General features: G+C 61.2%; 47 protein-coding genes and 1 pseudogene (1 of these 48 running past the window's edge). 32 read left to right on the top strand and 16 right to left on the bottom strand.

The annotated features are described in order from the left end of the window. Positions 1–268 carry the end of a non-homologous end joining protein Ku gene (gene ku / locus V3W39_RS20800; RefSeq protein WP_177044110.1) on the top strand. It extends 569 nt beyond the left edge of the window, so the window shows 268 of its 837 coding nt (coding positions 570–837); its start codon lies off the left edge, out of view; its stop codon occupies positions 266–268. A gap of 11 nt (positions 269–279) precedes the next feature. Further along, on the top strand, positions 280–2,778 hold the full coding sequence (gene ligD, locus V3W39_RS20795; protein ID WP_330213244.1) for a DNA ligase D: 2,499 nt from the start codon (positions 280–282) through the stop codon (positions 2,776–2,778). Positions 2,779–2,796: 18 nt separating this feature from the next. Here the strand turns inward: ligD and lpxO are convergent, their stop codons facing one another. Then, positions 2,797–3,696: a lipid A hydroxylase LpxO gene (lpxO, locus tag V3W39_RS20790; RefSeq protein ID WP_177044112.1), complete on the bottom strand. Its 900-nt coding sequence runs from the start codon at positions 3,694–3,696 to the stop codon at positions 2,797–2,799. Here lpxO and V3W39_RS20785 point away from each other — a divergent pair. Then, complete coding sequence (locus V3W39_RS20785; protein ID WP_177044097.1) at positions 3,598–3,849, top strand: hypothetical protein; 252 nt, start codon at positions 3,598–3,600, stop codon at positions 3,847–3,849. The two genes, lpxO and V3W39_RS20785, sit on opposite strands and share 99 nt — an antisense overlap. 110 nt (positions 3,850–3,959) lie before the next feature. On the opposite strand, the gene V3W39_RS20780 is transcribed toward V3W39_RS20785, so the two are convergent. Together V3W39_RS20780 and V3W39_RS20775 are read right to left on the bottom strand one after the other, a co-directional pair. Further along, a complete protein-coding gene (locus V3W39_RS20780; protein WP_330213243.1) occupies positions 3,960–5,303 on the bottom strand; it encodes an LPS O-antigen chain length determinant protein WzzB in 1,344 nt (447 codons plus the stop codon). Positions 5,304–5,853: 550 nt separating this feature from the next. Further along, positions 5,854–6,036, bottom strand: a pseudogene (locus V3W39_RS20775) (SAM-dependent methyltransferase); the annotation flags it as partial. A 308-nt stretch (positions 6,037–6,344) separates the two neighbouring features. Here V3W39_RS20775 and V3W39_RS20770 point away from each other — a divergent pair. From V3W39_RS20770 to V3W39_RS20760, 3 genes are all read left to right on the top strand, one after another. Next, positions 6,345–7,583 (top strand): MFS transporter, encoded by a 1,239-nt coding sequence (locus V3W39_RS20770; protein WP_177044236.1) that lies wholly within the window; start codon positions 6,345–6,347, stop codon positions 7,581–7,583. A gap of 162 nt (positions 7,584–7,745) precedes the next feature. Beyond that, positions 7,746–9,335 (top strand): ABC-F family ATPase, encoded by a 1,590-nt coding sequence (locus tag V3W39_RS20765; RefSeq protein ID WP_177044114.1) that lies wholly within the window; start codon positions 7,746–7,748, stop codon positions 9,333–9,335. A 253-nt stretch (positions 9,336–9,588) separates the two neighbouring features. Next, a complete protein-coding gene (locus V3W39_RS20760) occupies positions 9,589–10,773 on the top strand; it encodes an MFS transporter (protein WP_177044115.1) in 1,185 nt (394 codons plus the stop codon). Here the strand turns inward: V3W39_RS20760 and V3W39_RS20755 are convergent. The 3 genes from V3W39_RS20755 to V3W39_RS20745 all read right to left on the bottom strand — a co-directional run bounded on the left by V3W39_RS20755 (position 10,767) and on the right by V3W39_RS20745 (position 13,702). After that, positions 10,767–11,804, bottom strand: a complete 1,038-nt coding sequence (locus V3W39_RS20755) for an alpha/beta hydrolase family protein (RefSeq protein ID WP_008436172.1) — start codon at positions 11,802–11,804, stop codon at positions 10,767–10,769. The two genes, V3W39_RS20760 and V3W39_RS20755, sit on opposite strands and share 7 nt — an antisense overlap. Positions 11,805–12,031: 227 nt before the next feature. After that, positions 12,032–12,643, bottom strand: coding sequence for an FMN-dependent NADH-azoreductase (locus V3W39_RS20750; RefSeq protein WP_330213242.1), 612 nt, complete (start codon positions 12,641–12,643; stop codon positions 12,032–12,034). A 120-nt stretch (positions 12,644–12,763) separates the two neighbouring features. Further along, positions 12,764–13,702: an AraC family transcriptional regulator gene (locus V3W39_RS20745; RefSeq protein ID WP_330213241.1), complete on the bottom strand. Its 939-nt coding sequence runs from the start codon at positions 13,700–13,702 to the stop codon at positions 12,764–12,766. Between the two features lie 123 nt (positions 13,703–13,825). Here V3W39_RS20745 and V3W39_RS20740 point away from each other — a divergent pair, with 123 nt between their 5' ends. Continuing rightward, complete coding sequence (locus tag V3W39_RS20740) at positions 13,826–14,734, top strand: LysR substrate-binding domain-containing protein (protein ID WP_177044118.1); 909 nt, start codon at positions 13,826–13,828, stop codon at positions 14,732–14,734. Then, the gene (locus V3W39_RS20735; RefSeq protein ID WP_177044119.1) at positions 14,731–15,093 is read left to right on the top strand and encodes an MmcQ/YjbR family DNA-binding protein; all 363 of its coding nucleotides are present in this window, start codon (positions 14,731–14,733) and stop codon (positions 15,091–15,093) included. The genes V3W39_RS20740 and V3W39_RS20735 overlap by 4 nt, the downstream gene beginning before the upstream one ends. Here V3W39_RS20735 and V3W39_RS20730 read toward each other — a convergent pair. Both V3W39_RS20730 and V3W39_RS20725 read right to left on the bottom strand, forming a co-directional pair. Continuing rightward, positions 15,076–15,459 (bottom strand): DUF1294 domain-containing protein, encoded by a 384-nt coding sequence (locus V3W39_RS20730; protein WP_259197357.1) that lies wholly within the window; start codon positions 15,457–15,459, stop codon positions 15,076–15,078. The genes V3W39_RS20735 and V3W39_RS20730 overlap by 18 nt on opposite strands. Further along, positions 15,456–16,286 carry an undecaprenyl-diphosphate phosphatase gene (locus V3W39_RS20725; protein WP_330213240.1) on the bottom strand — a complete coding sequence of 277 codons (831 nt, stop codon included), beginning with the start codon at positions 16,284–16,286 and terminating at the stop codon, positions 15,456–15,458. Before V3W39_RS20725 ends, V3W39_RS20730 begins: the two co-directional genes overlap by 4 nt. A gap of 230 nt (positions 16,287–16,516) precedes the next feature. On the opposite strand from V3W39_RS20725, the gene V3W39_RS20720 reads away from it, so the two are divergent. The 3 genes from V3W39_RS20720 (at position 16,517) to V3W39_RS20710 (ending at position 19,416) form a co-directional block, all read left to right on the top strand. Next, positions 16,517–18,151, top strand: a complete 1,635-nt coding sequence (locus V3W39_RS20720) for a methyl-accepting chemotaxis protein (RefSeq protein WP_330213239.1) — start codon at positions 16,517–16,519, stop codon at positions 18,149–18,151. A 183-nt stretch (positions 18,152–18,334) separates the two neighbouring features. Beyond that, positions 18,335–18,898 carry a nicotinamide riboside transporter PnuC gene (gene pnuC / locus V3W39_RS20715; protein WP_259197359.1) on the top strand — a complete coding sequence of 188 codons (564 nt, stop codon included), beginning with the start codon at positions 18,335–18,337 and terminating at the stop codon, positions 18,896–18,898. Next, entirely contained in the window at positions 18,895–19,416 is a 522-nt protein-coding gene (locus V3W39_RS20710; protein WP_330213238.1) for an AAA family ATPase, read from the top strand. The genes pnuC and V3W39_RS20710 overlap by 4 nt, the downstream gene beginning before the upstream one ends. Positions 19,417–19,510: 94 nt before the next feature. Here the strand turns inward: V3W39_RS20710 and ggt are convergent, their stop codons facing one another. Next, positions 19,511–21,235: a gamma-glutamyltransferase gene (ggt, locus tag V3W39_RS20705; protein ID WP_330213237.1), complete on the bottom strand. Its 1,725-nt coding sequence runs from the start codon at positions 21,233–21,235 to the stop codon at positions 19,511–19,513. A 153-nt stretch (positions 21,236–21,388) separates the two neighbouring features. Here ggt and V3W39_RS20700 point away from each other — a divergent pair, with 153 nt between their 5' ends. Continuing rightward, positions 21,389–22,024 (top strand): TetR/AcrR family transcriptional regulator, encoded by a 636-nt coding sequence (locus V3W39_RS20700; protein ID WP_063029859.1) that lies wholly within the window; start codon positions 21,389–21,391, stop codon positions 22,022–22,024. Between the two features lie 98 nt (positions 22,025–22,122). Here V3W39_RS20700 and V3W39_RS20695 read toward each other — a convergent pair whose 3' ends face one another. The 4 genes from V3W39_RS20695 to V3W39_RS20680 form a co-directional block, all read right to left on the bottom strand. After that, positions 22,123–25,659 (bottom strand): molybdopterin cofactor-binding domain-containing protein, encoded by a 3,537-nt coding sequence (locus V3W39_RS20695; protein ID WP_330213236.1) that lies wholly within the window; start codon positions 25,657–25,659, stop codon positions 22,123–22,125. 16 nt (positions 25,660–25,675) lie between these two features. After that, the gene (locus V3W39_RS20690; RefSeq protein WP_177116042.1) at positions 25,676–26,152 is read right to left on the bottom strand and encodes a (2Fe-2S)-binding protein; all 477 of its coding nucleotides are present in this window, start codon (positions 26,150–26,152) and stop codon (positions 25,676–25,678) included. A 273-nt stretch (positions 26,153–26,425) separates the two neighbouring features. After that, positions 26,426–26,860: a MarR family winged helix-turn-helix transcriptional regulator gene (locus tag V3W39_RS20685; RefSeq protein WP_177044129.1), complete on the bottom strand. Its 435-nt coding sequence runs from the start codon at positions 26,858–26,860 to the stop codon at positions 26,426–26,428. 190 nt (positions 26,861–27,050) lie between these two features. After that, complete coding sequence (locus V3W39_RS20680; RefSeq protein WP_177044130.1) at positions 27,051–28,103, bottom strand: 2,5-dihydroxypyridine 5,6-dioxygenase; 1,053 nt, start codon at positions 28,101–28,103, stop codon at positions 27,051–27,053. A gap of 308 nt (positions 28,104–28,411) precedes the next feature. Between V3W39_RS20680 and V3W39_RS20675 the strand changes: the two genes are divergently transcribed. The 17 genes from V3W39_RS20675 (at position 28,412) to V3W39_RS20595 (ending at position 53,439) form a co-directional block, all read left to right on the top strand. Then, positions 28,412–29,545: an FAD-dependent monooxygenase gene (locus V3W39_RS20675; RefSeq protein WP_177044131.1), complete on the top strand. Its 1,134-nt coding sequence runs from the start codon at positions 28,412–28,414 to the stop codon at positions 29,543–29,545. Next, positions 29,542–30,351 carry an alpha/beta fold hydrolase gene (locus tag V3W39_RS20670; protein ID WP_177132981.1) on the top strand — a complete coding sequence of 270 codons (810 nt, stop codon included), beginning with the start codon at positions 29,542–29,544 and terminating at the stop codon, positions 30,349–30,351. The genes V3W39_RS20675 and V3W39_RS20670 overlap by 4 nt, the downstream gene beginning before the upstream one ends. Before the next feature lie 11 nt (positions 30,352–30,362). Beyond that, positions 30,363–31,115, top strand: a complete 753-nt coding sequence (locus V3W39_RS20665; protein ID WP_177044133.1) for a maleate cis-trans isomerase family protein — start codon at positions 30,363–30,365, stop codon at positions 31,113–31,115. Between the two features lie 137 nt (positions 31,116–31,252). After that, positions 31,253–31,885 (top strand): N-carbamoylsarcosine amidohydrolase, encoded by a 633-nt coding sequence (locus V3W39_RS20660; protein ID WP_330213235.1) that lies wholly within the window; start codon positions 31,253–31,255, stop codon positions 31,883–31,885. A gap of 314 nt (positions 31,886–32,199) precedes the next feature. Next, positions 32,200–33,510: an MFS transporter gene (locus V3W39_RS20655; protein ID WP_177116041.1), complete on the top strand. Its 1,311-nt coding sequence runs from the start codon at positions 32,200–32,202 to the stop codon at positions 33,508–33,510. A 14-nt stretch (positions 33,511–33,524) separates the two neighbouring features. After that, entirely contained in the window at positions 33,525–34,607 is a 1,083-nt protein-coding gene (locus V3W39_RS20650; RefSeq protein WP_330213234.1) for a nucleoside hydrolase, read from the top strand. Between the two features lie 189 nt (positions 34,608–34,796). Further along, positions 34,797–39,443 (top strand): dermonecrotic toxin domain-containing protein, encoded by a 4,647-nt coding sequence (locus V3W39_RS20645; RefSeq protein WP_330213233.1) that lies wholly within the window; start codon positions 34,797–34,799, stop codon positions 39,441–39,443. Positions 39,444–39,532: 89 nt separating this feature from the next. Next, positions 39,533–40,816, top strand: a complete 1,284-nt coding sequence (locus V3W39_RS20640) for a glycosyltransferase (protein WP_330213232.1) — start codon at positions 39,533–39,535, stop codon at positions 40,814–40,816. Positions 40,817–40,887: 71 nt separating this feature from the next. Further along, a complete protein-coding gene (locus V3W39_RS20635) occupies positions 40,888–41,793 on the top strand; it encodes an AraC family transcriptional regulator (RefSeq protein ID WP_330213231.1) in 906 nt (301 codons plus the stop codon). Between the two features lie 278 nt (positions 41,794–42,071). Further along, positions 42,072–43,382, top strand: a complete 1,311-nt coding sequence (locus tag V3W39_RS20630; protein WP_330213230.1) for an ABC transporter substrate-binding protein — start codon at positions 42,072–42,074, stop codon at positions 43,380–43,382. 195 nt (positions 43,383–43,577) lie between these two features. Further along, positions 43,578–44,504 (top strand): carbohydrate ABC transporter permease, encoded by a 927-nt coding sequence (locus V3W39_RS20625; RefSeq protein WP_003215314.1) that lies wholly within the window; start codon positions 43,578–43,580, stop codon positions 44,502–44,504. 10 nt (positions 44,505–44,514) lie between these two features. Continuing rightward, the gene (locus V3W39_RS20620; protein ID WP_003215312.1) at positions 44,515–45,345 is read left to right on the top strand and encodes a carbohydrate ABC transporter permease; all 831 of its coding nucleotides are present in this window, start codon (positions 44,515–44,517) and stop codon (positions 45,343–45,345) included. Positions 45,346–45,492: 147 nt separating this feature from the next. Then, positions 45,493–46,596, top strand: a complete 1,104-nt coding sequence (locus tag V3W39_RS20615) for an ABC transporter ATP-binding protein (protein WP_177044141.1) — start codon at positions 45,493–45,495, stop codon at positions 46,594–46,596. 18 nt (positions 46,597–46,614) lie between these two features. Beyond that, positions 46,615–48,096 carry a mannitol dehydrogenase family protein gene (locus tag V3W39_RS20610; protein ID WP_330213229.1) on the top strand — a complete coding sequence of 494 codons (1,482 nt, stop codon included), beginning with the start codon at positions 46,615–46,617 and terminating at the stop codon, positions 48,094–48,096. Between the two features lie 151 nt (positions 48,097–48,247). Beyond that, positions 48,248–49,729 carry a xylulokinase gene (gene xylB / locus V3W39_RS20605; protein ID WP_330213228.1) on the top strand — a complete coding sequence of 494 codons (1,482 nt, stop codon included), beginning with the start codon at positions 48,248–48,250 and terminating at the stop codon, positions 49,727–49,729. A 12-nt stretch (positions 49,730–49,741) separates the two neighbouring features. After that, entirely contained in the window at positions 49,742–50,680 is a 939-nt protein-coding gene (locus V3W39_RS20600) for a carbohydrate kinase family protein (protein WP_330213227.1), read from the top strand. Positions 50,681–50,835: 155 nt separating this feature from the next. Continuing rightward, positions 50,836–53,439, top strand: coding sequence for an autotransporter family protein (locus V3W39_RS20595; RefSeq protein ID WP_330213226.1), 2,604 nt, complete (start codon positions 50,836–50,838; stop codon positions 53,437–53,439). Here V3W39_RS20595 and aqpZ read toward each other — a convergent pair. Continuing rightward, positions 53,429–54,133 carry an aquaporin Z gene (aqpZ, locus tag V3W39_RS20590; RefSeq protein ID WP_177044146.1) on the bottom strand — a complete coding sequence of 235 codons (705 nt, stop codon included), beginning with the start codon at positions 54,131–54,133 and terminating at the stop codon, positions 53,429–53,431. The two genes, V3W39_RS20595 and aqpZ, sit on opposite strands and share 11 nt — an antisense overlap. Positions 54,134–54,411: 278 nt before the next feature. On the opposite strand from aqpZ, the gene V3W39_RS20585 reads away from it, so the two are divergent. Further along, the gene (locus tag V3W39_RS20585; protein ID WP_177044147.1) at positions 54,412–54,672 is read left to right on the top strand and encodes a DUF2790 domain-containing protein; all 261 of its coding nucleotides are present in this window, start codon (positions 54,412–54,414) and stop codon (positions 54,670–54,672) included. A gap of 82 nt (positions 54,673–54,754) precedes the next feature. On the opposite strand, the gene V3W39_RS20580 is transcribed toward V3W39_RS20585, so the two are convergent. Continuing rightward, on the bottom strand, positions 54,755–55,024 hold the full coding sequence (locus V3W39_RS20580) for a DUF1652 domain-containing protein (protein WP_330213225.1): 270 nt from the start codon (positions 55,022–55,024) through the stop codon (positions 54,755–54,757). A 229-nt stretch (positions 55,025–55,253) separates the two neighbouring features. Beyond that, a complete protein-coding gene (ilvA, locus tag V3W39_RS20575) occupies positions 55,254–56,282 on the bottom strand; it encodes a threonine ammonia-lyase, biosynthetic (protein WP_259197369.1) in 1,029 nt (342 codons plus the stop codon). 258 nt (positions 56,283–56,540) lie between these two features. Here ilvA and V3W39_RS20570 point away from each other — a divergent pair, with 258 nt between their 5' ends. Together V3W39_RS20570 and map are read left to right on the top strand one after the other, a co-directional pair. Continuing rightward, positions 56,541–56,744, top strand: a complete 204-nt coding sequence (locus V3W39_RS20570) for a ParD-like family protein (protein ID WP_177044150.1) — start codon at positions 56,541–56,543, stop codon at positions 56,742–56,744. After that, positions 56,741–57,502 (top strand): type I methionyl aminopeptidase, encoded by a 762-nt coding sequence (gene map / locus V3W39_RS20565; RefSeq protein ID WP_177044151.1) that lies wholly within the window; start codon positions 56,741–56,743, stop codon positions 57,500–57,502. The genes V3W39_RS20570 and map overlap by 4 nt, the downstream gene beginning before the upstream one ends. The last annotated feature ends 169 nt before the right edge of the window (positions 57,503–57,671 follow it).

The raw sequence follows: 57,671 nt of genomic DNA, 5'->3' as shown, positions 1-57,671 counted from the left end.
CGAGCTGGACATGGCCAAGCGCCTGGTGGAAGACATGAGCGCCGACTGGCAGCCCGACGAATACCGCGACAGCTTCCAGGACAAGATCATGGCGTTGGTGGCGAAGAAAGCCAAGGCCGGCAAGATCGAAGACGTGGAGTCCAGCGAAGGCGTGGATGAACGTAAATCCGCCGATGTGATTGACCTGACCGAGCTGCTCAAACGCAGCCTGGCGGGCAAGAGCCCAGCGAAGAAACCTGCCGCGAAAAAACCCCGCAAGGCTTCATGAGGTAGACCGCCATGGCCAAGCCCCTGAGTGAATACAACGCCAAGCGCGACTTCGAAGTCACCGCAGAACCCGCCGGCAGCGCGCCCCGCGGCCGGAGCCGGGCGCAGGCCCTGTCGTTCGTGATTCAGAAGCACGATGCGCGCAACCTGCATTACGATTTTCGCCTGGAACTCGATGGCGTGCTCAAAAGCTGGGCGGTGCCCAAGGGGCCGAGCCTCGACCCGAGCCAGAAGCGCTTGGCCGTGCATGTGGAAGACCACCCCTTGGGCTACGGCAGTTTCGAAGGCAGTATTCCCGCCGGCCAATACGGCGCCGGCGATGTGATCGTGTGGGACCGCGGCGTGTGGCAGCCCCACGACGACCCGCGCAAAGCCTACGCCGCAGGCAAGCTCAAATTCACCTTGATCGGCGAAAAACTGGCCGGCGACTGGACCCTGGTGCGCACGCGACTCAAGGGCAGTGGTGACAAGGAACAGTGGCTGTTGATCAAGGAAAACGATCAGCAGGCACGCCCGGTGGCTGACTACGATGTAGTGCTGGCCGAACCTAAAAGCGTACTGAGTGACGCCACGGTGGGCCGCGAGAAAAAAACCGTCGCCTCGAAGAAAACCACGCGCAAATCTTCAGCCGCCCTGCCCGACCAGTTCGCGCCACAGCTGGCGACCCTGGTGGACCATGCGCCTGACGGGGACTGGGTGTACGAGATCAAGTTCGACGGCTACCGGATCCTGGCGCGCATTCGCGGCGGCGAGGTCCGGCTGTTCACCCGCAATGGCCATGACTGGACCGATCGCCTGCCACGCCAGGCCAAGGCCCTGGAAGCACTGAAACTCAAGGACAGCTGGCTGGATGGCGAGGTCGTCAGCCTGAACGCGGAGGGGTTGCCGGATTTCCAGGCGTTGCAAAACGCCTTTGATATCGGCCGCAGCCTGGACATCGTCTATTACTTGTTTGATGCGCCGTTCCTGGAAGGTCGCGACCAGCGCGAAGCCGCCGTCGAAACTCGCCGTGCCGCACTGAAAGACGTACTGAACCGCAGCAAAAGCAAGTTGCTGCGCTTCTCCGAATCATTCGCCGCCAACCAGCGGGATATCTTCGAAAGCGCCTGTGACCTGGCCCTGGAAGGCGTGATCGGCAAACGCGCCGGCAGCCCGTACGTGTCCAAGCGCAGCCCGGACTGGATCAAGCTCAAGTGCCGGCTGCGCCAGGAATTCGTGATCGTCGGGTTCACTCGCCCACAAGGTTCACGCAGCGGGTTTGGCGCGTTGCTGCTGGCAGTCAACGACGACACGGGCCTGGTGTATGCCGGGCGCGTGGGCACGGGGTTTGATCAAGCCGCGTTGAAGAAGATCAGTGAGCAATTGAAGGCGCTGGAGCGCGATGCTTCACCGCTGGCCAAGCCGCTGACGAGCGCCCAGGCCCGTGGCGTGCATTGGGTCGAACCGCAACTGGTTGGCGAAGTGCAATTTGCCGAATGGACCCGTGAGGGCGTGGTGCGCCAGGCGGCATTTGTTGGGCTGCGCACCGACAAGCCGGTCGGGCAGATTGTTCATGAGCAGCCGCGAGCAGCCAAGTCGCTGAAGGAAAAACCACGCAAAAAGGCAGCTGAAGCCAGCGCAGCGGCCGGGGTCAAGATCACCCATCCGGATCGGGTGATCGACACCCAAAGCGGTACACAAAAACTGCAACTGGCACAGTTCTATGAAGGGATCACCGAGTGGATCCTGCCGTATTTGCGCAACCGTCCCGTGTCCCTGCTGAGGGCGCCGGAAGGCATTGCCGGCGAACAGTTTTTCCAGAAGCATTCCGAGCGCCTGGCGATCCCGAATATCAAGCAACTGGACCAGGCCCTGGACCCGGGCCATGCACGGCTGATGGAAATCGACAGCCCGGCCGCGCTGATCGGCGCCGTACAAATGGGTACCGTTGAGCTGCACACCTGGGGCGCAACCACCGACAAGATCGAAACCCCGGACCTGTTTGTACTCGACCTCGACCCCGACCCGGCACTGCCGTGGAAAAGCATGCTCGAAGCGGCCCAGTTGACCCTGTCGGTGCTGGATGAATTGGGGCTTGAAGCCTTCGTCAAGACCAGCGGCGGCAAAGGCCTGCATCTGGTGGTGCCACTGGCGCGCCGGGACAACTGGGACACCGTAAAAGCCTTTGCCAAAGCGATCGCCCAGTTCATGACAGAGCAATTGCCGGAGCGTTTTACTGCAACGTCAGGCCCTAAAAATCGGGTCGGCAAGATCTTCATCGACTACCTGCGCAACGCCCGTGGCGCCAGTACGGTAGCCGCCTATTCGGTGCGGGCACGGCCAGGCCTGCCGGTGTCGGTGCCAGTAAGTCGTGATGAGTTGAAAAGTTTGCAGGGTGCCCAGCAATGGACGGTGGCCAATCTGCATGAACGCTTGCAGGGTTTGAAGAAGGATCCGTGGGCGGGTTACGCCAACCGGCAGAAGATCAGCAAGAAGATGTGGGACAAGCTGGGCGCGCATCCGCCAGGTTGATGCGCGCTGCCGCCCGATTCAGATCAGGATGAAGATCAACGCCAGGCCGGCGAAGATCGCCCACTTTTCCAGGTAATAACGCGTACGGTTGCGCTTCTTCAGTTCCTTGCCCCGCAGGCGGATCTTGTACAGGCGGGTAAAGGCACGGTTCAGGCCACCGGTCTTGTCACCGGCATCGTTGGGCGACCCGGCGGCGGCCATCACGTTGCGGCTGAACCAGCGGTTGAAGGCGGCCGCCCAGCGGTACTTCATCGGACGCTCGATGTCGCAGAACAGAATGATGCGGTTCTGCTGCGTGGTATTTTCGGCGTAGTGGATGAACGTCTCGTCAAACATCACCGCTTCGCCGTCGCGCCAGTAGTAGTTTTCACCGTCGACGTTGATGTAGCAGCCCGGGTCATTTGGCGTGTCCAGGCCCAGGTGATAACGGTAGGAGCCGGCGTACGGGTCACGATGGCGTACCAGCTTGGACCCCGGCGGCAGCTCGGCAAACATCGCGGCCTTGATCGTTCCGATGCTTTGCACCAGTTCGGTGGTGCGCGGGCACAGCTTCATCGCCGAAGGATGGCTGTCGCCGTACCATTTCAAATAGAAGCGCTTCCAGCCCGTCTTGAAGAACGAATTGAAACCCACGTCGTTGTATTGGTCGGAGCGCTTGATCTCGCCGGCCCGCAGCAGGTTCTGGCCTTCCTGGCGAATTTCTTCCCAGTGCTCCTGCAACGGGCTCAGGTCTGGAAAGTCGCTGGGAGACAAGTACGGTCGGCTGGGCAGTTTGGAGAAGAGGTAGAGAAAGCAATTCACCGGAGCCAGGAAGGTCGAGTGATCGCTGAGCTGGCGGCCCAGCTTGTGTCGCACCCGGCCACGCAGGTGAACATACGCAATGGACAAAACGTAGAGAGCAACAATGATGAGTTTCAAGGTATTCGTCACAAGTCAGAAGAGAACAGGCTGCTCCTGCGTGCCCACGACGGCCGAGGATTGAAGATGCAGCACCTGAAATCACAATTCAAAAACAGGCAACATGACCGGCTGGGTGACAATCCGGATCATGGCCATTGGCAGCTATTTTAGCCACACTTTGTAACCAAAGGTTAATCAAGAATTGTGAAAAGGTGTCCATTGAGTGTGCTGGACAGCGTGGGAGCGGGCTTGCCAGACGGCAAGCCCGAGGGCGGTGGGTGTTAAATATGGGGTTCGCCATCCTTGCGTGGACGCTGGGAAAACCGATTGTCGTCCTGCAGCGAATAAGCCACAGCTTCACGGCGTGTCGAGATGAAATGACGGCCCAGCGCTATCAACACACCCACCATCAATCCCGCAACCAGGCTCAGCAGGATAACCAGGGTTTTTTTAGGCTTGATCGGGCTGAGCGGCTCCTGGGCACGTCGGTCGATAGTGACCAGTTTCAGGGAGCTCATGTCGATATTGAGGCCGCGTAACCGCGCGACTTCCGCTCGTAATGGTTCAACATCCTGCAAGAAAATGTCTTCATTCCCGCGCTTTTTCAGTACTTCCACTTCGCGGTTGACCTGCAGCATCTGTAACTCCTTACCAATCTCCGCAATGCGACTGTTGGTAAAGTCATCGTTGGTGCGCGCCTGCAGGGCCGTGCGCTCCGCCTCAAGCGCCTCTGTACCCAAAAAGTACAGCGGGATTTTCTGATTATTGACCTCAGTGCGCATCACTTGATTCGAGCCGCTACGCGAGGCGTCCGCCATCGAGGAGGGGGTAGTCGGTGTCTTGATGCCCATCGATTTGGCAATGGAAATGGCCTCAGCCAGCTCTGCCAGTCGATCCGTTCTCTCGATTTTCATCTGCAGGCGCAGGGCAACCAACTCGTCCTCCAACTGGGCCCGCTTGAGCCGATCCGCTTCAAGCAGCTTGGCAATCTTGGACTCCTTATCGGTTTCGTAATTGGAACGCGCCGCGTCAATCTTGCCCTTGAGTTCGTTCAAGCGGTTATTGACGATCACCTTCAGGTCAGCGCCGACTTGGGCACGTTCCGAATCAATGGCGTAATCCACAAAACCGTTGAGAATCGCCACCCCGTCAATGTCTCTGGGGTACTGCAACTCAAGCCGGATATAGTTGCTCAGGGAGTCGGCTTTTTTAGGATCAGGCAGGCTCAGATTGATGGAGTTTCGGTTGAACTCTTCAAAACTCTGCTCCAGGCTTTGCCCAGGCTTCTGGACCGCCTTGAACAGGTCCTCGTGGGTTTTAAAGAACCCCAGGCGAGCTTCATAGGAATCCAGCTGTGCCCCCACTTTGTTCAGGGCGTCGGCCGGGGGCAGCTTATAGACTTCGGAGCGGTTCAGTGCATCCAGTTCGTTGATGGCGGCGGGACGCAGCACACTGCTGACCTGATATTCCCGCGGTGCCAGAAATGCGTACCCAACCCCCAGGACACCCGCCAGAATCGTACATCCCAGCACCACCTTTTTTTGCCGCCAGATACCGTGAAACACTTCAAACAGATCAATTTCGTCCGATGCCGCATGAGCTTGGAGCCGAGGAATTTTATTCAAAACTGATACACCTTAAAAAAGTCGACAGTCAACGGCCGCACATGTTCGTGAAATACTGAATAACCATGCGCAAAACAGGGACAACGCCCTGTACACCCAACACACACGGTCTGTAGATGTGTCATCGGACCACCCCAGACCCGGAAAAGTCCCACACGAGTAGAGATTGTTTTCGTTCAGATACTTAGATGTCATTCCCGATGCGCTGAGCGTAGACCAGCTTGTAAAGAATGGTGTCCGAAGCGGGCTACAAAATAGCGCTAAATACGCGTGATTATTAGGAAATCTCGTACGCAGCTTTGAGAATTCAGACAATTCTCACAAAATCGTTTCAGTTAGTCCTTCAGACAGGGTTAACCCATGACCTTGACTGGTCATTTCTTAACCAAAAAAGAAATTTAAAGGCTGCCGGGCAGGCAAAAAAAAGCCCGCGATGAGGGCGGGCCAAGGTATTCACTGGAGTAGGTAGCCTTCACCCTACAGGTCGATAAGTGAAGGCCATGTGAAAACTATGTCGCAAGAACAGGTTGCCGGCCTTGCAGCCAGCCAGTCACGCCGGGCGCTTGATGGCAGTCAGGGTGTAGCACAGCGGCAGTTGCGCGGGCTGGTGTTCATACTGGTCGTAGAGTTCCTCGCGATTGGAGTGCGCGAACTCCTGCAGATGGCTGATCTGCAACCCGTCGGCGATGGCACCGCTGACGATCTCTCCCCATGTGTGCACAAACCAGTAGGAGGCAAACTTTTTAGTCATTGCGACAAAAGAAGTTCGCCCTACACCAAAAGCCTCGCCATCCCTGAACCGGTAAAGAGCCTTCACTGTAGGGCGAACGGACGGAAAATAAGCCAGGCTTATGGGATGTTCAACTGTTAACAATAAAATCCCCTGAAAAAACCTCCGCCAGCGCTATTTTTCGATGCAATTGGCTCCACTTTGTAAATGTTTGTGCTTGCGCCGCCGTGGGCGCGTGACGCCCACGGCAGAACTATACGTTCATGCCATGGGTCACTATCGCTACCGACCTCGCCCTTGAAGACTGTGCCATGGCCACTCGCTCTGACCTGCGCAACACCTTGTCCCTGGACAGCCTGAACTTCTTCCTGGCCGACGTGCGTGACGGGCTGGGACCTTACCTGGCGATTTATCTGCTGGCCGTGCATCACTGGGACCCCGCCAGTATCGGCGTGGTGATGACCCTCGCCGGCATCGCCGCCCTGCTCACCCAGACGCCAGCCGGCGCCTTGATTGACCGAACCCGCAGCAAGCGCGCAGTGATCGTGATCGCAGCCCTTTTGGTGACCGCCAGTTGCCTGCTCCTGCCCTTCGTCAGCTCCTTCAGCCTGGTGGCGCTGACCCAGGCGGCCAGTGCGGCAGCAGCTTCGGTGTTCGCACCCGCCATCTCGGCGATTTCCCTTGGCATCACCGGGCCGCGGGCCTTCACCCGCCGCACCGGCCGCAATGAAACGTTCAACCACGCCGGTAACGCGGTGGCCGCCCTCCTCGCCGGCGGGTTTGCCTACCTGTTTGGCCCGGTGGCGGTGTTCTACTTGATGGCGGTCATGGCGGTGGCCAGCGTGATCGCGGTCAGTTGCGTGTCGGCCGAGGCGATCGACCACGAGGTGGCGCGGGGCTTCGACCCGTCCCACAGCGCCGAACATGAACAGCCGTCGGGGATCGCGGTGCTACTGGCCAACAGGCCATTGCTGCTGTTCGCCATCTGCTGCGCACTGTTTCACCTGGCCAATGCCGCCATGTTGCCGCTGGTGAGCCAGAAGCTGGCGCAGATCAACCTGCAAATGGCCACCCCGCTGACCTCGGCCTGCATTGTTGCGGCGCAGCTGGTGATGGTGCCGGTGGCCTGGCTGGTGGGGGTGAAAGCCGATGTGTGGGGGCGCAAGCCGCTGCTGCTGGCCGGCTTCATGATTCTGCCACTGCGGGGCGTGCTGTATACGCTGTCCAATGATCCCTATTGGCTGGTGGCAGTACAGATGCTCGACGGCGTCGGGGCCGGGGTTTTTGGTGCGCTGTTTCCGGTGATTGTCAAAGACCTCACCCAGGGCACCGGGCGTTTCAATGTCAGCCTGGGGGCGCTGTCCACTGCATTCGGCCTCGGGGCCGCGCTGAGCAGCAGCCTGGCGGGTTTCGTGGTGCAGTGGGCTGGATACAACGCCGCTTTCCTGACCCTGGCGGGTGTGGCCGCCGTCGCGTTGGGCCTGTTGTGGGTGGCAATGCCGGAGACCCGGGTGAATCCATCCTTGCAGCGCCATACAACTCCCGCCTGACATATGCGACAATGCGCGCCAAATTCCAACATGCACCCATTTTTCTGCTCAGCGACTGGGCCTCAAGCCTTGATGTCGCTGCCGACGTATGCCCGTTGGCCTGGGCCACAAAATGGGCCCGGCTCAAATTAGCGCACTCCAAGCTATTGATAGGTAAAGTAATTGATCTCCACAGCTAACATCACCATGCAGTTCGGCGCCAAGCCGCTCTTTGAGAACGTTTCGGTCAAGTTCGGCGCAGGTAACCGTTATGGCCTGATCGGTGCCAACGGTTGCGGCAAGTCGACCTTCATGAAAATCCTCGGTGGTGACCTCGACCCATCGGGCGGCCAGGTCATGCTGGAGCCGAACGTGCGCCTGGGTAAGCTGCGCCAGGACCAGTTCGCCTACGAAGAATTCACCGTACTCGACACCGTGATCATGGGTCACGAAGAGCTGTGGAAGGTCAAGGCCGAGCGCGACCGCATCTACTCGCTGCCGGAAATGACCGAAGACGACGGCATGGCCGTTGCTGAACTGGAAACCGACTTCGCCGAGATGGACGGCTACACCGCCGAATCGCGCGCTGGCGAGTTGCTGCTGGGCCTGGGTATCGGCATCGAGCAGCACAACGGCCCGATGAGCGAAGTGTCGCCAGGCTGGAAGCTGCGTGTGTTGCTGGCCCAGGCACTGTTTTCCGATCCGGAAGTGTTGCTGCTCGACGAGCCAACCAACCACCTGGACATCAACACCATTCGCTGGCTGGAAAACATCCTGACCCAGCGTAACAGCCTGATGATCATCATCTCTCACGACCGTCACTTCCTGAACAGCGTCTGCACCCACATGGCCGACCTGGACTACGGCGAGCTGCGCCTGTTCCCGGGCAACTACGACGAATACATGACCGTGGCGACCCAGTCCCGCGAGCAGTTGCTGTCGGACAACGCCAAGAAGAAAGCCCAGATCTCCGAGCTGCAATCGTTCGTGAGCCGCTTCTCGGCCAACGCCTCGAAAGCCAAGCAGGCCACCTCCCGCGCCAAGGCGATCGACAAGATCCAGCTGGCCGAAGTCAAGCCGTCGAGCCGCGTCAGCCCGTTCATCCGCTTTGACCAGACCAAGAAGCTGCACCGCCAGGCGGTCATCGTCGATCGCATGGCCAAAGGCTTTGACGGCAAGACCTTGTTCAAGGACTTCAGCTTCCAGGTTGAAGCCGGCGAGCGCGTGGCAATCATTGGCCCGAACGGTATCGGCAAGACCACCCTGCTGCGCACCCTGGTCAACGAACTGACCCCGGATGCAGGCACCGTGAAGTGGACCGACGCCGCTGAACTGGGCTACTACGCCCAGGACCACGCTTCGGACTTCGAAGACGAATCCAACCTGTTCGATTGGATGGGCCGCTGGACCAAGGAAGGCGAGCAAGTGGTTCGCGGCACCCTGGGCCGCATGCTGTTCTCCAACGACGAGATCCTCAAGTCGGTGAAGGTGATTTCCGGTGGTGAGCAAGGCCGCATGCTGTTCGGCAAGCTGATCCTGCAAAAGCCGAACGTGCTGATCATGGACGAACCGACCAACCACTTGGACATGGAATCCATCGAGGCGCTGAACCTGGCGCTGGAAAACTACGCGGGCACGCTGATCTTCGTCAGCCATGACCGTGAGTTCGTATCGTCCCTGGCGACCCGCATCATCGAGCTGAGCCCGAGCGGCGTGATCGACTTCAGCGGTACTTATGACGACTACCTGCGTAGCCAAGGCGTGGTTTTCTAAGCACCGCCTGCCGTAGAAACGCCAAAGCCCCGTCCAGTGTGACGGGGCTTTTTCATTTCAGGGGCGCACATTGTGGCGAGGGAGCTTGCTCCCGCTGGGGTGCGAAGCGCCCCCAGAAGTTTGCGACTGCTACGCAGTCGAACGGGAGCAAGCTCCCTCGCCACAGGTTCTCGCGGAAAATTAGATAGCCTGCTTCCTTTTGCTCCGGGCCCTTGCCATTATGCGCTCACCGCCCGCCCGCGAACGAGTCCCCATGCCTGCCCCACAGCCCGCCGCCCCCAGCTCCCTGTCGATCACCCTGCAGATCGTCTCCATCGTTTTCTACACCTTTATCGCGTTCATCTGCATCGGCCTGCCGATTGCGGTGATTCCGGGCTACGTCCATGGCGAACTGGGCTTCAGCGCGGTAATCGCCGGGATAACCATCGGCTCTCAATACCTGGCAACGCTGCTCAGCCGCCCCATGGCGGGCCGCATGTCCGACAATGTCGGCACCAAGCGCGCCATCGTGCTGGGCTTGAGCGGGATCCTGCTGAGCGGTGTGCTGACGTTTATCGCCACGCTGGTGCAAAGCCTGCCATTGCTGAGCCTCGGCATCTTGATCGTCGGCCGCCTGTTGCTGGGCGTGGCCCAGGGCCTGATCGGCGTCGGCACCATCAGCTGGTGCATGGGCGCGGTGGGCGCCGAACACACCGCGCGCTCGATCTCGTGGAACGGTATCGCCTCCTACGGCGCAATTGCGATTGGCGCGCCGCTGGGCGTGGTGATGGTTGCCGATTACGGCTACACCAGCCTCGGGATCGCGCTCACGGTGCTATCGGCCCTGGGCCTGCTGCTGATCCGCAATAAACCCTCGGTGCCCGTGGTACGCGGCGAGCGCCTGCCGTTCTGGGCCGTGTTCGGACGCATTGCGCCGTTTGGCGCCAGCCTTTGCCTGGCATCGATCGGCTACGGCACCCTCACCACCTTTATCACCCTGTACTACCTGAGCCGTGGCTGGACTGGCGCCGCCTGGTGCCTCACGGTATTTGGCGTGTGTTTTATTCTGTCGCGCCTGGTGTTTATCTCCGCCATCAACCGCTTTGGTGGGTTCACCGCGGCGATTGCCTGCATGACCATCGAAACCCTCGGCCTTACGCTGCTGTGGCTGGCACCGTCCACCGGCGTGGCGTTGATTGGCGCCGGGCTGACCGGCTTTGGGTTATCACTGGTGTACCCGGCGCTGGGCGTGGAGGCGATCAAGCAGGTGCCCAACAGCAGCCGGGGCGCCGGGTTGAGTGCGTATGCAGTGTTTTTTGATCTGGCGCTGGCAATTGCCGGGCCGGTGATGGGCGCGGTGGCGTTGAACCTGGGCTATTCGTGGATCTTCTTCTGCGCCGCCCTGCTCTCGGTCACCGGCCTGGGCCTGACCTTGATGCTCAAGCGCCGCGCTTACTGATCAGCCGTCTGCAAGCCCGCCCGGGTGGATTGCCCCAGGGTGTGATTGAAGAACCGCCCGGCCTCGGAAATCAGGTCACGGTGGATGCTTTCACGGTCAACCCCGTCCGCATCGGTGCACATGGCGGGCATCGCGGCCAGTTGGCTCTCATCGCAAGGGGCCATGAACACGAAGTGCCCTGCCCCGGCCAACAGCTTGAAGTCCGGCGGTTCCGGCAGCTTGCGCGCCAGGGCCTCGGCGTTCTTGTCCACGGCCACCAGCTTGTCGCCATCGCCACTGTAGAGCAGCACCGGCACATGCACGTCTGCCAGGGTATGGCGACCAAACATCAGGCTCAATGGCGCCATCAACATCAAGGCGTGGATGCGCGGATCTGCCTGGGGTTGCAGGTCGTCACGGTCGACGATCAGTTCGCCCTTGGTTGTGCAGGCATCGCGATCTTCTGGGCGTTGCTGGCAATAGCGGCGCAGGCGGTCCAGGTCGGGTTTGGCACCGGCGAGGATCAGCGCGGTCTCGCCACCGGCCGAGTAACCGATGACGCCCACCTGGTCGACGTTGACGAACGGCGACAGCATCGGGTCGCCGAGGGTGGCGGTGATGGCTTCGGAAATCTGGATCGGGCGCCCATACAGGTTGCTCAAGGTGCCCAGGCGGCTGTGATCCTTGTAGTTGTCGCCCGGGTGCAGCACCGCCACCACCACAAAACCCTTGCGTGCCAGAGAGGTGGCAAGGTCGTGCAAGGCGAGCGGCGTGCCAGTGTTGCCGTGGGACAGCATCAACATCGGAAAGCGGCCGATGGCGATCTTCGAGTCTTCAGTGGCGGCAATGTGATAAGCGCCCACCTGGGTGGTGTGTTCCAGGCCCGTGGACGGATAGAACGCGACGGCTTTCATCGGCTGCAGGTCCAGCGGGTCGAGAAACGTCATGCGGTGAAAGCCCACACTCCAATGAGGGTGCGGCGCAGGCGCGGCTTGCACTGAAATCAGGCCGCCGAGCAGGGAAAGAACCAAGACTGCACAAAGACGCATCATGGGGATGTCCACCTTTGTTGCGTAAGCCCGCGTAGCTATTGAAATATCCATGGTTCAGGCGCTCGGACTGGCAGGGTTTACCCATGCGTGCATAACCTGGGCCAAAGTAGTGACAGCGGGTAAACGAAAAAACTCCGTACTCCGATCGCTTTTCAGGCGAGCAGAATACAGAGTTTAGGCGCCTCGGATCAGATTGATATCGAGGAGCAGCAAAATTTACACAAGTCTTACGCGGCAGCGAACAATTGTTCGTTGATGACTACGTTGGCGTCGCTGATAGCCTTGTTGCGCACTTCTTCGCCGTAGCCCAGGCCGTGAGCGCGGACGATTTCGATGTCGGTGATACCGAGGAAACCCAGCAGCACTTTCAAGTAGTCTTCGTGCGCCACACCGGTAGGCTGGCCAACATGCAGGCCGCCGGATGTCGACACGATGATGACTTTCTTGCCACCGGCCAGGCCTTCAGGGCCGTTTTCGGTGTAGCGGAAAGTCTGGCCGGCAACGGCGATACGGTCGATCCACGCCTTGAGCTGGGTCGGAATGGTGAAGTTGTACATCGGCGCAGCCAATACAATCGCGTCGGCGGCGAGGAATTCGGCAAGGGTGTTGGCACTCAGCTCGGCTTCGTGCTTCTGCACGGCATCACGCAATTCGGCAGCGGTGCCCAGTGCACCCAGGGTCACGCCGGAAAAGTGGTTGATGCCTTCGCCAGCCAAGTCACGGTAGGTCACTTCAACGCCTGGCTCGACTGCTTGCCAGGTCTTGACGACGCCGGCGCTCAACTGACGGGAAACCGAGTTGTCGCCGAGGATGCTGGAATCGATATGCAACAGTTTCATGGGTTATCTCCAAGTAAGCATCGCCAGGGGCGACGGAATGGAAATAAGCCTACAGATGAAACCAATCGACGATTAGTCGGACAGAATGCGATTGTTTGTCCCACTGACAGGACAGTGATTCTAATGTGACGAAACATAGATAGACGCACTCGTGGGTGCAGGCAACGCATAGGTGCGCTTCATCCAGTCAATCTCTTCATGGGGCGTGCGCCCAAAAAACCGCTTGAACTCACGGCTGAACTGCGAGGCGCTCTCGTACCCGACCTTGGCGCAGGCCGTGGCGGCAGTGATGTCACTCCTCAGCATCAGCAGCCGCGCCTGGTGCAAGCGCGTCGACTTCAGGTACTGCATGGGCGAGGTGTCGGTCACCGTGCGAAAGTGCGCATGAAAACTCGGCACGCTCATCATCGCTTCGTTGGCCAGCTCTTCCACCCCCAGGCGCTGGTCATAACACGCGTGGATCTTGCGAATCGCCCGGGCCACCTTGCCGAACTGGCCCTGGAGATTCAGTGCCGCACGCATCGAGCCGCCCTGCTCGCCTGTGAGGATGCGGTAGTAGATTTCCCGCATCAGGGTCGGGCCGAGTACCTGTGCTTCAACCGGCACGCTCATCACCTCCAGGAAGCGCAACAACGACCCGCTGAGCTTGTCGTCCATCGGCGAGGCGTACATGCCCTTGGGCCTGGCTTGCGGCGATGGGGCCAACGCGTCGAGTTCCAGCATCAACTCGGCGGCCAGCTTGAAATCCAGGCGCAGGTACACCGCGAGCATCGGCTCTACTTCACTGGCCTCGGTTTCCATGGTGAACGGCACCGGTACCGAGACCACCAGATAGTGCCGGGCATCGTAGACGTAGACGTCTTCCCCCAGATAACCGCGCTTGCGGCCCTGGCACACGATCACGATCCCCGGGTCGTAAAGCACCGGAATCCGCGTCAACGGCCGGTTGGAACGCAGGAAACGCACGTCATCCAGAGGCGTCAGGTTGTAGCCCTCCACGGGCGCCAACTGTCCCATCAAGTCGATGATTCTGCGGTTACGGGGATGTTCAAGGTTCATCGCAATGCACAGGCCGGGGAAAGCCAGAAGGTAACCCGCCGATGCTTCACTGACCAGTTGGGGGTGGATTTGCCGACGTCAGGCGCGGATAGTTCGTCCCATCGACAGGACAATAGGCCCACCATGCAAGATCTGAATGACCTCTACTATTTCGCCAAAGTAGTGGAAGCCGGCGGTTTCGCCGCCGCCGGGCGGTTGCTGGGGATTCCCAAGTCCCGGCTGTCACGGCGCATTGCCGAGCTGGAAGAACGCCTCGGCGCACGCTTGCTGCAACGCACCACCCGCCAACTGACACTCACCGCCGTGGGTGAGCGCTACCTGCGCCACTGCCAGGCAATGCTGCTGGAGGCGGAAATGGCCGACGAAGCCGTGGCCAGCATGTCCAGCGAGCCCCGGGGCCGGCTGCGGGTCAGCAGCCCGGTGGGCCTGGCTCACCAGTTTCTGCAAACCGTGGTGGCAGAGTTTCTCACCGCCAACCCGCTGGTGCAGTTGGAGATGAACCTGGTCAACCGTCGCGTTGACCTGGTGGCCGAAGGCATTGATGTGGCCTTGCGCGTGCGTGAGCTCGGGGACGAAGACCCGCTGCTGGTGACCAAGCGCCTGCGCCAGGCACAGACCGCCATTGTCGCCAGCCCCGCCTTTGTGCGTGACCGGCAGATCACCACCCTGGAAGACCTCAAGCAACTGCCGGTGCTGGGCGCCCTGGAGGCAGACCGCATGGTGCACTTCCGCATGCTGAGCCCGGAGGGCATCAGCCATGACCTGGCCATGGAAGCCCGGCTGGGCATCGACGATTTCCTGGTACGCAAGGCGTGCGCCCTTGCCAGCCTGGGATTTACGGTGTTGCCGATGATGTATTGCGAGGAGGAGCTGGCCAGCGGCCAGTTGGTGCAACTGTTGCCGCAATGGTCATTGCCGGGCGGCTGGTTGCAGGCGGTTTACCCCCATCGGCGCGGCGTGTTGCCGGCCGTGCGAGCCTGGATCGACCACCTGGATAACGCCTTCAAAGGATGTGGAGACCGTTTGTTATGAGAATGACCGAAGAACAAGTCGCCCAATTTTGCCTGGGCTTGCCCGGCGCGCGGGAAGACTACAAATGGGGCGGCGTGCGGGTGTTCTCGATTGCCGGCAACAAGATGTTCGCCTTGCAGCACCTGCGGGGTGATTCGCTGGCCTTCAAGGTCGACAAGGAACTGTTCCTGGGACATGTGGATCGCCCGGGTATCCATCCGGCGCCGTACCTGGCGCGGGCGCAGTGGATCATCATGGAGGCGCCCTACCCGCTGGGCGCCGAAGAACTGCGTGGCCTGTTGCAGCGTTCCCACCAGTTGGTGGTGAGCAAACTGCCCAAGCGCACGCAGGTCGGCTTGCTGCTAGAAGATCGAGAGTAGCGTGCCGCCGAGGAACAACTGGTCAATCCAGAACACCTCGTGCAGCAACACGATCAGCCAGAACGCCACCTGATAAGACACCTTGCGCGTCTTGTGGCGAAACACCTGCTGGGCGATCAACGCCCCCGGCCAGCCGCCTGCCAGCTCCACGGCGTGCAGGATGTTTTCCGGGGTGCGCCAGCTGTCTTCGCGGGCCTTGCGCTTGTCGCGCCAGTACAGCAAGAACGCGATAACGCTGACCACGCCGTAGGCCACCAGCGGGATCATAGAAACCCCGCGATACCACAGCAGCGCCGAGCCCAACAGCGGCGCGGCGCACACCAGTGCAAACACCAGCGCCTTGAAGCGCGGATGCTGGATGTTCATGGCTTGACGGCCGACCAGTCGATCCAGCCGAACTGCCAGGTGGCCAGGATCACCAGGCCGAAGGCGATGCGGTACCAGGCAAACGCCGCATAGCTGTGGCTGGCGATGAACTTGAGCAGCGCCTTGACCGCGATCATCGCGAAGATGAACGAGGTGACAAAGCCGATGGCAAACACCGGCAGGTCATCCGGCTGGAACAGGTGGCGGTACTTGTAGCCCGAGTACACCGCCGCGCCGACCATGGTGGGCATGGCCAGGAAGAACGAGAACTCGGTGGCGGTCTTGCGTGACAGGCCGAACAACAGGCCGCCGATGATGGTCGCGCCCGAACGCGAGGTACCTGGAATCATCGCCAGGCACTGGGCGAAGCCGACTTTGACGGCGTCCTTCCAGGTGATCTGGTCGACGGTTTCGGCGTGCACTTCATGTTGGCGACGCTCGGCCCACAACATGATGACACCGCCCACCACCAACGCTGCCGCCACGGTGATCGGGTTGAACAGGTAATGCTTGATCAGGTCGGCAAATATCACCCCCAGCACCACCGCCGGCAATACGGCGATGATCAGGTTGACGGTGAAGCGCTGGGCATTGCGCTGGGTCGGCAAGCCGATCACCACGTCCAGGATCTTGCGTCGAAACTCCCACACCACCGCCAGGATTGCGCCCAGCTGGATGATGATATTGAACGCTTCAAAGCGCTCGCCACCGAAGTTGATCAAGTCGGCGACGATAATCTGGTGCCCGGTACTGGAGATCGGCAAAAACTCCGTCAGCCCTTCTACAACCCCGAGTATCAGCGCCTGAACGGCGGTCCAAAGATCCATCGATTCCCCCAAAGGTCATGCCTGCGGCACGCCTCTAACATAATTTTTTAAGTGTTCACTAACGACGAATGCGCGGCGAAAGCAGCGCAGATAATCAAGAGCGGGCTGCGAAAATTCCGTGAAAAATCAGGCAGGACTCAGGTTTTTTGATTCTGGGCCGAAAGCCTATCAGACAAGCCGGAAATGTCGATGCGGCACCTAAAATTATAAGAACACGGAGTGACAGGACCATGAACAGTTTGCGCAACATGTCCATCAGCCGACGCCTCTGGCTGATCCTGATTGTCGCCGTGCTGATGCTGCTAACCCTCGGCCTGCTTATGCTCAAGCAGATTCATGCTGATCTTTACCAGGCCAAGAGTGAGCAGACCCAGCGCGTGGTCCAGACCGCCAACGGGATCCTGACTTATTATCACACCCTCGAAACCAGCGGCGTCCTGACCCGCGAAGCGGCCCAGAAGCAAGCCTTGAGCGTGGTCCGCGGTTTGCGCTACGGGCATGACGATTACTTCTGGATCAATGACCTCACGCCCGTGATGATCATGCATCCGGCCAACCCCAAGCTCGACGGCCAGAACCTGTCGGCCATTCGCGACCCGGACGGTTTTGCGGTGTTCAACGAGTTCGTGATCCTGGCCAAGGCCAAGGGCGCCGGGATGGTGAATTACCGCTGGCCCAAGCCCGGGGCGGATGCGCCGGTGGCCAAGACCTCGTATATCCAGTTGTTTGAACCCTGGGGCTGGATCATCGGCTCCGGCGTATATGTCGATGACGTGCAAGGCGAGTTCCAGGGCCAGGTATGGAAAGCCTCGATGGTGGGCCTGGTGATCGCGGTGATCATGGCCCTGCTGGTGGTGCTGATTGCCCGCAGCATCGTGCGCCCGTTGCAGCAAGCGGTGAACGCCATGGGCAATATCGCCAGCGGCGAAAGCGACCTGACCCGCACCCTCGACACCCACGGCCAGGACGAAGTCACCCAATTGTCCCGCCACTTCAACAGTTTTACCGCCAAGTTGCGTCAGGTGGTGGGCCAGTTGCAGACCTGCGCCAATGCCCTGGGCCAGTCGTCCAGCGAACTGGGCAGCAATGCCAGCGACGCCCATGACCGCAGTCAGCAGCAATCGCAGCAGATGGAACTGGTGGCGACGGCGATCAACGAAGTCACCTACGGCGTGCAGGATGTGGCCAAGAATGCCGAGCACGCCGCCAGTGAAATGCGTGATGCCCAGGTACAGGCCGAACAGGGCCAGCTGAATATCGACGGCAGCCTGCAACAGATCGACCAGCTCTCCACCACCATCAGCCAGGCAGTGGAAGTGATTCGCACGCTGTCCGCCGAAAGTACGCAGATTGGTGGCGTGCTGGAAGTGATCCGCTCCATCGCCGAGCAGACCAACCTGTTGGCGCTCAACGCCGCCATCGAGGCGGCCCGCGCCGGGGAGCAAGGACGCGGGTTTGCGGTGGTGGCCGATGAAGTAAGGCTGCTGGCCCAGCGCACGCAAAAATCCACGGCAGAAATCCAGGGCATGATTGAGCGGCTGCAAAGCCATTCGGAAGCGGCGGTCAAGGTGATCAGCGACAGCCACCAGGCTTCGCAACTGACCATTGAGCAAGCGGGCCAGGCCGGAGCGAGTCTGACCGCCATCGGCCAGGCGTTGCGTAATCTCAATGGCCTGAATGCGTCGATTGCCAGTGCCACGTTGCAGCAGGCGCATGTGGTGGAAGACATCAACCAGAACGTCACCCAGGCAGCCGGGCTGTCCCACAGCACGGCGCTGGCGGCGCAACAGTCGAGCGTGGCGAGTACGCACCTGAAAGGCTTGAGCGAACAGTTGGACGGCCTTCTGCGCCAATTCAAGGTCTGACCCCCGTAGCCGCTGTCGAGCCTTGGCGAGGCTGCGTCAGGCGCGACGAGGTATCGTGCCTGGCTCGGCAGCTCTGGTGCTGCCAACGCAGCCTCGCCAAGGCTCGACAGCTGCTACGGAGTTTGAGGAATGCGCCACTCTGGTTACAATCACCGCCCTCTTCGACTCCCCCAAGGAACCGCCATGTCCGGGCTTGAACTGTTTGCCGCCGCCCTGGGGGTGATCGCTGTCTGGTTGACGGTCAAACAGAACCCGTGGTGCTGGCCCATCGGCCTGGTGATGGTGCTGCTGTACACCTGGATCTTCTTCGACGTGAAGCTCTACTCCGACATGCTGCTGCAAGTGATCTACGCCGCCCTGCAACTCTACGGCTGGTGGCAGTGGACCCGCGCCGGCGAGGTCAGGCAAGGCCGGCAGGTCACCAGCCTGGGGCTGCAACCGATCCTGCAAGGCCTGGCCGTGGGTGCCGTAGGCAGCCTGTTGCTGGGTGCCGCCATGGCCCACTGGACCGACGCCGCCCAACCCTGGCTGGATGCCGCCCTCACCGGCTTCAGCCTGGTGGCGCAAATGTGGATGGCGCAAAAACGCGTACAGTGCTGGCCGCTGTGGATCACCGTGGATGTGATCTTCGTCGGGCTGTTCCTCTACAAAGGCCTGTACCTGACCGCCGCGCTCTATGCCTTGTTTACCGTGATCGCCGTGCAGGGCTGGCGCGCATGGCGCGCCGACCCGGCGTTGCAGCCATGAAAGTCGTGGTACTGGCCGGCCCGGAATCCAGCGGCAAAAGCTGGTTGGCAGCGCAGTTGCAGGCGCACTTTGGCGGGATGATGGTGGACGAATACGTGCGCCATTTCATCGACCAGCACCAGCGCGACACCACCTTGGCCGACATCCCCGAGATCGCCCGCGGCCAACTGGCCTGGGAAGATGCCGCCCGCGCCGCGCAGCCGGCATTGCTGATCCTGGACACCAACCTGCTGACCAACAAGCTCTGGAGCCAGACCCTGTTTGGCGACTGCCCGGCGTGGCTCGACAGCGAACTGCTGGCCCGCCATTACGACTTGCACTTGCTACTGTCGCCCGAGGACGTGGAATGGACCGCCGACGGCCAACGCTGCCAGCCGGAGTTCGCCGACCGCCTCGCATTCTTTCAGGCCAGCCGTGACTGGCTGGAGCAACATCATCAGCCGCTACGGATAATCCGTGGGGAGTGGCACGCCCGCCAAGCGCAGGCGTTTTCAGCTGTGGAGCAACTGCTGGATTAAACCGCGCAGCTGCCACCCAGCTGTCCCATGATGATATCGCGCTCTCCCTGGCTTTTTTCCGCAGCCACCATGGAGAACACGAAGGGTTGACGCCTCAGTAGCCCAGCGACAACCCGGTATTGCGCCGAGGGTCGTTGGCCCCGTAGAAACGGTTGTTGCCGACCGGATTGCCATCCAGGGACGGCGCGCCCACCAGGATCGCCGCCAGGTGGTTCGCGTCCTGGGGACCTGCAAACTTGTGGCCCCAGCCTTCGAGGATTTTCTGGGTATCGGGGCTCAGGGCAAAGCGCTCGATATTGGTCGCCTCAGGCAGCCACTGCTGGTGGAAACGCGGCGCGTCCACGGCTTCCTGGATGTTCATCTTGTAGTCGATCACGTTGAGGATGGTCAGCAGTGTGGCCGTAATGATGCGGCTGCCACCCGGCGTACCCACCACCATCACCGCCTTGCCGTCCTTGGTGACGATGGTCGGGCTCATGGACGACAACGGCGTCTTGCCCGGGGCGATGGCGTTGGCTTCGCCCTGGACCAGGCCGTACATGTTCGGCACGCCGATCTTGGAGGTGAAGTCGTCCATTTCGTCGTTGAGGATCACCCCGGTCTTGCTCGCCATCACGCCGGCGCCAAACCAGTCGTTGAGGGTGTAGGTCACCGAGACTGCATTGCCCCACTTGTCGACGATGGAATAGTGGGTGGTGTTATTGCCCTCGTGAGGCGATACCCCGGGCTTGATGTCCTGGGAGATCCCGGCTTTCTGCGGGTCGATGGCGGCGCGCAGTTTGGCGGCGTAGTCCTTGTCCAGCAGATGGTCGACCGGGTTTTGCACGAAGTCCGGGTCGCCGAGGTAGCTGTTGCGGTCAACGTAGGCGTGGCGCATGGCCTCGATCTGGTAGTGCAGGCCTTGGGCCGAGTGATAGCCAAGGTCGGCCATCGGATAGCCTTCGAGGATGTTCATGATCTCGCAGATCACCACGCCGCCAGAGCTCGGTGGTGGCGCAGAAACCACGTGGTAGCCGCGGTAGTCACACTCGATGGGCGCCAGTTCGCGGGTCTTGTATTTGTCCAGGTCGGCCTGGGTGATGATGCCCTTGCCTGACTGGCTGGAATCGACAATCGCCTTGGCTACCCAGCCCTTGTAGAAGCCGTCGGTGCCCTTGGCGGAGATTTCCCGCAGGGTTTTCGCCAGGTCTTTCTGCACCAGTTTCTGGCCCACCAGCATCGGTTCGCCGCCGTGCAGGAAGATGCCGCGCAGGTCTTTGTCTTTCTTGAATTCGTCAGTGGCCGTGTGCAGCAGGTCGACATCGCCCTGCTCCAGGGCAAAGCCGTCTTCGGCCAGCTTGATGGCCGGGGCGATGACCTGGGCGCGCTTGAGGGTGCCGTATTTGCTCAGCGCCAGTTCCATGCCCGACACGGTGCCGGGAACGCCGACCGCCAGGTGGCCCTTGGAGCTGAGGTCGGGGACGACGTTGCCATCCTTGTCCAGGTACATGTCGGCGGTGGCCGCCAACGGGGCTTTTTCGCGGAAGTCGAGGAAGGTCTTGCGCCCGTCGGCCAACTGCACGGTCATGAAGCCGCCGCCGCCCAGGTTGCCGGCCGCCGGGTAGACCACGGCCAGGGCGTAACCCACCGCCACCGCCGCATCCACCGCGTTGCCACCGGCCTTGAGCACATCCACGCCCACGTGGGTGGCGAGGTGCTGGGCCGTGACCACCATGCCATTTTCGCCAGCCACCGGGGCCTGGGAGGCCGCCTGTACGCCGCTGACGGTCAGCACCAGCGCCGTGGCAATCAATGTTCGGATAAACGGTTGGTATTTCATCCCTGGCTACTCTGTTTATTGGAAGAATTAGAAAGTAGTACGTTTCGAACACAAGCCCCAGCCTTATGCCGCGTTTGTGACAGAGCCTGTCGGTAACGGAATAATGCCCATGCTATATTCCGGGCCTTTACGCTGTGCAGCAGAGGCTTTTCGATGGTGATCAAGAAGACCGGTATCCGCGCCCAGCAAGCCGACCAGACCCGCGCGCGGATTCTCCAGGCGGCGGTCAAGGTCTTCACTCGCGACGGCTATTCCGGCGGCCGCGTCGAAAGCATTTCCCGGGAGGCCGACTCCAACGACCGCATGCTGTATTACTACTTCGGCAGCAAGGAGCATCTGTTTGTGTGTGTGCTGGAGCACACCTATGAACAGTTCAACAAGGCCGAAAGCAAACTCAAGCTCGACCTGAGTGCGCCGGTGCAAGCGTTGCAGGCGCTGGTGGGGTTTATCTGGAATTACTATGTCAAGCATCCCGAGTTTGTGGCGATCCTGAGTATCGAGAACCTGCACAAGGGCAAGCATGCGAAGCAGTCCGGGGAGTTGCGGCGGTTGTCGGGGGAGGCGGTTGGGGTGTTGCGGCCGATCATCGAGGCGGGTCAGGCGCAGGGGTTGTTTCGTGAGGATGTGGACATCAAGCATGTTTACTTGATGATTGCTTCGTTGTGCTACTTCTACAATTCCAACCAGCACACGCTTAGTTCGTTTTTGGGGGAGGATCTGGCGGACAAGGGGCAACAGCGGGATTGGCTGGGGTTTATCAGTGATTTGGTGTTGCGCGGCGTACGGTAATGTGGGAGCTGGCTTGCCTGCGATAGCGGTGTACCAGTCACCACCGCTATCGCAGGCAAGCCAGCTCCCACATTTGATCTCCATATGGCTTGGAGCTTTCAGTGAGTGCCAGGGTTCGCTCGCAGGTGTGCCACGGTTTTTTCCAGGCCTTCCCACTGTGGTGCATCAGGTGCAAAGCGCCCGCGCAGGTAGGCGGCCAAATCCGCTACCTGGGTGTTGGACAGGCTGTCCTTGAACGCGGGCATATAGCCCAGGTCCTTGGTCGCCGGGGTGCTGATGCCTTGCAGGATCACCTTGATCAGGTTGTCCGGCTGGTCGCTGTGCACGTTGGTGTTGGTCGCCAGTGACGGGCTGACCCCGAACAGTTTCGGCCCCTGCCCGTCGGCATGGCAGGCCTTGCACGAACCTTCGAATACCCGGCGGCCATTCGCATTGGGCAGCGTTACGGCCGCCACCACCTGTGCTTCTGCTGCGCCGCTGTCATTCAGCGAGGCCAGGTATACGGCCATCGCGCGGATATCGGTCTTGGGCAATTTCGCCAGTTCAGTTACGACCGGCCCCATCGGCCCTGTCGCCACGCCGTGTGCGTCGGAATAGCCGGTGCTCAAATAAGTGAACAGTTGGTCTTCGGTCCACGGCGTCGGTGCCTTGGACAAGCCATTCAAGGCCGGCGCCTCCCACCCATCCACCATACCGCCCGCCAGGAACGCCTTGCCGCCCTTCTCCGCGCCCATCAGGTTGCGCGGCGAATGGCACGCCGCGCAGTGCCCCAGGCCATTGACCAGATAGGCCCCGCGATTCCATTGCTCACTGCGCTGTGGTTGCACAGTGATTTCCCCGCGACGCAAAAACAGTGCGTTCCACCCGGCCATCAACGGGCGGATATTGAACGGAAAACTCATCGCATTCGGCACCGGCGCCTGGCTCACCGGTGCCTGGGACATCAGGTAGGCATACAGCGCCTGCATGTCGGCATCGTTGATATTGCGAAATGCCGTATAGGGAAACGCCGGGTACAGGTTGCGCCCGTCGCGGCCAATGCCATCGCGCATCGCCCGCTCGAACGCCGGGTAGGACCAGTTGCCAATCCCGGTCTTCTCATCCGGGGTGATGTTGCTGCTGTAGAGCGTGCCGAATGGCGTGTGCATCGCCAGCCCGCCGGCATTGGTCGCCCCGCCCGGCGCCGTGTGGCACACCGCGCAATCCCCTACCGCCGCCAGCAACCGACCGCGCTCCAGGGTGGCCTTGGACCAGGTGCCGGCGCTGGGCGGTGCAATCGGGGCGATTTCGCTGTGGAACGGCCACGCGGTGGCGGCCATGCCCAACACCGCGCCAAAGGCTGCAAACAATGAGCCGAACAACCATTTGCGGCGTTTTTCCGGGGACTTTGCCGGCTCGCCCAGCGTGCCCGCATTCAGCGCCGCCAACACGCGCTCGGGGGTGATCGGCAGCTCGCGAAAACGAATGCCGGTGGCGTCATAGATCGCATTGGCAATTGCCGCCGCGCTGGGCACCGAGGCCGACTCGCCGGCGCCCATCGGCGGCTGGTCCTGGCGCGGCATCATCAGTACGTCGATCTGCGGCACTTCAGGGAAGGTCAGGATCGGATAACCGCCCCACTCCTTGCTCGCCACGGTCGACTCTTCAAAGGTCACGCGCTCCTTGAGCACGCGGCTGGTGGACTGGATCACATTGCCGTGGATCTGATGCTGCACGCCCGCCGGGTTGATCATCATGCCCGAGTCATGGCCGATCACCACGCGGGTCACCGAGACGTCGCCGGTCTGCTTGTCGATGGCCACGTCCGCCACCCAGGCCGCCCAGGCCGCACCGAAGCCGGGGAACTTGCTGTGGATGTAGCGCGCATAGGCAAAGCCCCGGCCGCGCAGCAGGTGGTCTTCATTGGCGGTTTGCATCGGTGCGGTGCGCGGTGCCCAGTTGGCCCGTTCGGCGGTGGATTTCACCAGGTCGATGGCGCGTTCGTCCTTCAGGTAACGCAGGCGGTATTCCACTGGGTCGACGCCGGCGGCGAACGCCAGTTCATCGATATAGGACTCATGGGCGAAGGTGTTGGGCAGAGCCGATACGCCGCGCATCCATGAGGCGCGCACGATCGGTGCCATGTCGTTGATGGTGACGCGCATGTGCTCGATGTCGTACGGCGGGATCGACGTGCGGTCGCCCATCTCGAACATGGCCGCCACCGGCTCGACCCGGCCGGTCAGCAACAGCGCCAAGGTAGGCGCGCCGTTGGACGGGTAGCTGGTTTCAAAGTCATAGGCGGCGATGCTGCCGTCGGCGTTCAGGCCGCCGTCCACATCCATCAATTGTGCGGTGCCCTTGGGTTCCCACAGGTGTTCCTGTTCGCGGGTCAGTTGCACCCGCACCGGCTTGCCCACCGCGCGGGACAACAGCAAGGCGTCGGCGCAGACATCGTCGGCGCAGTTGCGCCCGTAACAGCCGGAGGCTTCCATACGGATCACGTCGATGGACTCCTCCGGGCACTCCAGCAGCCAGGCCAGGTCGGCCCGCAGCAGGTGCGGGTTCTGGCTGCCGGACCAGACCCGGCTGATCCCGGGCTGGTAGTCGGCCACGCCGCAGGACGGCCCGATGGAGCCGTGCATCTGGTACGGCCACAGGTAGGTGCGCGGCATGCGCTGGCTGGCGGCGGCCAGGGCTTCGTCGACGTTGCCCTGGTCGAGTACCGTGCGGCGTACCCGGGGGTTGTCGCGAATCGCCTGCTCTACATCACTCATGTCCGGTAGTGGGTTGTTCCAGGGTTTCCAGTGCGCCAGCAGTTCCTGGGCGGCCTTGATCGCCTGTTCCTCGCGCAACGCGACCACGCCGACAAAATCACGGATCACCACCACCGCGACGATGCCCGGGATATGGGCGATGGAGGACTCGTCGACACTCAACAGGCTATTGCCGACAAAATCACCGCAATCCAGCCCCGCATACGGCGGGCGAATTACCCGGCCGTGGAGCATGTCCGGTACGCGCATGTCGTGGACGTAGGTCAGCTCGCCAGTGGCCTTGCCGGGGATATCGACCCGCGCGGCGCCCTTGCCCACCAGGCGGTAATCCGCGGTGGCTTTCAGCGGTGCATCGCCGCTGATGCGCAGTTCGTCATGTTCGCCCGTCACCAGCTCGCTGTAGGTGGTGGTGCGTCCGTCTTCGGCGCTGATGACGCCCGCTTCGACCTTGAGACGTTGCGGGTTGACCGACCAGCGTTGCGCCGCCCGCGCCAGCAGGAAACGCCGGGCTTCAGCGGCGGCGTTACGCAGCGGGATCGCGGAGATTTGCAGCGTCGCACTGGCAATGGTCGCGCCCTGGTTCGGCACGCGCTCGGTGTCGCCCAGCACCATGCACACCTGCTCCATCGTCAGGTCCAGTTCCTCGGCGACGATCTGCGCCAGCGACGTGCGAATGCCGGTGCCCAGGTCCACATGCCCGTTGAAGGCGTACACCCGCCCGTCATCGTTCACCGCGATAAACAGCCCCAGCTCCTTGGGCTTGACGGTCGGTGTGCCGCCCTTGGCCACCGGCCCCGAGGGCGGCAGCACGTCGTCGACGATCAGCAGGACGCCGGCCTTGGCCAGCCATTGGTCGCGGGAAGGGATTGCGTCAGTCATGGTCATCGATCCACGTTCAAGGCGTTTGGCGGGCGGCACGCAGCACCGCGCGGAGGATTTCGATATGGGTGCCGCAGCGGCACAGGTTGCCCGACAGTTCAGTGCGCACCTCGGCTTCGCTGGGGTTGGGGTTGCGGTCGAGCAAGGCCTTGGCGGTCATGATCATGCCGTTGAGGCAGTAGCCGCACTGGGCGGCCTGCTCGTCGATAAAGGCTTGTTGCACCGGGTGCGGGGTTTCGCGCGTACCGAGGCCTTCGAGGGTGACGATGTCGCGGCCCACGGCGCCCGACAAGGGGAAGACGCAGGAGCGTGCGGCCACGCCATCGATGATCACCGTGCAGGCGCCGCACTCCCCCAGGCCGCAGCCGTATTTGGGACCATTGAGTTGCAGGTCATTGCGCAGGATCAGCAATAACGGGGTGTCGGCCATCGCGCTGACTTGTGTGGTGTGGCCGTTGACCTCAAGCGTTACCGTGATGTGCTGGCTGATCATTCGTGTCGCCCATGGCTTTGGTGAAGTGCCCACTACATTAAATAGTCAAAAAAAAGCGTCGCGTACCTGGGGTCTCGCGACACACTTTTCTGGTGAAGTGGTTACTACATCAAGCAGAGCAAAAACGGTGCCAGAAGATGGGTGAGTTCCTGTGGCGAGGGAGCTTGCTCCCGCTGGACTGCGCAGCAGGCCCATTTTTTGGGGTCGCTTCGCAACCCAGCGGGAGCAAGCTCCCTCGCCACAAAAGGGGTTGGGTTTCAGCCTTGGGGGGTATCAGTTTTGGGGGTCGTCGATCATTTTGCGTAGCAGGAACAGCACGGCCACGCGCTCGGCGGGGTTGAGGTTGCTCAGGGTCAGTTCGGTGATGGTCGCGGCGCAGGGCACGGTTTGCTGCACCAGCGTGGCGCCGGAGGCAGAGAGGTTGACCACGACTTTGCGCTTGTCCTGGGGGTCGGGCTCGAGGGTGATCAGTTCGCGGGCCTTGAGCCGCTCGACGATGCCGCGGATGGTGGCCTGGTCGACGGCGGTGGCCTTGACCAGTTCGGTCAGCGAGCTTGCACCATGATCGCGCAGGGCGCAGAGGGTGACGAACTGCACGGCGGTGAGCTGGGAGTCGCCGACGTTCTGCTGGAAGATCGCCAGGTGGCGCTGGTAGGCCTTGCGCAGCAGGTGGCCAACTTGCTCGGAGAAAACGTAGGAATCAGGCACGGCGGGCTCGGGAAGGCGGTGGTCGATGGGGTGGCATGATGGCGGGGTTGTGGGTTGGACTCAAGCATCAGCCATCGAAGGAACCGAATCGCATGTGGGAGCTGGCTTGCCTGCGATTGCGGGGGATCAGCCAGCTCTCTGTTGTCTGACACTCCGCTATCGCTGGCAAGCCAGCTCCTACAGGGGATTTTTAGCGTGCCAGGGAGGCTGGGGGGGCTACGACGTCGCCGGCGATGACGACGGCCTCATCATCGAGGTAGACGTCGCAGTTGCGCAGCGGGATGTCCATGTGGCACGGCGTCTTGCGGGTGCCGCCGACTTCGGTGTTCGGGCCGGTGGAGAACAGGAAGTTGCCGTAGAACGCCCGGGCGTCCATGCACATGCCGTCGTTCTTGTCGTGCAGGCCCATGGCCGTCCATTGCGCCCGTGGCTGCAGGCCCCAGCCGATGTGGGAGATGCCGTACACCTCGGGATCATTGAAGTATTTCATGTAGTCGCGCAGGTATTCGGCCTCGAACCCGCCATGAATTCTGGTGATGAAGCCCTTTTCGATCTCCAGGGTGATTTTCTCCCGGGTGTAGGTCTTGAACGGCAGCAGGATGTCGCCGATGTCCAGCACCAGTACGCCTTCGGCGGTTTCTTCGTTGGGCCAGGAGAACAGGAAGCCGCTCGGCCAGTGATCCCAGCGTCCCGGTTCGTCGGCAAAGCCGTATTCGGTGACTGACGGGTATTGCCCCAACGCCGCGCGGAAATCACTGCCGGCGCGGGATTTGACGTGGATCGAGCGGGCCTTTTTCAGCAGTTGCTCGGCGGCCAGTACCCGCACCTTGTCTTCCTCGGTGGGCAGCATGCGCGCCAGCACTTCCGGGGGTTCCACCGCCAGCAGGATGCGTGTGCCGGTCTTGAGGATCTGCTCCTGCTCCGGCGAGTGCAGCAACATCATGGTGTCGACGATCAGGTCGGCCGCCTCCAGCGCCCGCTGGGCCGCGATGTTGCCGGTCAGCGCGGTGTCGCCGCAATAGGCAGTCATGTCATTGCCCATCGCCCGGGGATGGTTGAACGACGGCAGTTCCACCGCGTACACCTTGGCCCCCAGACGCTGCGCCGCGTCCATGGCGGCGCGCACGGTGCGCGGGTCGGAGTAATGGCTCTTGAGCACGGCGACGCTCTGGGTCGGGTCGACCTTAGAGAGCTTCAACACGTGCTCAAACATCTGGGTCAGTTCGCAATCACTTACTGGCATTTCCTCTCTCCTCAGCGGCTGCACCAAGATCTGGCAGTGCGCTTCACTCTAGTGCATTTTTATAGCGTATACGCCATTTATCCAAGATAAGAACTGATTTCTGCATGGACTGCAAGCGCCACGCCAAAACGTTACCAATTCACACATAGCCAATGAAATATGGAGATAAACGGTTACAGGGGATCCATATGGCCAAAAAAACAATTTTTCAGGCGTGGGCTTTTCATTTGAAAATATGAGCGTATACACTTTAAAAACCTTGCGGACAGACGCCGCCGGCCATCATTCGAAAAAGAGGACCACGCCCCATGGGAAGCACACAAAAAATCGCAATCGTCGGCGCCGGCCTTGGCGGTGCCGCCGCTGCCACTCTGCTGCAACAAGCAGGGTTTGACGTGGACATCTTTGAACAGGCGCCGGAGTTTTCCCGCCTCGGTGCCGGGATCCACATGGGGCCCAACATCATGAAAATCTTCCGGCGCATGGGCATCGAAAAGCAGTTGGACCTGATGGGCTCGCACCCCGAGCACTGGTTCAGCCGCGACGGTGAAACCGGCGACTACCTGTCACGCATCCCTTTGACCGGCTACGGCGCGTCCTACATCACCGTGCACCGTGGTGACCTGCACGCGCTGCAGATGTCCACCCTCAAGCCCGGCACCCTGCACTTCAACAAACGCCTGGAAACCCTCGAAGAAACCGACACCCAGGTGCGCCTGACCTTTGCCGACGGCGAAGTGACCTACGCCGACATCGTGATCGGCGCCGACGGCATCAACTCACGCATTCGCGAGGAGCTGCTGGGTGCCGAAAAGCCGCTGTACAGCGGCTGGGTCGCCCATCGTGCGCTGATCCGTGGCGATCAACTGGCCAAGTACGACCTCAAGTTCGAAGACTGCATCAAGTGGTGGACCGAGGACCGGCACATGATGGTCTACTACACCACCGGCAAGCGCGACGAGTACTACTACGTCACCGGCGTGCCGCACCCGGAATGGGACTTCCAGGGTGCCTTCGTCGACAGCAGCCGCGAAGAGATGTTCGACGCCTTCAAGGGCTACCACCCCACTGTCCAGGCGCTGATCGAATCCACCGAAAGCGTGACCAAGTGGCCGCTGCGCAACCGTAACCCGCTGCCGCTGTGGAGCCGTGGCCGCCTGGTATTGCTGGGCGATGCCTGCCACCCGATGAAGCCGCACATGGCCCAGGGCGCCGGCATGGCCATCGAAGACGCAGCGATGCTCACCCGCTGCCTGCAGGAAACCGGCATCAGCGACTACCGCACCGCCTTCGAACTGTATGAAGCCAACCGCAAGGAACGTGCTTCCCGGGTCCAGGCCGTGTCCAACGCCAACACCTGGCTGCGCACCCAGGAAGACCCGGACTGGGTCTACGGCTATGACCTCTACGCCCAACAGCTGAAATCGGGGGTGGCCGCGTGAGCAGCTTTCTCTACGGCGGCAACGTCCAGGCCAACGGCATTCGCCAGCATTACCTGCGCTACGGCGGCAAGGGCCCGGCACTGATCCTGATCCCCGGCATTACCAGCCCGGCGATTACCTGGGGCTTTGTCGCAGAGCGCCTGGGCCTGCATTTCGATACCTATGTGCTGGATGTGCGCGGTCGAGGCCTGTCGTCCACCGGCCCGGAACTGGATTACAGCGCCGACACCTGTGCCGATGACATTGGTGCGTTTGCCGATGCCTTGAAGCTCGACAGCTATCACCTCGTGGGCCATTCCATGGGCGCGCGGTTTGCCGTGCGCAGTGCAGTGCGCCACCCCCAGGGCGTCAACCGCGTGGTGCTGATCGACCCGCCAGTGTCCGGCCCCGGCCGCCGTGAATACCCGAGCAAACTGCCGTGGTACGTCGATTCGATTCGCCAGTCGCTGGTGGGTATGGACGCCGAGGCCATGCGCGCCTTCTGCGCCACCTGGACCGACGAGCAACTGCAACTGCGCGCCGAATGGCTGCACACCTGCTACGAACCGGCCATCGTGCGCGCGTTCAATGACTTCCATACCGTCGACTTCCACCAGGACCTGCCGCACCTGGAGGCGCCTGCCCTGCTGATTGTTGCCGGACGCGGCGGTGTTATTCAGCCCGAAGATGTCGAGGAAGTCCGGCAGTTACAGCCAAGCCTGCAGGTGGCCCATGTGCCGAATGCCGGACACATGATCCCCTGGGACGACCTTGAAGGCTTTTTCGCAGCCTTCGGCGACTTCCTCGGCCAGCCCCTGACTGCATAACGGAGACCACCATGCTCAAGCCTTACCGCATCGGCCAGATCGTGCCGAGTTCCAACACCACCATGGAAACCGAGATCCCGGCGATGCTCAACGCGCGCCAGGCGATCCGCCCGGAACGTTTCACCTTTCACTCCAGCCGCATGCGCATGAAGCAGGTGCGCAAGGAAGAGCTGGCGGCGATGGACGGCGAGTCCGACCGTTGCGCCATCGAACTGTCCGACGCCAAGGTCGACGTGCTGGGTTACGCCTGCCTGGTAGCGATCATGGCCATGGGGCTGGGCTACCACCGCAACTCCGAGCAACGCCTGCGCAAGGCCACCGCCGACAATGACGCCAACGCCCCGGTGATCACCAGTGCCGGCGCCTTGATCGAAGGCCTGAAAGTGATGGGCGCCAAGCGCATCGCCATCGTCGCGCCCTACATGAAGCCGCTGACCGAACTGGTGGTGAACTACATCCGCGAAGAAGGCTTTGAAGTGGTGGACTGGCGCGCCCTGGAAATCCCCGACAACCTCGAAGTGGCCCGCCACGACCCGGCCAAGCTGCCGGCCATCGTTGCCGGGATGAACCTGGAAGGCGTCGACGTAATCGTGCTGTCGGCCTGCGTGCAAATGCAGTCGCTGCCGGTGGTGGCCAAGGTCGAAGCGCAAACCGGCCTGCCGGTCCTCACCGCCGCCATCGCCACCACCTACGCCATGCTCAAGGCCCTGGACCTGGAACCCATCGTCCCCGGCGCCGGCGCCCTGCTCTCCGGCGCCTACTAAAAACGCTTTTGTGGTGAGGGAGCTTGCTCCCGCTGGGGTGCGAAGCGCCCCCAAAAAATAGGCCTGCTACGCAGTCCAACGGGAGCAAGCTCCCTCGCCACAAGGTATGTGCACTGTCCATTACCGAGGACTGAAAGATGAGCGACCAATCCGCCGACGCCAACTACCAGGGTGTCTGGGGCAACCGAATCGGCTTCGGCAAAAAGTCCGCCCTGCTGATGATCGACTTCATGCAAGGCTACACCACCGAAGGCGCGCCCTTGTTCGCGCCGGGCGTGGTCAGTGCCGTGACCGAAAGCATCGAACTGCTGGCCAGCGCACGCCGCCACGGGATCAGCGTGGTGCACACCAATATCCGCTACCATCCCGGCCATTTCGCCGACGGCGGTATCTGGGTAAAAAAGGCCCCGGTGATGAAAGACATGGTCGAGGGCAACCCCCTCGCCGCCTTCTGCCCCGAAGTCCTGCCCCTGGCCAATGAAGTGGTGATCACCAAACAATACGCCAGCGCGTTTTTCGGCAGCAGCCTGGCCCCGATGCTGCACGCCCAGGGCATCGACACCGTGGTGCTCGCCGGCTGCTCCACCAGCGGCTGCATCCGCGCCACCGCAGTGGACGCCGTGCAACACGGGTTTCGCACCATCGTCGTGCGCGAATGCGTCGGCGACCGCCACCCGGCGCCCCATGAAGCCAACCTGTTTGATATCGACAGCAAGTACGGCGACGTGGTCAGCAAGCAGGAGGCGATGAGCAAGTTCAAGGAGCAATAACGCGTCAACAGGAACCACGACAAAGAGCGTGGTCCGGAAAAAACTGAGAGCTCACCCTGGAATTCATTCAAAGCTGGACGCAGCAACCTGTAGGAGCTGGCTTGCCTGCGATAGCATCGACTCAATGTACCTGACACCCCGAGTCGCATGCATCGCGGACAAGCCCAGCTCCCACAGAAACCAGCTCCTACAGTGGAAAACCAGTGCAGCTCCCAGTCTTCTGTCACTGCCTTTGGAAGTCGCTTTCACAGCACTCCGAAGTGCTGAAAAAGCGGCTGTATAAAAACCATAAGTCACCGCCAGGAGACACCCCAATGCCCATTGCGAATGCAGCGCCCGCGACTACGGTCGCCGATCCGGTCCACACGCTCTACCACAAGATCACCTGGAAGCTGATTCCGTTCCTGTGTTTCTGCTACCTCGCCGCCTACCTGGACCGTATCAATATCGGCTTCGCCAAACTGCAGATGCTCGACCAGCTGCACTTCAGCGAAACCGCGTTCGGCCTCGGCGCCGGCCTGTTTTTTGTCGGCTATATCATTTTCGAAGTACCGAGCAACCTGATCCTGGAAAAGGTCGGCGCGAAGATCTGGATCGCCCGCATCATGATCACCTGGGGCCTGCTCTCGGCCTGCACCATGCTGGTCACCTCCACCACCCAGTTCTACATCCTGCGGTTCCTGCTGGGCGCGGCCGAGGCCGGGTTCCTGCCGGGCGTGCTGTATTACCTGACCACCTGGTTCCCCACCCATCGCCGCGGCCGGATCATCGCGCTGTTCATGATCGGCCTGCCACTGTCCAGCGTGATCGGCGGCCCGTTGTCCGGCTGGATCATGGGCCACTTCGACAACATGGCCGGCCTGCGCGGCTGGCAGTGGCTGTTCCTGATCGAGGCGGTGCCCAGCGTGCTGCTCGGGGTGTGGACCTTCTGGGCGCTGCCCAATACCTATCAGCAAGCCAAGTGGCTGTCGCCGGAAGAAAAGACCCTGCTGGAAAGCGAACTGCGCAAAGACGATGCCGACGGCACCGACAGCAAGCACAGCTTCCGCGACGGCTTCTTCAACCTCAAGGTATGGATGCTCGGCGGCATCGACTTCTCGATCCTGCTCAGCGCCTATGCCATGGGTTTCTGGATGCCGACCTTCATCCGCAACGCCGGCATCACCGACACCTTCCACATCGGCATCCTCACCGCCCTGCCCAGCGTGGCGGCCCTGCTGGGCATGCTGCTGATCGGCGCAAGTTCCGACAAACACCGTGAACGCCGCTGGCACATCATCGTGCCGTTTTTCATCGGCGCCGCAGCCATGGCCACCAGCACCTTCTTCACCCATAACGTGGTCGCCACCGTGGCCCTGTTTGCGATTGCCTCGGCGGCGATCATCGGTGCGGTGCCGGTATTTTTCAGCCTGCCGGCGACCTTTCTCAAAGGCACTGCAGCGGCCACCGGATTTGCCCTGGCCTGCTCGCTGGCGAACATCGCCGGCCTGGTGAGTAACTCGTTGATGGGGGTGGCGATTGACGTCACCGGCAGCAGTGCCGGGGCCTTGTGGTTTTTTGCCGGCTGCCTGATTCTCAGCAGCTTCCTGGTCATCGCCTTGCCGGCGAAACTGGTCAACCGCTAATAGGGTGAGTTTCCATGCAAGGTTTCATCAAGCGCTGTGCCCTGCTTGTCGCCGTCGGCCTGTGTGCCGGTACGGCGCAGGCCGCAGAAAAAGTCATCTTCGACACTGACTTCAACGTGCTCAACGATGACGGCCAGGCCTTCATCATGCTCGCCCAATTGCATGGGCAAAAACGCGTCGACCTGCTGGGCATGACCCTGGTCAGCGGCAACGCCTGGGTCGACCAGGAACAGGTGGACGCCCTCAAGGCCGTGGAACGCATGGGCGTGGAAAAGGAAGTCGGCGTGTACTCCGGCGCCGCCTACCCGCTGCTGCATGACTACGCCACCTACGAGGCGGAAAAGGCCCTGTTCGGCTCCGGCTGGCCCGGGGCGTTCAAGAACCCGCGCCCCACCAGTGCCTCCCAGCTGGTCGCGCCGCCGGACGGCCTGGCCACCCACACCAAGCTGCGCAAGGAAACCGCCGCCCAGTTCATCGTCGACAGCGTGCGCGCCAACCCACACGAAGTGACGATTCTGGCGGTAGGCCCGCTGACCAACATCGCCCTGGCGATTCGGTCGGCACCGGACATCGTGCCGCTGATCAAGCGCATCGTGTACATGGGCGGCGCCCTGGAGATTCCGGGCAACACCACGCCGGCAGCGGAGTTCAATTGGTGGTTCGACCCGGAGGCCGCAAAAATCGTATTGCGCTCGCCGATCGAACACGTGATTTTCCCCAACGATGTCTGTGAGAAAGTCACCTTCGACAAGTCAGTGTATGAGCGGGTGATTGCCCACAAGGGCGCAATTGCCGATCTCTATAAGCACGAGTTCGGCCCGCTGTTTGCCAAAGACCCGGCCTACCACAGCTTCACCTGGGACAGCCTGCCAGCGCTGTTTCTTGTGAACCCCGGGATCGTCACCGAATCCCGTGAACTGTGGGTGGACGTGGACGCCACCTTCGGCGCCGACTACGGCCGGGCACTGGGCTACAACAAAGGCGCGCCGGTGGGCACGCAGAAGGCCAAGGTGGTGTTTGGCGTGGACCAGAAGCAGTTCTGGGACGGCTATGTCGGGCTGGTGACATTGCCAGCACCGGTAAAAACAACGCCATAAATAACACTCACCCGTTGCGCCTCCTGCAGAGGCCAGGCCAACGGGCACCCTGCCGCTTTTGCTATCTCCCCTTGAAATACCCCGCCAAACTCCGAAGAGTATTTCTCGGAACGCCTACGGCGCGCGACTCGACACAGGCGGGTAAGTTCGGCCATTCCTGGTCCGGCCTCCCTAGTTCAAGGAGCTTCCATGAGAAGTGTCGAGTCCCATTTCCCAGCTTCCACCACACAGATGCCTGCGGACGATAGCACCGGCATCCGGCCCCTCGGCTCACCCAACACGCTGCTGCCACTCAACACGCCCCCCCGTGATGCGCCGCCCGAACCGGGTGGCAAGGAAGTCGTGCCGTTTCCGAAACGCTCGGGGTTCGGGCTGGTGCGCCAGGCATTGGAAGGCGCACCACCCTCTGCGCCGCCAATGCCATTGGCCAGGCAACGCAGTCTTTCAGAGTCCAGCGTCAGCAGTGATCCGAACACATCAACCCGCGCCGAGGCCGACGCGCAGGTGGCGCAAATCCTGGCGCAGACGGACGATCAGCAGACCGCGCCTCTTCACGTGCCGCCTTCGTCGACCCTTGGGCAATGGTTAACCCAATTGCGCGCTGTACTGAGCAGCCCTGCATTTCAGGCCTTTATCCAGGAAACCGGCCTTGATGCGTCGAGCATTAAGTTTCTGCCTTCTAAGTCGAGCCTCAACGGCATGATCAACGGCAGGTTGGTGAGGTTCACAACCGAAAGCGAAGGTTCCTCAAATATCGCGATCCGGAACCTGGCAATCGCAGAAGCTGTCGTCATTGCCATCGGGCTGCCAACGCCCCTGTCCTACACTGAGGTAATGAGCGGTACGCTAAACGCCTCGATGGTAAAGGCGTTCTACGACGATAGTTTCAAGTCCATCCTCAAATCAGAGAAAGCGCGCGGTCCACAGACGCTGGCAATTCATCGCAGAATCGTTGGCGATATCTATGATCGGAATAACCTCGCGCAGGAACTGAAGGTCATCAGTGCCCGCCTGGGCTCGGGCCGAATCACCCCGGCAACGCTCCCGCATGTGTTGGCCAACACCAAGGTAGATATCCAGGCTGGCTCAACCTATAGCCAACTGCACGCAACTGAGCCTGGGGCCTCTGCCAGCCTGGAGGGTTTCCTGAAAACCCTGGGCAAGCCACTGCCGGAAAGCCGGGAGCAAATCGACCAGCTTGTCACCTTCCTGACCGGTAATGCCGAGCTCTTTTCCGAAGAGACAATCCTGACGATCGCCTATTCCAGAGCACTGAGAAAAGCCGCCGAAGGTCAGTCAGAGGCGCTCGTCGCGGTTCCACGGCACTCACTGCTGGGCCGCTGGCTCGAACTTTACCGCGGCTTGCTCGACAGCGAGGTGGTCCAGGCATGGCTGGTCCGGCAAAACGTTGACCCCGGTACGTTCACGGTTATTCCCGCGACCGGGCAAGCGACAGCCACGGTGAACGGCGCACTGAAAACCTTTGAGCTATCAGACGACTCAGGGTGGGCAGGGATCGCCGGTCCACTCCTGGCAACAGGCAAACTCATCGCACCAGGTTTTGACCAGTCATTGCAGGTGCCCCGCTTGAGCCACTTTATCGACGTGCCAATGAGCATGGTCGCCGGCTTTTACAATGAGCCGCCCACTGACACGGCCGTTCAAGCCCGGGAGCGGGCCGACTATCTTGAACATAGAGGGGCTTTCGATTCCACGCCGGCAACTCCCGCGCATTCGATCCCGTCCCTTGAAACGCATAAGCAGCAAGCGGATACCTATTACGACAACCTTGCCCGCGCCATGGCTGAAAAAAGCAAGTTTGAAAACATTGCCAGCACCACCGCCGCGGCACTGCCCAACGCACGTGCTGAAGCGAAGAAATCTGCCGAGGCGATCATATTCAAGCTCACGGGCAAGACGGTGGATGCCGACACGATTTACCACAACCGGTTTGACACGGCCCGCACGTCCGAAGAACTTTCCCACCGGAGGATCAAAAGCTCACTGCGCTTGCCGGATGCCTTATTGAAGAACTTCAGTGAGGCCGACTGGGTTCCTGGCATGCTCGACGCCACCTCGGGCCTGTACACCGACCCAGAGGGTTATGGAGAACACCACAAAATTGCACTTGCCCCCTCAGAGGTGATGAACGAAAGCTGGAAAACGGATCTCCAGACGATCACGACTACCAAGCTGGATAACTTCTGGGATCAGCACCGTAGCGATTTTCGCTCGATCCTCAAAGGCCGGTTTATTGCCCAGGCCCGCCAGCAATTGCTGGCCTATGAAGCGCTTTCCCCGGCAGAGCAGGCAAAGCTTGCCGATGAGCATAAATTCACGCGCGAGGACTACCTGCTGGTCATGGGGGCGGCGTCGAATGTTTCGTTGAATGAGCGCGCCCCGATCACCGTAGCGCAGTTGCAGGCATCCACATCGACACGCGGCGTTGTCCGGGCCCACCCCTTGGATATCAATGGCTATGGTTCCGATATTGTGCGTTTCACCGCCCAGGACGATGGACAATACCTCTACTCCAATGGCCGGCGTGATGGCAGACAGGTGCTTTACGTGCCAGGAGGCGACCCGGACTTTGTTCGCTTCGACTCTCTGGAAAAGATGGACCAATGGATCGTCGACCAAGCCCGGGATCCGAAGAAGCGCAAGGACCTGGCGTCGCACTTCTCCGTGTACGACCGGCAGGACGGTATCAGCTATTACGGCGTCGACACCTCGCTGGCCAGGCTCGGGACAAACCAGTGGGACCTGGAGGAAGGCATCACCATTGATCGTGCCAACATCAGTATTCACGGCGATGTCTTCCAGCACATCACGCAGATAACCGAAAAACGCACGAGCAGTGATGCGGACTTGGCGATCAAATCAAACAGCGAGGTCATTCGCGACGCTTGGCTCAACGACATCACGGTTGGGACAGGATTGCTGGCAAAGTTGGCTCCCACGGGCATCCTCGCCAGGGGGGTGGCGACCGCCGCCGCGATCGCTGAAACAGCCCTTGGCGTAGAAAAATCGGTTTCGGGTGACACCTTGGCCGAGCGCCGTGATGGCGCACTCAAAGCTGCGGATGGCGCGATGAACGCCCTGTTTTCCGTAGGTGCGAGCAGCGTTCCTGAAGATCCCTTCATCCTGCCAGCCGCCCCAACCCCATCAAAGCTCCCACTGCGAAGTGAAACCTTCTTTGACGGCACCCAGGCGTTGGTCACCGAACAATCATTGGCAGAAGATGCGTATGTCATCTCACGCTCCGACGGCTTTGATGTAGTGGATGGCGAGAAGGTCTATCGCTACAACTCCAGGCAACCCGGCCAACTGACGGACCTGGAGTCTGCCGGGCGCGAGGCGGAGTTGGAAAACTACGAAGCCATTTGCCCCGTGCCTGCAGCGCCTGTCGGGAGAGCGAAACGCGGCGCCAACGATGAGTGCTTCTCCAGAATCATCGTCAACACTGGCAACGAGCTGCAGTTGGAGTTACAGGCGCTGGAGCACGAGCGTCTGTTGCCTTCCCCGCGCAAACTGTTCAACAGTGACCGGTTCGTGGTGCGGGAAAGACGCCTGCACAAGATGGTCGATACTGAAACGGGCACCAAGCTCGTACCGCTTCCCACCCAAAAGCCTATCGAATACAAAACACTTATCGACGGGAAAATAATCGACGATCCGCACTTCGGCCTCCCCTCTGGAACCACCAACAAATTCCTTGAGGCAGAAACACGTGTGGTGAAGCTCGGCAGCATCAGCCCTGGCGTCAACGATCAACGTGAGATGCGCGGCGTTGTGGTGTCCAGCCCTAAAGCAGGTGACCCCTCCCAATACCTGGTGGTTGAGGCGGATACCGCTGAATTCTATTACGTGAAGCTCAGCACGCCGCCGGCAACGGAGGTGACATTCATCAAATGCGGCGCGACAGACTTTGAATTGGCGCTGGCAAAAAAATATCGATCAAAATTTTATATACGCCAGGGCAATTCGGCCCATCCGAATGACGCCAACTTCATTGCACTGCCTAAATTGAAGGACGCGTACAAGTCACTGGAGAGAAATGGCTACTCAAAAGCGGACATCGCTGAACTCAAAAACAAGGTCGCCACGATGACTGTCGAGCAGCAGCGTGAGGTGGTGTTCCAACTACAAACACGAGGCGCGCTTGGCAGCGCCAATATTTCCATGATGCCAAACAAGATATCGGCCCTGACAAAACCCGATAACTTCGCCGGGCTGACCGAAGCACAAAAAAACCAGTTTTATGCGCAGAAGGCAAAGGAGTCGGTAGACCGTGCGATGAAGGCCACCGGGCTGGGCCCCAGCAACCAGGTACATTCAATCGCCGATATAAAACGAGCCGATGCTGCCAGCCAAACCATTGGATGGTTGCGCAAAACCGCGAATCCAAGGACCCATGACCTTGGGGCTCAGGCCATGAAAAGCGGGGCCGGAAATTGTGGCGAAATGAGCCTGCTCGCCAGGGATATCATCACGAAAAGCGGTGGCAAGGCCTATACCTGGGGCGCGGGCGACGCTCACGCCTTCACCGTCGTTGGCGGCCCGTCGATATTGCCTGGCGATACCGTCGACTTCTCGCAAGCCGAATGGGCTGACGCCTGGATCGTTGATCCGTGGGCCGAAATAGCCTGCCCCGCCCGGCAATACACCGCCGAGCTGGAGGCCGCCATGAAAAGATGGGATGCCTTGGGATGGAAGATCCGGGAGGGCGCGAACCCCAACATGAGCCCCCTCGATAACAACTGGACGAATACCCTGTTCAATTTACCGAAAAGCCCGGATGGCTATGGGTACGTCCAGCAGGCCTTGAGCGCCTGATCCGCCGATACGCAATCACAAGGCGGCGCGATATCAGGCCAATTGTGGTTTAATCGCGCCGTTTTTTTGCCCATAGGAACGCCCTGCTCATGAACCCGTCCGCCACCCAAGTCCTGGTCATTGGTTATGTCTGGCCAGAGCCCCGCTCTTCGGCGGCCGGCGGGCACATGATGCAGATTCTGGAGAGCTTCCTGGCCCAGGGCTGGGACATCACCTTCAGCAGCCCGGCCGTCACCGGCGAGCACAAGGCCGACTTGCCCGCCCTGGGCATTCGCGAATGTGCAATTGAGCTGAATAACAGCAGTTTCGATGATTTCATCACCGAACTGGCCCCGGATATCGTGCTGTTCGACCGTTTCATGATGGAAGAGCAGTTCGGCTGGCGTGTGGAAAAATGCTGCCCGAATGCCCTTCGCGTGCTGGAGACGTGCGATCTGCAAAGCCTGCGAGACGCCCGCCACCAGCGCCTCAAGGACTTCCTGAAGGCAGAACCCGACGCTGACGACTTCGGCCCTCTGTTCAATCCGGACCTGGCCGCCGAATTCGATTACATGGCCGACACCGACGTGGCCAAACGCGAGATCGCGGCGATCTACCGTTGCGACATCAGCCTGATGATCTCCGACGTGGAAATCCAGTTGCTCACCGAGCACTTCAAGGTGCCCGCCGCCCTGCTCCACTGGTGCCCGCTGATGCTGACACCGCCCGTAGACGCCTTCGCGCCGTTCGAAGACCGCGCGCACTTCCTGAGCATCGGTAACTTCCGCCATGCACCGAACTGGGATGCAGTGCTGTGGATGAAGAACAGCGTGTGGCCGCTGATCCGCCAGCAACTGCCCGGCGCTCAACTGCACGTGTATGGCGCCTACACCCCGCCCAAGGCCACCGCCCTGCACAACCCGGCCCAGGGCTTTCATGTGATGAACTGGGCGGAAGACGCCTTGCAGGTCATGACGGCGGCGCGTATCTGCCTGGCCCCGCTGCGCTTTGGTGCCGGGATCAAGGGCAAACTGGCCGACGCAATGCTCTGTGGCACGCCCAGCGTCACTACCCCGATTGGCGCCGAAGCCATGGGCGAACCGTGGCCCGGCGCGGTCGAGCACAGCGCCACGGCCCTGGCGACCGAGGCGGTTGCGTTGTATCAAGACCAGGAACGCTGGACCCAGGCCCAGGAAGACGGCCGGCAATTACTGGCCCGCCGCTACGCCCAGGACCTCCACGGCCCGGCCCTGGTGGCGCGCCTGGAACAATGCCGCAGCGAGCTGGCCGCGCACCGGCGCAACAACTTCACCGGCAGCATGCTGCGTCACCATCTGCACAAAAGTACCCAGTACATGGCGCAGTGGATCGAGGCGAAAAACCGCACCCTATAAACACAGACGCTGGCGAGGTGGCGCGCAAGGGGGCATTATCCTTTTGGCAACCACAATAAAGCGACGGCAGCATGACCCGAGCAGCGAGAATCACCGACCCTTCCTACGAGCTGATGGACGATCACAACGGTCTGTCCATCATCTATCGCCAACACGGCTTCCCGTGCCCGTTGGTGCGCTGGCATTTCCACAAGGAATACGAGCTGCACCTGATCGTCGCCAGCTCCGGCAAGGTGTTTATCGGTGACTACATCGGCAACTTCTATCCGGAAAGCCTGTTCCTCACCGGTCCCAACCTGCCCCACAACTGGATCAGCCAGGTGGCCGAGGACGAAGTGGTGCCCAAGCGCGACATGCTGGTGAATTTCACCGACGAGCTGTTCGAGGGCGGCAGCCACGTCTTTGCCGAGCTCAAGACCCTCACCCCGCTGCTGGAGCGGGCGCAGTACGGCATCGAATTTCGCTGCAAAAAGACCATCGCCCAGGCCGTGACCCTGATGCAACGCATCGAGGACGCCCAGGGCATGGCGCGCCTGGGGCACTTTTTCATCCTGTTGGAAGTGCTCAGTGCCTGCGAGGACTACCAACTGCTGTCCGGCGTGACCACCCCGCAACTGGCGGACGAACACAGCATCGACCGCACCAACCGCGCGGTGGACTACATTTTTGCCCACTACGCGCGGGAATTGTCCCTGGAAGAAGTCGCCGAATACCTCGGCATGAAGCCCACTTACTTCTCCCGCGTGTTTAAGCAGGCCACGGGCCGCACCTTCATCGAATTCGTCAACCGCCTGCGTATCAGCAAGTCCTGCGAGCTGCTGGCCGATGGCGACAAGGCCGTGACCGATGTGTGCTTCGAGTCGGGCTTCAACAACATTTCCAACTTCAACCGCCGCTTTCAGCAGCTCAAGGGCATGACCCCGTCGCACTACCGGCGCCTGGCGGTGCAGCGCCTGACCGAGCAAAACCTCGCCTGAAGAACAAACGCGGGCCCGCTTTCCTGTGGGAGCTGGCTTGCCTGCGATAGCGCCGTGACTGACACACCGCCATCGCAGGCAAGCCAGCTCCCACATTTGCACCGTGTTTCCACCGAAAATCCGCCGAGTGCAAAAAAGTATCAGTAGAAGTGCTCCCAAGGATTTGTCACCACGCCAATTGAAGGCTGTAATCAACGCACACTCTTCCAGCTGTCGTGGAAGACACAACAACAATAACTGTCCTTCTGTAGCCCCTGGGCGCAGAAATGGAGTGCGCGATGAAGTTCACAGCTAAAGCTCTGCTTGCCTGTACCTGCATGACCCTCAGTGCCGTCAGTCTTGGCGCGCAAACCCTGACCATTGCCACCGTCAACAACAGCGACATGATTCGCATGCAGAAACTCTCGAAAACCTTCGAGACCGAGCATCCGGAGATCAAGCTGAACTGGGTGGTACTCGAAGAAAACGTGCTGCGCCAACGCCTCACCACCGACATCGCCACCCAAGGCGGACAGTTCGACGTATTGACCATCGGCATGTACGAAGCTGCACTCTGGGGCGCCAAAGGCTGGCTGGAACCGATGAAGGACCTGCCTGCTTCCTACGACCTGGAGGACGTTTTCCCTTCCGTGCGTGACGGCCTTTCCGTCAAGGGCTCGCTGTACGCCCTGCCGTTCTACGCCGAAAGCTCCATCACCTACTACCGCACCGACCTGTTCAAGGACGCCGGGCTGACCATGCCTGAGCATCCGACCTGGACACAGATCGGCGAGTTCGCCGCCAAGCTCACCAACAAGGACAAGGAACAGTACGGCCTGTGCCTGCGCGGCAAAGCCGGCTGGGGCGAGAACATGGCGCTGATCACCACCCTGGCCAACGGCTACGGTGCGCGCTGGTTCGATGAAAAATGGCAGCCGGAATTCAACGGTCCCGAGTGGAAAGACGCGCTGAACTTCTACGTCGACAACATGAAGAAGTCCGGCCCGCCGGGTGCTTCCAGCAACGGTTTCAACGAAAACCTGGCGCTGTTCAACAGCGGCAAGTGTGCGATCTGGGTCGATGCCAGCGTCGCCGGCTCGTTCGTGACCGACAAGACCCAAAGCAAAGTAGCTGACCACGTCGGCTTCACCTTTGCACCGCACGAGAAAACCGAAAAAGGCACGTCGTGGCTGTACTCCTGGTCCCTTGGGATTCCGACCAGCTCCAAAGCCAAGGACGCGGCCAAGGTGTTCACCACCTGGGCCACGTCCAAGGAATACAGCCAGTTGGTCGCCAAGACCGACGGGATTGCCAACGTACCGCCGGGTACCCGCAAGTCGACCTACAGCGACGAATACATGAAGGCTGCACCGTTTGCCAAGGTGACGCTGGAATCGCTGAAAGTCGCCGATCCGAAAGACCCGTCGGCCAAGCCGGTGCCGTATGTGGGCATCCAGTTGGTGACCATCCCTGAATTCCAGGCGATTGGTACCCAGGTCGGCAAGTTCTTCTCCAGCGCACTGACCGGTGGCTCGACGGTGGACAAGGCCCTGGCGGATTCCCAGACCTTCACCGAACGCGAAATGAAGCGGGCCGGTTATCCCAAGTAAAGCGGGCACGCCACCGTAATGCTTTATGTGGAAGGCTCTTGGTGGGAGCTGGCTTGCCTGCGATGCAGACACCTCGGTCTGTCAGTTAAACCGGGGGGATGCCATCGCAGGCAAGCCAGCTCCCACACAAGCCAGCTCCCACATTGACCGCGCTTCGACTCTCGCTCTGCATGTACCTGACTGGTCCTGATCACCATGAATACCACCACTGCCCAAGTGCAAACAGCTACGCCGGACAAGCCGCGCAAAAGCCGCTTGATCAACCCCGGCTGGTTCCTCGTCAGCCCCTCCGTGGCCTTGTTGCTGCTGTGGATGATCGTGCCGCTGGGCATGACCCTGTACTTCTCGCTGATTCGCTACAACCTGCTCTACCCCGGCGAAAACCAATTCGTGGGCCTGGAGAATTTCACCTACTTCATCACTGACTCGGGCTTCCTGCCCGGTGCCACCAACACCCTGTTGCTGGTGGGCAGCGTGTTGCTGATCAGCGTGGTGTTCGGCGTATTAATCAGCGCCCTGCTGGAGGCCAGCGAGTTCTTCGGCCGCGGCCTGGTGCGGGTGTTGCTGATTTCACCGTTCTTCATCATGCCCACCGTCGGGGCGCTGATCTGGAAGAACCTGATTTTCCACCCGGTGTCGGGGATTCTCGCCTACGTGTGGAAGCTGTTCGGCGCCCAGCCTGTGGACTGGCTGGCCCATTACCCGTTGCTGTCGATCATTATCATCGTGTCCTGGCAATGGCTGCCCTTTGCGATCCTGCTGCTGATGACCGCCATGCAGTCCCTCGACCAGGAACAAAAGGAAGCCGCGCGCCTCGACGGTGCAGGCGCCATCGCGATCTTCTGGCACCTGACCCTGCCGCACCTGGCACGCCCGATTGCCGTGGTGGTGATGATCGAAACCATCTTCCTGCTCTCGGTGTTCGCGGAAATCTTCACCACCACCAACGGTGGCCCCGGCTACGCCTCGACCAACCTCGCCTACCTGATCTACAACCAGGCGCTGGTGCAGTTCGATGTGGGCATGGCCTCGGCCGGCGGCTTGATTGCCGTGGTCATCGCCAATATCGCGGCGATCATCCTGGTGCGGATGATCGGCAAAAACCTGACTGACAAGCCTTGAGGGCCGCGCCATGACGCTTCAACAATCCCGCCGCCTGCAAAGCGTGTTGCTCGGCACCCTGGCCTGGGCCATCGCGATCCTGATTTTCTTCCCGATCTTCTGGATGGTGCTGACCAGCTTCAAGACCGAAATCGACGCGTTCGCCACCCCGCCGCAGTTCATCTTCACGCCGACGCTGGAGAACTACCTGCACATCAACGAGCGCAGCAACTACTTCAGCTACGCCTGGAACTCGGTGCTGATCTCGTTCAGCGCCACCGCCCTGTGCCTGCTGATCTCGGTGCCGGCTGCCTACTCCATGGCCTTCTACGAGACCAAGCGCACCAAGGGCACGCTGCTGTGGATGCTCTCCACCAAGATGCTGCCGCCGGTGGGCGTGCTGATGCCGATCTACCTGCTGGCCAAGAGCTTTGGCCTGCTGGACACGCGCATTGCGCTGATCATCATCTACACCCTGATCAACCTGCCGATCGTGGTCTGGATGGTTTACACCTACTTCAAGGACATCCCGAAAGACATCCTCGAAGCCGCCCGCCTGGACGGCGCCACCCTGTGGCAGGAAATGGTCCGGGTGCTGCTGCCGATCGCCAAGGGTGGCCTGGCTTCCACGGTGTTGCTGTCGCTGATCCTGTGCTGGAACGAGGCGTTCTGGTCACTCAACCTCACCTCGTCCAACGCCGCGCCGCTCACCGCATTGATCGCCTCCTACTCCAGCCCCGAAGGCTTGTTCTGGGCCAAATTGTCTGCCGTGTCGACCCTGGCCTGTGCGCCGATCCTGATCTTTGGCTGGATCAGCCAGAAACAGTTGGTCCGCGGTTTGTCCTTCGGCGCCGTGAAATAACGGCCAAACCACACCTCTGTAGGAGCCGGCTTGCCGGCGATGGCGATCTCAAGGTCGCCGCAAGGCTCAAGGGCCTCATCGCCGGCAAGCCGGCTCCTACAGCTAACGTGTTTGGCTCTAGCGAATAACAACAAGCGGAGGCCCATCATGGCCAACCTGAAAATCAAGAATCTGCAAAAAGGCTTCGAAGGTTTCTCCATCATCAAGGGCATCGACCTTGAGGTGAACGACAAGGAATTCGTGGTGTTCGTCGGCCCGTCGGGCTGCGGCAAATCCACCCTGCTACGCCTGATTGCCGGCCTGGAAGAAGTCAGCGAAGGCACCATCGAACTGGATGGCCGCGACATCACCGAAGTCACCCCGGCCAAGCGCGACCTGGCGATGGTGTTCCAGACCTACGCCCTGTACCCGCACATGAGCGTGCGCAAAAACATGTCGTTTGCCCTGGACCTGGCCGGCGTCGACAAGAAGATTGTCGAAAGCAAGGTCAACGAAGCGGCGCGCATCCTGGAGCTGGGCCCGCTGCTGGAGCGCAAGCCCAAGCAGCTCTCCGGCGGCCAGCGCCAGCGGGTCGCCATCGGCCGCGCGATTGTGCGCAACCCGAAGATTTTCCTGTTCGACGAACCGCTGTCCAACCTCGATGCCGCCCTGCGGGTGCAGATGCGCCTGGAGTTGTCGCGCCTGCATAAAGAGCTGCAGGCCACCATGATCTACGTGACCCACGACCAGGTCGAAGCCATGACCCTCGCCGACAAGGTGGTCGTACTGAACAGCGGCCGTGTGGAACAGGTGGGCTCGCCGCTGGAGCTGTATCACCAGCCGGCCAACCTGTTTGTCGCAGGCTTTTTGGGTACGCCGAAAATGGGCTTCCTCAAAGGCAAGGTCACCCGCGTGGACGCACAGGGCTGCGAAGTCGAACTGGACGCCGGCGGGCGTATCAGCCTGCCCCTGAGCAGCGCGACCTTGAGTGTCGGCAGCGCGGTGACCCTGGGCATTCGCCCGGAACACCTGGAAATCGCCTCCCCCGGCCAGGCCACCCTGACCGTTACCGCCGACGTCGGCGAGCGCCTGGGCAGCGACACCTTCTGCCACGTGATCACCGCCAGCAAAGAGCCGTTGACCCTGCGTATCCGTGGCGACATGGCCAGCCAGTATGGCGAAACCCTGCAGCTGCACCTGGACCCGACCCAATGCCACCTGTTCGACGCTGACGGCGTTGCCGTGGCCCGTCCGCTGCGCGCCGCCGCCTGATTTCGCGAGAATTTCCCGATGAAACTGAACAAGCAAAACCTCACGCAACTGGCCCCTGAAGTGCAACTGCCGGCCTATGCGATCGCCAACACAAGCCAAGGCATCGCGCACATCGGCGTCGGCGGGTTCCACCGCGCCCACCAGGCGTATTACACCGATGCACTGATGAACACGGGCACCGGCCTGGACTGGAGCATTTGCGGCGTGGGCTTGCGTAGCGAAGACCGCAAGGCCCGGGACGACCTGGCCGGCCAGGACTACCTGTTTACCCTGTATGAGCTGGGCGACACCGACGACACCGAAGTGCGCGTGATCGGCTCCATCAGCGACATGCTGCTGGCCGAAGACGGTGCCCAGGCGTTGATCGACAAGCTGGCCAGCCCAGAGATTCGGATCGTCTCGCTGACCATCACCGAAGGCGGCTACTGCATCGACGACAGCAACGGCGAGTTCATGGCCAACCTGCCGCAGATCCAGCATGACCTGGCCAACCCGCACTCGCCGAAAACCGTGTTCGGGTTTATCTGCGCCGCGCTGACCCAGCGCCGCGCCGCCGGGGTTGCAGCCTTTACCGTGATGTCCTGCGATAACCTGCCCCACAACGGCGCCGTGACCCGCAAGGCTTTGCTGGCCTTTGCCGCGCTGCACAACCCTGACCTGCACGAGTGGATCAAGGCCAATGTGAGCTTCCCGAATGCCATGGTCGACCGCATCACGCCGATGACCAGCACCGCGCACCGCCTGCAACTGCACGACGACCACGGCATCGACGATGCCTGGCCGGTGGTCTGCGAGCCGTTTGTGCAATGGGTGCTGGAAGACAAGTTCGTCAACGGTCGCCCGGCGTGGGAGACGGTGGGCGTGCAGTTCACCGATGACGTGACGCCGTACGAAGAAATGAAGATCGGCCTGCTCAACGGCAGTCACCTGGCACTGACGTACCTGGGTTTCCTCAAGGGTTATCGCTTCGTCCACGAGACCATGAACGACCCGTTGTTCGTGGCCTACATGCGCGCCTACATGGACTTGGACGTCACGCCCAACCTGGCGCCAGTGCCGGGTATCGACCTGACCGAGTACAAGCAGACCCTGGTGGACCGTTTTTCCAACCAGGCGATTGCCGATCAGTTGGAGCGTGTGTGTTCCGATGGTTCGTCGAAGTTTCCCAAGTTCACCGTCCCGACCATCAACCGCCTGATCGCCGATGGCCGCGAGACCGAGCGCGCCGCGCTGGTGGTGGCAGCGTGGGCGTTGTACTTGAAAGGCGTGGATGAGAATGGCGTAATCTTCCGCATTCCGGACCCCCGCGCCGAGTTTTGCCAGGGGCTGGTGACGGAAGATGCGTTGATCAGCAAGCGGCTGTTGGGGGTGGAAGAGATTTTTGGTACGGCTATTCCCAACTCCCCTGCGTTTGTGGCAGCGTTTGAGCGGTGTTTCGAGAGCCTGCAGGATGTGGGTGTGAGTAAAACGCTGGAGCGGCTGCTCGCCAATATCCACTGACGGAACCGAATCAAAAATGTGGGAGCTGGCTTGCCTGCGATAGCGGTGTATCAGCTAAATGGTTGCTGGCTGAAAGACCGCCATCGCAGGCAAGCCAGCTCCCACATTGATCGCATTCTCACTCCAAAAATAACACTGCTGAGCGACGATCATGACCCAGCAAAACCTCTACCTCGGCATCGACTGCGGTACCCAGGGCACCAAGGCCATCGTCCTCGACGCCGGCAGCGGCAAAGTCCTGGGCCTGGGCGCCGCCAGCCACACACTGCTCAGCGGCGCCAACGGGCGCCGCGAACAGCACACCCAGGAATGGCTGGACGCCTTCACCGAAGCCACCCACCGAGCCTTGCAACAGGCCGGCGTGGACGGCCAGGACATCCTCGCCATCGGCGTCTCCGGCCAGCAACACGGCCTGGTGCTGCTGGATGACCAGGGCCAGGTGCTGCGCCCGGCCAAGCTGTGGTGCGACACCGAAACCACGCCGGAAAACGATCGCCTGCTGCAGCATCTGGGCGGCGAAAGCGGCTCCCTGGAGCGCCTCGGCGTGGCCATCGCCCCGGGCTACACCGTGTCCAAGCTGCTGTGGACCCGCGAACAGCACCCGGATATTTTCGCGCGCATCGCCCATATCCTGCTGCCCCACGACTACCTCAACTATTGGCTCACCGGCCGCGCCTGCGCGGAATACGGCGATGCCTCGGGCACCGGCTATTTCAACGTGCGCACCCGGGAATGGGACCTGGCGCTGTTGCGCCATATCGACCCCGACGAGCGCCTGGAAGCCGCGTTGCCCGAGTTGATCGAGGCCAACCAGCCAGTAGGCACTGTCCTGCCCGCCATCGCCGAGCGCCTGGGCATCAACCCGAATGCCCAGGTGTCCAGCGGCGGCGGCGACAACATGATGGGCGCCATCGGCACCGGCAATATCGCCCCCGGCGTGATCACCATGAGCCTGGGTTCATCCGGCACCGTGTATGCCTTTGCCGACCAGGCCAACGTCAGCCCGCAGGCGTCGGTGGCGACGTTCTGCTCGTCCAGCGGCGGCTGGCTGCCGTTGATCTGCACCATGAACCTGACCAACGCCACCGGAGTGATCCGCGAACTGTTCGACCTCGACCTGGCGGCCTTCAACGCCCAGGTGGCCGAGGCCCCGATTGGTGCCGACGGCGTGAGCATGCTGCCGTTTCTCAATGGCGAACGAGTGCCCGCCCTGCCCCACGCCACCGGCAGCCTGCATGGCTTGACCATGACCAACCTGACCCGCGCCAACCTGTGCCGCGCGGTGGTCGAAGGCACCACGTTCGGCCTGCGCTATGGCCTGGACCTGCTGCGCCAGACCGGCCTGCAAAGCCAGAGTATCCGCCTGATCGGTGGCGGCTCGAAAAGCCCGGTGTGGCGGCAGATGGTTGCCGATATCATGAACACCGAAGTCATCTGCACCGAACAAAGCGAAGCCGCGGCCCTGGGCGCGGCGATCCAGGCGGCGTGGTGCCAGTCCGGTGAGAGCCTGGCGCAGCTGTGCCAGCGTTGCGTCAGCGTCGACGCGGCCAGCCGCACGGTGCCGGATGCCGGCAGCGTCAGCGCCTATCAGCAGGCGTATGAGCGTTATCAACAGCACGTGGCATCCCTTTAAGAGCGAACGAATATGTATTTGGTATGTGGCGAAGCGCTGTTTGATTTTTTCAGCGAGGACGATGCCAGCGGCAAGGCGTCCCTGGTCAATTACAAGGCGATTGCCGGCGGTTCGCCGTTCAACGTCGCGGTAGGTTTGCGTCGCCTGGGCATCGATGCCGGCTTCTTCGCCGGGATCTCCAGCGACTTCCTCGGCCGGCGCCTGTTGCAGGTGCTCAAGGAGGAAGGTGTGCGTGAGGACTACCTGCTGGAGTTCGCAGCGCCCACTACCCTCGCGATGGTGGCCGTGGGTGCCAATGGTTCACCGCAATACAGCTTTCGTGGCGAAGGTTGCGCCGACCGGCAGTTGCAGCTTGAACATTTGCCGACACTGGGCGACGAGGTGCGTGGCGTGCACATCGGCTCGTTTTCACTGGTGGTGCAGCCGATTGCCGACACCCTGCTGGCGCTGGTCCGCCGGGAGAGCGGCAAGCGCCTGATCAGCCTCGACCCCAACGTGCGCCTTAACCCGCAGCCGAATATCGAGCTGTGGCGCGAGCGGGTGGCCGAGCTGGTCAAGCATGCCGACCTGATCAAGGTCAGCGATGAAGACCTGCACCTGCTCTACCCCGGCCAGGCACCGGAAAGCATTCTGCAAGGCTGGTTGCAGCACCGTTGCCAGGTGGTGTTCCTGACCCGTGGTGGCGACGGCGCAACGGTGTTCAGCCGTCAGCACGGCAGTTGGTCGGCACCGGCAGTCAAGGTGGTGATGGCCGATACCGTAGGGGCCGGGGACACTTTCCAGGCCGCCTTGATTGCCTGGCTCACGGAACATCAACTGGACTCCGTCGAGGGCCTGCAACAGCTGTCCCTCGAGCAGATCAGCGGCATGCTCACCTTCGCCATCCGTGCGGCGGCGCTGACCTGCAGCAAGACCGGCCCGGACTTGCCTTACCGTCATCAGCTGGACTGACAAACGCCCCGCAAGGACCAATGTGCCATCATGAAGGCCACGTATTACGTGGCTTTCAGCCCTGCTGCCACCGGTCCAAAAAACCTGCACTGTGTCAAAAACTGTACTAGACCGAAAGGCACGTGCAGTTTTTATAACAAAAGCAGGACAGATCCATGGGCAATAGACGGACCTTTCGCAATCGCGCCGTTTTGACTGTCGGCATCCTCTCACTGCATTACATCACGCCCCAGCAAGCCCACGCGGCTTGCGTGCTCACCCCAGGCCCGGGCAACGACACCTATACCTGCGACAGCGGCAGCAGCGCCGGCCTCACCGACCTGCTGGGCAACAACACCCTGATTCTGCCGGCAGGCGGCTCCGGCACCATCAATGGCGGCGTCACCTTCGGCGCAGGCCAGGACGCGGTGCAAATCCGCTCGGGGCTGATTACCGGCGCGGTCCAGCAAGGCGCCGGCATCGACGACTTCGTAATGAGCGGCGGGCAGATTCAGTCCCTGGCCCAGGGCGATGGCCGTGACACCTTTTTCATGAGTGGCGGCACCATCGTTGGCGCGTTTGAAGACGGCGATGTGGCGCAGCAGACCGGTGGCACCATCGGCCGGGTGGACATGAAGCTCGACAACAATATCTACAACATGTCCGGCGGCGCGATCCTCGGCAACCTGGTGACCGGTTTTGGCATCGACCAGATCATCGTTTCCGGCGGCACCATCGGCGGCAATATCAGTACCAGCGGCGGCGATGACAGCATTAGCGTCAGCGGCGGCGTCATCTCCGGCGAGATCCGCGCCAGTGTCGGCAATGACACGTTCAACTGGACCAATGGCGGCCAGATCAAATCGGCGGTGCTGATGGGTGACGGCGACGACACCGCACGGCTCAGCGGCCTGAATGAAAGCCTGTTGAGCGCAACGCCGTCCATCGATGGCGGCCTGGGCAACGACCAACTGACCTTCGACAACACCACGTCCAGCACCGCCGCACGGTATATCGGATGGGAGACGGTGAACCTCAACAACAACTCGCGCTTCGACCTGGCCGGGGACTTTTTCCTCGGCGACAGTGCCAGCAACACCGGCACCTTCAATATCGACGGCAGCAGCACATTGGGCGTGACCCAAGGCAGTATCCGCCCCTACACCGCGGGCGCCCTGGCGACCCTCAATAACGCCGGCACCCTCGACATGACCAGCCGCAGCAACAGCGCCACGGATACGTTGACGGTGTATGGCAATTACGTCGGCAACAATGGCCAGCTGTGGCTGCAGTCGGTGCTCGGTGACGACAACTCCGCCAGCGACAAGCTGGTGGTGTCCGACGGGACCATCAGCGGGCATACCCAACTGACGGTAACCAACCTCGGCGGCGCGGGTGGGTTCACGCAAAATAACGGGATCGAGGTGGTGCAGGCACTCAATGGCGCCGTCAGCAGCACCGACGCCTTTGCGCTTAAAGGCTCGGTGTCTGCCGGAGCCTATGAATACCTGCTGTTCAAGGGCGGTGTTACCGCTGGCACGGAAAACAACTGGTACCTGCGTTCATCGGTGGTTGCCGTGCAACCGCCAGCGGTTCCACCCGTGCCACCGACGCCACCGGTGGTGGTGCCCGTGCCACCCATCCCACCCGTGCCGCCGGTGGTTGACCCGGATGAGCCGCCCGTGGAGCCGCCCACTTCGCAGCCCGTCGCGCCGGTCGAGCCCCCTGCTCCACCGCCCAGTCAGGTTGCGGCGGCCAACTCGCCGGAGTCGGCAGCGAGCAATCCGGTGTTGCCCACCGCCGTCGCCGGTGCCGAGCCAATTCCTTTGTACCGCCTGGAAGTGCCGGTGTACTCGGTGGTCGTCCCGGCGGCGCAGTTGATGACACTACAAGCCCTTGGCACCTTTCATGACCGCCAGGGTGAACAAAGCCTGCTGAGTGAAACCGGCGCCGTGCCCGCCGGCTGGGGCCGCGCCTATGGCAGTGACTTCAACAAAAGCTGGACCGGCACGGTGTCGCCGAGTTTCGACGGTTCTATCAAAGGCTATCAAGTGGGCCATGACCTCTACGCCTCCGAAACCAGCGGCGGGCAGACCCAGCGCTTCGGCCTGTTCGTCGGCCAAAGCCGCCTGCAGGGTGACATCAAAGGCTTTGCCATGGGCTTTCAGGGCACGCACGCCGGGCGGGTCAAGCTGGACGGCGACAACTTCGGCGTCTACTGGACCCTCACCGACCCCACAGGCTGGTATGTCGATCTGGTGGCTATGGGCACACGCTTCGACGGTGACAGCAAATCCGAGCGTGACGTGAAGATCGACAACAAGGGCCACGCACTGGCGCTGTCGGCGGAAGCTGGCTACCCGATTGCCGTGTCGGAACATTGGGTGGTGGAGCCGCAGGTGCAGGTGATCAACCAGCACATCGACATGGACAGCCAGAACGACGGTATCTCCAAGGTTTCATACGACTCCCAGGACTACTGGACCGGCCGCCTGGGGGCACGCCTGAAGGGGCGTTACCTGGTGCAGAACACGCCCATCGAGCCTTACGTGCGAGTCAACGCCTGGCGCACCTTTGGCGGCAGCGACACGGTGACCTACGACGATGTTGACCGAATCAAGACCGATCACAAGTCCTCCACCGCCGACCTGGGCGTAGGTGTTGTCGCCAAGCTGTCGTCCACCGTCAGCGTGTACCTGGCGGCGGACTACAACACCCAACTGGACAGCAATGCGTTTGAAGGCGTCAGTGGCAATGCCGGGGTGCGGGTCAGTTGGTAGGGCCGGACTCTTTCGGACACGTCACTGCCCGCGCAACGATGGCGCCCACTACAGCCCCGACAATCGGAGCCACCCAGAACGCCCACAACTGCATCACATACTCGCCGCCGGCAAACAACGCCGGGCCGGTGCTGCGAGCCGGGTTGACCGAGGTGTTGGTGACGGGGATGGCCACCAGGTGGATCAGGGTCAGTGCCAGGCCAATGGCAATCGGCGCAAACCCTGCTGCAGAGCCGGGCCCGGTGACCCGCATGATGATGAATACAAAAAAGAACGTCGCCACAGCCTCGACCACCAGCGCCGCCAGCAGGCTGTAATCGCCCGGGCTCAACGGGCCATAACCATTGGCGGCGAACGCCCCCATTTCAAAGCCCGGCCGGCCACTGGCAATCAGCGCCAACACGGCGGCCGCGACGATCGCACCGGCGACCTGAGCAATGATGTACGGCACCACATCCACGCCCGGCACGCGGCGCCCGACCCACAGGCCGATGGTGACCGCCGGGTTGAAGTGCGCACCCGAGATACCACCCACCGCATACGCCATGGTCAGCACCGTAAGGCCAAAGGCCAGGGCCACGCCGGCAAAGCCGATCCCCAGTTCCGGAAACGCCGCCGCCAGGATCGCGCTGCCACAGCCACCGAAGGTCAGCCAGAACGTCCCCAGAAACTCTGCTGCGATTTTCTTTTGCAAATCCAATTCCACCTAGTGCCAACGCCATCCGATTGATGGACCCGGTGGCGACGGTAGCAAGAGGACTTGCCCGGCTCGTATCAGACTTTTCCGGTTAATTGGAGTGATATTACCCATGCGCTGAAGATGAAGCTTTTGTCAGCAAAGCCTCAATTAATCGATGGTTAATCCCCCGGGACGAGAGTTGAATCGACCGCACTCGCACGGCCTTAGCCGTTGCCCAGGGCGGCCGCACTCATCGTGTTGATGAGTCAGCGAACGACTTGCGGAGAAACACCATGAAACTGCGTACGTTAATGCTCGGTGGCGCACTGGCCCTGACGGCTGTAACGGGGATGGCGCAGGCTGATACAGCCCCCGTCGTCACGCCTTACCACTACGGTGAGAAGATGGATGTGCAGAAGGTGCTTGCCATGCACGAAACCGATACCAATGTCTGCAAAGTGATCAATGCCGATATCAAGTACCTCGACAGTGCCGGCAAAGTCCAGGACGTGAGCTATCGCAAAATGTCGGAAGCGTGTGACTTCCAGAATTGATCCAGCGGCAAATAACAGTGGGCCTGGCGTTTATCCAGGCCCGCAGATTATTCGATGACAGAACCTCGACCGTCCGTTTCGTTTAATGGAAAGGACGCGCTCCGGCTCGTTTGAGGGCTGGAGCCTGATGTTGCCTGAGGTCTTCGCGCAACCCTGTGATCAGGTTGCAGATGGCTCGACTGCTGTCGAGTTTATCGGCCTTAATCCCCTTGACCTCGAAGTCCACCCGGTCCCGGTCTTTCTCGTCATAGACTTTAATCGTCAACGACGCGTCTTCGGCTTTGGTACATTCACACCGCTTAGGCAGGAAACTTCCTTCAATAATGCCGCGTAACTCTAGATCCGAAAGCATGGCTAACCTCTCCTTTATTTGAGACCGCCAATGGATTTATTTGGCTGCTTGTTGGGCGTCGACAGGCACGCCAAGGCGCCTGCGTGACACGTCTTGCCAACCCTGGAAGACGTCTTTCAATCACCAGCCTACTCGGCAATTTTCGGTCTCGTTGTAACCTTTCCTCATAAGCACAGAGCGTTTTTACTTCGACTGAAGGTAGTTGCGTGAAAACGCCCCGATGAAACGTTTAACTAACAACAACTTCATAAACCGGCGGTTGTGCTGCAACTCTTTCTGCAACATGTCGCAAACTATCAAAGTTGATGTTGGCTCCTGAATTGATCGCCACCAGGGTCTTTCCACGCTGGCCGGTTGCCTCGACATACCGGCGAATACCGGCCACCGCCAGGGCACCGGAAGGCTCGGTGATGGAACGGGTATCGTCGTAGATCAACTTGATTGCACTGCACAGCTCATCGTTGCTGACAGTGATCACCTCATCCACGTGGTGCCGGCAGATTTCAAAACCAAAGGCGCCGATCTGTGCCACCGCCGTGCCATCGGCAAAGCTGTCGACACTCGGCAGCACCACACGACTGCCCGCCCGCAGTGCCGCCAACAGGCAACTGGAACCTTCGGGCTCGACGCCGATGATGCGCACTTCAGGGCGCAGGTATTTGACATAGGCGGCAATCCCCGCGATCAACCCACCGCCGCCCACCGGCACGAAGATCGCGTCCAGCGGGCCCTGCTGCTGGCGCAACACTTCCATGCCCACGGTGCCCTGCCCGGCAATCACGTCCGGGTCATCGAAGGGCGAGACAAAGGTGCAGCCCGAGGCCTCGGCCAGGTGCAGCGCGTGGGCCAGCGCAAAAGGGAAGCTTGCGCCGTGCAACACCGCCTCGCCCCCACGGGAGCGAACCCCCAATACTTTGAGCTCCGGCGTATTGCAAGGCATGACGATGGTTGCCTTGATCCCCAGTTCCCGGGCCGCCAGTGCCACGCCCTGGGCATGATTGCCCGCCGATGCCGTGACCACGCCCCGGGCCTTTTGCTCGGCACTGAGCTGCACCAGCTTGTTGTAGGCGCCGCGAATCTTGAAGGAAAAGGTCGGTTGCAGGTCTTCACGCTTGAGCAGGATCTGGTTGCCCAGCAACGCCGAGAGCGCCGGCGCCGCCTGCAACGGCGTGCGCACCGCCAGGTCATAGACCGGGGCGGCCAGAATCTTCTTTACGTAATGCTCAAGCAATCCGGGGGCTTGGGGCTGACTGCTCATGGCTATCTCCTGAGTATTTGCAAAGCCCTGGAGACGGAAAAACAAAACCCGCCTCTAGGGCGGGTTTGGGTACAGCCGTGCGCTATCCCGCCAAATGAGGAATGGCGGTAATAATGCTTGGCTGGCAACGAAGGGTTTGAAATGTCATGAATCAAAATTAACCGGCGCTGCGGGGCAAGTCAATGGCGAAACGCCAGGCTTTACGCGGAGCATACGAAACATATACGATTCATATATCAACCCTGCACAGTGAAGCTCATGGGCATCGTCAAGATCACCGACCAATTGCATGAACAACTCCGCCTGGCCAGCGCCGCCATGGACCGTTCCATCAACGCCCAGGCCGAGTTCTGGATCAAGATCGGCCTGCTCGCCGAACTCAATCCGCACCTGGCCTATAACGACCTGATCAACAAATTGCTGCTGGACAAGCCCGACCTGATCCGGGGGCGCAGTCAATGATCAAGACCGCCGAACAACTCGTGGTGATGCGTGAAGCCGGCCGCCTTTTGGCCAAGGTCTTTAGCATGCTCGACGGTTTCGTCACCGCCGGCCAGTCGACCCTTGAGATCGACAGCGCCGTGGAAGCCTTCATCCGCAATGACCTGCAATCGCGGCCGGCGAGCCTGGGCCAGTACGACTACCCGTTCTGCATCAACACCTCGATCAACGAAGTGGTGTGCCACGGCATGCCGAGCGCCAAGGACGTGCTCAAGGACGGCGACATCGTCAATATCGACATCACCCTGGAAAAAGGCGGCTTTATCGCCGACTCCAGCAAGATGTACATGATTGGCAACGTGGCGCCCAAGGCCCGGCGCCTGGTGGAAATGACCTTCGAAGCCATGTGGGCCGGGATCCGCCAGGTCAAGCCCGGCGCCCGCCTGGGGGATATCGGCTACGCCATCCAGAGCCATGCCCAGGGCAATGGCTACAGCGTGGTGCGTGAATATTGCGGGCACGGCATTGGCCGCGAGATGCACGAAGAGCCGCAGATCCTGCACTTCGGCCGTCCGGGCACCGGGATGGAGCTGCGCGAAGGCATGGTGTTCACCATCGAGCCGATGCTCAACCAGGGCAGCGCCAAGGTGCGCAGCCTGAAGGATGGCTGGACGGTGGTAACGCGGGACAACAGCCTGTCGGCGCAGTGGGAACATACCGTGGCGGTGACGCGGGATGGGTTTGAGGTGTTGACGTTGCAGCACAGCGCCGGCGAATGACCTGTGGTGAGGGAGGTTGGTGTGGTGAGAGGGCTTGCTGTCTGTGGCTAGGGAGCTTGCTCTGGCTAGGGAGCTTGCTGTGGCGAGGGAGCTTGCTCCCGCTGGGCTGCGTAGCGGCCCCAAGATCTTTGGGAGCGCTTCGCACTCCAGCGGGAGCAAGCTCCCTCGC

Source organism: Pseudomonas sp. Z18(2022) (genome assembly GCF_036346535.1).
GTDB classification, from domain to species: Bacteria; Pseudomonadota; Gammaproteobacteria; order Pseudomonadales; family Pseudomonadaceae; genus Aquipseudomonas; species Aquipseudomonas yamanorum_A.
Note: the sequence above shows the minus strand (reverse complement) of the source record. Positions and strands in the feature narration are given on the sequence as shown.

What these genes read in the sequence shown, in the direction of transcription:
- xylB (WP_330213228.1), top strand. Translation starts at nt 48,248, where the DNA reads ATGACCCAGCAAAACCTCTACCTCGGCATCGACTGCGGTACCCAGGGC.
- V3W39_RS20730 (WP_259197357.1), bottom strand. Translation starts at nt 15,459, where the DNA reads ATGAACATCCAGCATCCGCGCTTCAAGGCGCTGGTGTTTGCACTGGTG.
- V3W39_RS20750 (WP_330213242.1), bottom strand. Translation starts at nt 12,643, where the DNA reads ATGAAACTGTTGCATATCGATTCCAGCATCCTCGGCGACAACTCGGTT.
- V3W39_RS20755 (WP_008436172.1), bottom strand. Translation starts at nt 11,804, where the DNA reads ATGATGCGTCTTTGTGCAGTCTTGGTTCTTTCCCTGCTCGGCGGCCTG.
- V3W39_RS20665 (WP_177044133.1), top strand. Translation starts at nt 30,363, where the DNA reads ATGCTCAAGCCTTACCGCATCGGCCAGATCGTGCCGAGTTCCAACACC.
- V3W39_RS20610 (WP_330213229.1), top strand. Translation starts at nt 46,615, where the DNA reads ATGAAACTGAACAAGCAAAACCTCACGCAACTGGCCCCTGAAGTGCAA.
- V3W39_RS20570 (WP_177044150.1), top strand. Translation starts at nt 56,541, where the DNA reads ATGGGCATCGTCAAGATCACCGACCAATTGCATGAACAACTCCGCCTG.
- V3W39_RS20595 (WP_330213226.1), top strand. Translation starts at nt 50,836, where the DNA reads ATGGGCAATAGACGGACCTTTCGCAATCGCGCCGTTTTGACTGTCGGC.
- V3W39_RS20600 (WP_330213227.1), top strand. Translation starts at nt 49,742, where the DNA reads ATGTATTTGGTATGTGGCGAAGCGCTGTTTGATTTTTTCAGCGAGGAC.
- V3W39_RS20695 (WP_330213236.1), bottom strand. Translation starts at nt 25,659, where the DNA reads ATGACTGACGCAATCCCTTCCCGCGACCAATGGCTGGCCAAGGCCGGC.
- V3W39_RS20660 (WP_330213235.1), top strand. Translation starts at nt 31,253, where the DNA reads ATGAGCGACCAATCCGCCGACGCCAACTACCAGGGTGTCTGGGGCAAC.
- V3W39_RS20645 (WP_330213233.1), top strand. Translation starts at nt 34,797, where the DNA reads ATGAGAAGTGTCGAGTCCCATTTCCCAGCTTCCACCACACAGATGCCT.
- V3W39_RS20680 (WP_177044130.1), bottom strand. Translation starts at nt 28,103, where the DNA reads ATGCCAGTAAGTGATTGCGAACTGACCCAGATGTTTGAGCACGTGTTG.
- V3W39_RS20770 (WP_177044236.1), top strand. Translation starts at nt 6,345, where the DNA reads ATGGCCACTCGCTCTGACCTGCGCAACACCTTGTCCCTGGACAGCCTG.
- V3W39_RS20655 (WP_177116041.1), top strand. Translation starts at nt 32,200, where the DNA reads ATGCCCATTGCGAATGCAGCGCCCGCGACTACGGTCGCCGATCCGGTC.
- ilvA (WP_259197369.1), bottom strand. Translation starts at nt 56,282, where the DNA reads ATGAGCAGTCAGCCCCAAGCCCCCGGATTGCTTGAGCATTACGTAAAG.
- V3W39_RS20675 (WP_177044131.1), top strand. Translation starts at nt 28,412, where the DNA reads ATGGGAAGCACACAAAAAATCGCAATCGTCGGCGCCGGCCTTGGCGGT.
- V3W39_RS20625 (WP_003215314.1), top strand. Translation starts at nt 43,578, where the DNA reads ATGAATACCACCACTGCCCAAGTGCAAACAGCTACGCCGGACAAGCCG.
- V3W39_RS20690 (WP_177116042.1), bottom strand. Translation starts at nt 26,152, where the DNA reads ATGATCAGCCAGCACATCACGGTAACGCTTGAGGTCAACGGCCACACC.
- V3W39_RS20650 (WP_330213234.1), top strand. Translation starts at nt 33,525, where the DNA reads ATGCAAGGTTTCATCAAGCGCTGTGCCCTGCTTGTCGCCGTCGGCCTG.
- V3W39_RS20710 (WP_330213238.1), top strand. Translation starts at nt 18,895, where the DNA reads ATGAAAGTCGTGGTACTGGCCGGCCCGGAATCCAGCGGCAAAAGCTGG.
- V3W39_RS20700 (WP_063029859.1), top strand. Translation starts at nt 21,389, where the DNA reads ATGGTGATCAAGAAGACCGGTATCCGCGCCCAGCAAGCCGACCAGACC.
- ggt (WP_330213237.1), bottom strand. Translation starts at nt 21,235, where the DNA reads ATGAAATACCAACCGTTTATCCGAACATTGATTGCCACGGCGCTGGTG.
- pnuC (WP_259197359.1), top strand. Translation starts at nt 18,335, where the DNA reads ATGTCCGGGCTTGAACTGTTTGCCGCCGCCCTGGGGGTGATCGCTGTC.
- V3W39_RS20760 (WP_177044115.1), top strand. Translation starts at nt 9,589, where the DNA reads ATGCCTGCCCCACAGCCCGCCGCCCCCAGCTCCCTGTCGATCACCCTG.
- V3W39_RS20580 (WP_330213225.1), bottom strand. Translation starts at nt 55,024, where the DNA reads ATGCTTTCGGATCTAGAGTTACGCGGCATTATTGAAGGAAGTTTCCTG.
- ligD (WP_330213244.1), top strand. Translation starts at nt 280, where the DNA reads ATGGCCAAGCCCCTGAGTGAATACAACGCCAAGCGCGACTTCGAAGTC.
- V3W39_RS20735 (WP_177044119.1), top strand. Translation starts at nt 14,731, where the DNA reads ATGAGAATGACCGAAGAACAAGTCGCCCAATTTTGCCTGGGCTTGCCC.
- V3W39_RS20745 (WP_330213241.1), bottom strand. Translation starts at nt 13,702, where the DNA reads ATGAACCTTGAACATCCCCGTAACCGCAGAATCATCGACTTGATGGGA.
- V3W39_RS20620 (WP_003215312.1), top strand. Translation starts at nt 44,515, where the DNA reads ATGACGCTTCAACAATCCCGCCGCCTGCAAAGCGTGTTGCTCGGCACC.
- V3W39_RS20615 (WP_177044141.1), top strand. Translation starts at nt 45,493, where the DNA reads ATGGCCAACCTGAAAATCAAGAATCTGCAAAAAGGCTTCGAAGGTTTC.
- V3W39_RS20585 (WP_177044147.1), top strand. Translation starts at nt 54,412, where the DNA reads ATGAAACTGCGTACGTTAATGCTCGGTGGCGCACTGGCCCTGACGGCT.
- V3W39_RS20740 (WP_177044118.1), top strand. Translation starts at nt 13,826, where the DNA reads ATGCAAGATCTGAATGACCTCTACTATTTCGCCAAAGTAGTGGAAGCC.
- V3W39_RS20630 (WP_330213230.1), top strand. Translation starts at nt 42,072, where the DNA reads ATGAAGTTCACAGCTAAAGCTCTGCTTGCCTGTACCTGCATGACCCTC.
- V3W39_RS20725 (WP_330213240.1), bottom strand. Translation starts at nt 16,286, where the DNA reads ATGGATCTTTGGACCGCCGTTCAGGCGCTGATACTCGGGGTTGTAGAA.
- V3W39_RS20640 (WP_330213232.1), top strand. Translation starts at nt 39,533, where the DNA reads ATGAACCCGTCCGCCACCCAAGTCCTGGTCATTGGTTATGTCTGGCCA.
- V3W39_RS20720 (WP_330213239.1), top strand. Translation starts at nt 16,517, where the DNA reads ATGAACAGTTTGCGCAACATGTCCATCAGCCGACGCCTCTGGCTGATC.
- V3W39_RS20635 (WP_330213231.1), top strand. Translation starts at nt 40,888, where the DNA reads ATGACCCGAGCAGCGAGAATCACCGACCCTTCCTACGAGCTGATGGAC.
- map (WP_177044151.1), top strand. Translation starts at nt 56,741, where the DNA reads ATGATCAAGACCGCCGAACAACTCGTGGTGATGCGTGAAGCCGGCCGC.